This window comes from uncultured Jatrophihabitans sp., from assembly GCF_964252635.1.
Taxonomy (GTDB): Bacteria; Actinomycetota; Actinomycetes; order Mycobacteriales; family Jatrophihabitantaceae; genus Jatrophihabitans.
Genome location: NZ_CAXUNP010000020.1, coordinates 1 through 57448 on the forward strand (window position 1 = coordinate 1; position 57448 = coordinate 57448).

A 57448-nucleotide genomic window follows, 5' to 3' on the forward strand; every position below is an offset into this window, starting at 1 on the left:
GTGCTGCCCGAGCCGTCCGAGCCGGCCGCGGCGACACCGCCCCCGCCCGACCTGGAGCCCGACGCACCCGCGTTCGTCCCCGCCCGGGCCGAGGACGCGCCGCCCCCGGTGGAGGTGCCCACCGACGCGCCGGCAGTCGAGCCGACCGGCGAGCAGGCGTCGGCACTCGAGCAGGCGTCGGCACCTGAGCAGGCGTCGGCACCCGAGCAGGCGTCGGCACCCGAGCAGGCGTCGGCACCCGAGCAGGCGTCGGCGCCGGACCAGCCCGTCGGGCCGCCGCAGATGGCGAGTGTCGCGGCGCCCGGCGTGTCCGTCGACCGGTCCCAGCCGTTCGCGTCGATCGCCCTGTTCGACCCGGGGACGTTCGCCCCCGAGGCGCCGCGCGCCCCGCTGCCGGTCGTCACCCGCCCCGAGGCGCCGCCGATCGCCGACGCGCCGATCCCGGCCAACCCGGTCGCCGACGACGCCGTCGAGATCATCGGCGTCTACTGCAAGAACGGGCACTTCGACGACCCGAGCGCGCGTTACTGCGCGGTCTGCGGTATCTCGATGGCCCAGCAGACCCTGATCCCGCGCCGGGGACCGCGTCCGCCGCTGGGTGTCCTCGTGCTCGACGACGGCAGCATCTTCACCCTCGACTCGGACTACGTCATCGGACGCGACCCCTCCCGCGACCCGGACGTGATCTCGGGGGCGGCCCGTCCATTGCGGATCGACGACCCGGAAGGCCTGCTGTCACGCGTGCACGCCCGCATCCACCTCGACGACTGGTCGGTGCAGGTCGTCGACCTCGGCTCCGCCAACGGCACCGGCATCTGGGGTCCGAGCGACACCGTCTGGCAGCGGGCGCCCGTCAACAACGCGCAGACGGTCCGGCCCGGCACCCAGGTCGGCGTCGGCCGTCGGCAGATGCGCTACGAGTCGCACCGCAACACGTGACCGCTGCCTGATTGATGTCCTCGCTCACCACGACGCGCCAGGCCCGGGGCCGGCGCACCCGATGTCCGGACAGGAGCCGCTGATGTCCACCCTCTCGCCCGTCCAGCAGTTCCTGCTCGACATCGCGATCATCCTGATCCTGGCCCGGCTGCTCGGCACCGTCGCGCGCAAGCTCGGCCAGCCACCGGTGATCGGCGAGATCCTGGCCGGTGTGGTGCTCGGCCCGACCCTGTTCAGCGGCAACATCACCAGCCATCTGTTCCTGGTCGAGAACCCGGTCGAGGGCAAGCCGCCCGTCGATCTCACCGGGTCGTGGCTGACGGCCATCGCGACGCTCGGCCTGGTGCTGTTCATGTTCATCGTCGGCTACGAGGTCGACCGCTCCCTGTTCAAGGGACGCGAGCAGGTGGCGGCCGCGGTGTCGCTCGGCTCGATCGCGGTGCCCATGGTGGGCGGCACGCTGCTGGGTCTGTGGTTGATCGACCGGCACAGCGACATCACCACCAAGCACCTGCCCTCGGCGCTGTTCGTCGGTGCCGCCATGTCGGTCACCGCGTTCCCGGTGCTGGCCCGGATCCTCACCGACCGTGGCCTGCACCGCACCCGGATCGGCGGACTGGCGATCGCGAGCGCGGCCGTCGACGACATCGCAGCGTGGTCGCTGCTGGCCGTCGTCGTGACGATCGTCGGGTCCGAGGGCACCGACGACACCTGGCACATCCTGCTAGCCCCGGCCTACCTGCTGGTGATGGCCTTCGTCGTGCGTCCCCTGATGCGCCGTGTCAACGAACGCTTCCTGGCGATCGGGCGCCTCACACCCGACATGCTCGCGATTGTCGTCGCCCTGCTCGCGCTGTCGGCGTTCTCGACCGAGTGGTTGAACGTCCATTACATCTTCGGCGCGTTCATCATGGGCGCCTGCATGCCGCGCGAAACCGGCGCAGCGCTGCGCGAGGCCATCCTGGAGCGGCTCGAGCAGCTCAGCGTGCTGGTGCTGCTGCCGGTGTTCTTCGTCGTGTCCGGCGTCAAGGTCGACCTGTCCAGCGTCGGCGCCTCCGGCGTGGGCGAGCTGCTCGCCATCCTGGGCGTGGCCATCGGCGGCAAGTTCCTGGGCGCCTACCTCGGGGCCAAGGCCTCCGGGGTCGGCGGACGGCAGGCCGGAGCGCTCGCGACACTGATGAACACCCGCGGTCTCACCGAGCTGGTCATCCTCAACGTCGGCCTGCAGCTCAAGGTGCTCGACACCAAGCTGTTCTCGCTCATGGTCGTCATGGCCCTGGTGACGACGGCGATGACCGGACCGATGCTGCGCTTCATCTACCCGAAGCGACTCATCGACCGCGATATCGCCGACGCCGACCGCGCCGCGTTGGCCAAAGGCATGGACTACCGGGTGCTGGCCATCCTCGATCCCGTCCCGGACGCCGCGGCCGACACCGCGCTGGCCCGGGCCGCCGTCGACCTCGCAGCGGTGCGCGCGCCGGCCCAGGTCGTGCTCGTCCGCCTGCTGCCGCAGCAGGACCCCGCCAAGCGGCTCGAGGTCGGCACCGGCCTCGGCGCCGAGCTGATGCTCATGACCCGAACCATGTCCGAACTGCACACGCTGGCCGCCGCGGTTGGCCGCGCCGGGGTGACGGTCACGGCGCAGGCGCAGTTCAGCGACGACATCGCAGCCGACCTGACCCGTTACGTCGTGACCGCCGAGCCCGACCTCGTCGTGCTCACCGGTTCGGTGGAGCTCGCGCCGCACGAGCTGATGCCGCGCATCCTGGTGCACGGCGTCGAGCCGGTCGCGCCGACGGCGGTCGCGGTACCGGCCACGCACGACGCCGGCGGTGACGCCGCGCTGCAGATCGCGGCGCAGCTGGCCGTGTCCCGGCAGCTGTCGCTCGTGCTCGTCGGCACCGGGCGGCGCGAGCGGGGCATCGCCGCCGACCTGGCCAGGCGCGGAATCGACGCGAGTGTCGGCGAGGTGCCCGAGGGCGCGCTCGTCGTCGGGCCCGTGGCCGTTCCCACCACGCACTTCGTGGCGCGTGCGCGTCCCGACGACGAGATCAACGACATCAACGACTGGGCCGGTCTGGTTGCGGCCGGTGTCACGGCAGGGAGGCACGCATGAACGGCATTGCCGATTACGAGTTCATCCGTTCGCTGGGCAAAGGGAACCACGGCGAGTTCTTCGTCGCGAACACGCCCGCCCGCTTGCCGGTCGACACCGAGTACGTCGCGGTCAAGGTGCTGTCCGGGACGACGTCGGAGGACGTGTTCCGGCGGGCGACGCGCGAGCTGTCGGCGTTCGCGTCCGTCCAGTCGCCGTACCTCGTCGCCCTTTACGACGCCGGCCAGCAGGGCAGCGCGTTCTACTACGCGATGGAGTACATGGCCGACGGTTCGCTGTCCGGGCAGGTCGACCGCTCGACCGCCATCACCGCGGTCGCCGACGCCGCCCGCGCCGCCCACGCGCTGCACGAGGCGGGCATCGTGCACCGCGACATCAAGCCGGAGAACATCCTGCTGTCCGGTGGCCACGGCAAGCTGGCCGACCTCGGTCTCAGCCAGGTGCTTGCGCCCGGCGTGACCGTCACCGGGATGGGGTCGGTCGGGGCCATCGAGTACAACGACCCGGCCCTGATCCAGGGCGCTGCGCCGTCGCGGGCCACCGACATCTTCTCCCTGGGCGCCACCTTGCACCGCGCGCTGTCGGGCACCGGGCTCTACGGCGAGCTGCCGGCCGGGGACGCGATGCTCGCGCTCCGCAAGATCTTCTCCCAGCAGCCGACGGTGTCGGCCGACATCGACGGGCCGGCCTCGGCGGCCGTCTCCTGGGCGATCGCGCCCAGCGCCTTCGACCGGCCGGCGACGGCGCTGGCCTTCGCCGAGCACCTGGACACGCTGGTCTGAGGGGCGTCCGAGGCGGGCCCGAGGTGGCCCGGAGGCCGGTCCTAGGGGGTTTTAGGCGGCCTTAGATGGTGCCGGCCACACCGGCCCGCCAGGAGTAGGCAAACTACCGATGCCCGGGCCGGGCCCTTACGACGACTGTTATCGGTGTCAGCAAACCCGCTGATCGCATTCTTCGGGGAGACACCATGTACACATCGATTGTCGAGGCCGCCGCCCACGACCTGCAGAACGAGCGCCTGGCGCGTGCCGAGCACAGCCGCCTGGCCCACAGCGCGAGCCACGCCGGCCGCCGGCAGCACCGCCGGATGGCCACGCCGCACCCGGTCCGCGGCTTCCAGCGCTGGCTCGCCGCCGGGCAGCTCTAGCCACCACCTCCCCGGCACGGGCACTAGCGTCGGGCCGGTGCCCGCCGGGAACCACGCCGTGACCGTGTTGGCCGGCGCCCGCGTCGTCACCGCCGACGGCGTGCTGGCCGACGGCTGGGTCGCCGTCGAGGACGGGCTGGTCACAGGCGTCGGATCGGGCGTGCCGCCCGGGCCGGCCGAGCGCGTCGCCGGGTGGCTCGTCCCCGGGTTCGTCGACCTGCACGTGCACGGCGGGGGTGGTCACGACCTCACCGCCTCGCCCGCCGACCTGGACGCCGCCGTCGCCTTCCACCGCACGCACGGCACGACCGCCCTGCTGGCCTCGCTCGTCACCGCCCCGGTCGAGCAGCTGTGCCGGCAGCTCTCCGAGGTCGCCGACCGGGCCGAGGACCCGTCCTCCGGCGTCCTCGGCGCGCACCTCGAGGGACCGTTCCTGTCACCCGCCCGCTGCGGCGCACACGACCCCGACCACCTGCTCCTCCCCTACCGGGACGTGCTGCGCCGGCTGATCGCCGCGGCGCGCGGGCAGCTGCGCGTGATGACCCTCGCGCCCGAGCTACCCGGAGCGCTCGACCTCGTCGCCGAGCTGCGGGCGGCCGGGGTCGTGGCCGCCGTCGGGCACACCGACGCCACCTACGAGCAGGCCCTCGCCGCGTTCGATCGGGGGGCGACGCTGGCCACCCACCTCTACAACGCAATGCGTCCCGTCCACCATCGCGACCCGGGCCCGGTGCTCGCCGCTCTCGACGCGGGCGTGGTCTGCGAGGTGATCAACGACGGCGTCCACGTGCATCCCGCCGTGGTGCGCGAGGTGCAGTCCCGTGGGCCGGGCCGGCTCGCGCTCGTCACCGACGCGATCTCCGCCGCCGGCGCGGGGGACGGCGACTACGACCTCGGCGGCCGGGCCGTCCGGGTCGACGGCGGGCACGCCCGGTTGGCCGACAGCGGCGCGGACCGAGGGTCTCTGGCCGGCTCGACGCTGACGATGGACGACGCGGTCGCCCGGGCCGTGACGGCCGGTCTCGATCCGGTCGACGCGGTCGCGGCCGCGACCTCCACCCCGGCCCGCGTCGTGGGCGAGGACGATCGCCACGGCGTGATCGCACCCGGCCGACGCGCCGATCTCGTCCTGCTCGACGAGCAGTTCGCCGTGGTGCGCGTCCTGCACGGTGGCCGGACGGTCATGCCGTCCGACTGACGGTGCGGGCTACCAGCGGTCCTGGACGAGCGGGCGGATCCGGCTCGCGTAGAGCTCGTCGACGGCCGTGGCGGTGGCCGCGTCGACGGGTCCGGCGTCGCCCGCAGCCGCGTTGCGCCGCGCCTGGTCGGGGCGGCTGGCGCCGGGGATGACGCTGGTGACACCGGGTTGGTCGATGATCCAGCGCAGCGCGAGACCGGTGGGGTCGTCGGTCAGCTCGGCGAACCGGGCCGCGGCGTCCACCCCGGTGTCGTAGTCGACGCCGGCGAAGGTCTCACCGACGTCGAAGGCCTCGCCGTGGCGGTTGAACGCGCGGTGGTCGCTCGCGGCGAACTGCGTGTCGTGGGTGAACCGTCCGGACAGCAGGCCCGACGCCAGCGGCACCCGGGCCAGGATGCCCACGCCGGCCTCGGCCGCGGCCGGCAGCACGCGCTCGAGCGGCTTCTGGCGGAACGCGTTGAGGATGATCTGCACCGATGCGACGTGGGGCCGCGCGATCGCCGTCAGCGCCTGGTCGACGGTCTCGACACTGACGCCGTAGTGCGCGATCCGGCCCTCCGCAACGAGGGTGTCGAGAGCGTCGAAGACGGCGTCGTCGGCGAACACCGCCGTCGGCGGGCAGTGCAGCTGGACGAGGTCGAGGGTGTCGACCCCCAGGTTGGTTCGCGAGCGGTCGGTCCACTGCCGGAAGTTGTCCAGGACGTAGTTCCCGGGCACCTGGTCCACGCGGCGACCCATCTTGGTTGCGACGAACACGTCCGCGTCCGGGTGCTCGCGCAGGAACCGTCCGATGGTCTGCTCGCTGCGCCCGTCGCCGTACACGTCGGCGGTGTCGAACAGCGTCACGCCGGACTCGAGCGCGGCGGTCAGGATCTCGACGGAGCGCGCGTCGTCGACCTCGCCCCAGTCGCCACCGAGCTGCCAGGTGCCGAGCCCGACGACGGATACCTCGCGGCCGGTACGGCCCAGTGTTCGCTTGTGCACCCGACGATTGTCGCTACCAGCGCAGGCTGTTGCTGCGGCGGGCCACCAGGTTGCCCGCACCGCCGCTGGCGATCGCGACCAGGATCGCCGCCACCGCGACCTCGCACAGGACGGTGAGGATCGACCCGACGTGGAAGACGTGCCGCCCGATGAGGCTGCCGACCAGCGAGCCGATCCAGCCGATGAGGATGGTGCTGAAGATGCCGATGTCCTGCCGCCCGGGCAGGACGAGACGCGCCAGGCCGCCGATGATCGCGCCGACGACGGCCGCACTGATGAACAGCCACAACGCCCAGCCGACGATGGGGACGATGACGACCAACACGAGCAGGACGACGATGAGCACCACCATGGGCTCCACGGTACCGAGGACGGACGGTCGGCCGGGCAGATACGCCGCCGACGCTTGGCGGTAGCACAGCCGCGACGGTGGCGCCGCGTTCCGTCCACACCCGCCCCTGCCGTCCACAGGCGCGCTCGATCCCCACCGCGCGATCGAATCGGCCGCGAAGCTCTCGGCATGACTCTCATTACGCAACGTGCGCGGCGCGTCCGCACGGTTCGAGCCCGGTTCCGTCACGCCGTCGACGCCGGTATGTCGACCGCCGAGTACGCGGTCGGGACGGTGGCCGCGGTGGCGTTCGCCGTCGTGCTGTTCAAGGTGGTGCGCAGCCCTGCCGTCTCGTCGGCGCTCACCGGCATCATCAACTCCGCGCTGCACTCGATCTGAGGCCCGGTCGTGCGCGCGCGTTCGCGGGACGAGCGGGGGATGGTCACCGCCGAGCTGGCGGCCTGCCTGCCGGCGCTGCTTCTCGTCCTCGCCGTGGCGCTCAGCGCGGTGTCGGTGGTGGCGGCCAAGGTCCGGGTGCAGGATGCCGCCCGCGAGGCCGCCCGTGCCGCGGCCCGGGGCGACGCCGCGACCGGTCGGCGGTTGGCGGCACAGGCGGCGCCGGGCGCATCCGTCGTCCTCAGCTCGGGCAGCGACGACGTGACGGCCGTGGTCAGCGTGCGGGTGCACCCGATGGGTCCGTGGCTGCCGACGTTCACGGTGACCGAGCGGGCGGTCGCGGCCCGCGAACCGGTCGGGGCAGGTGCCGGTGCCGGTGACATGACAGGCCCGGCGCCGTGACGCGCCGGCCCGGCCGCGGTGCCGACCGATCCGGCGCCGACGGCGGATCGGCGACGCTGTGGGTGGTGGCTTGCATCGCGCTGCTGCTCCTGGTCACCGAGGTCGCCGTGGTCCGGGCCGCGGCCGTGGTGGCGCGTCACCGTGCCGAGTCCGGAGCCGACCTCGCCGCGCTCGCCGCGGCCGGACGGATCGGGGTGGGCGGCGACGCATGTGCCGCCGCCGCCCGGGTCGCCGCGGCGAACGGCGTGCGGTTGCAGGCGTGCGCCGTCCGGCTGGCCGCCGACGGGCGCAGCGGGTCGGTCCGGACCCGCGTGACACTGCGCGTGCACCTGCCCGTGGTCGGAGCGCGGCAGGTCGTGGCCGGTGCGCGCGCCGGTCGCCTGCCCGCCTGAACTTCCGACCGCCTGAACTCTGACCGTCGGAACTCCCGACCGCTTGAACTCCCGCCGTCAGGGCAGTTCGGCGAGCACCAGGTCCAGCACGGTCAGCGCGCCGGGTTTGGACAGCGGCTCGTTGCCGTTGCCGCACTTGGGCGACTGCACGCACGACGGGCAGCCGTTGACGCACTCACAGGCCGCGATCGCCTCGCGGGTGGCGGTCAGCCAGCCCGCCAGCGTGGCGTGGCCGCGCTCGGCGAAACCGGCCCCGCCGGGGTGCCCGTCGTAGACGAAGACGGTCGGGCGGCCGGTGTCCGGGTGCAGTGCCGTCGACACGCCCCCGATGTCCCACCGGTCGCAGGTCGCGAACAGTGGCAGCAGCCCGATGGCCGCGTGCTCGGCGGCGTGCACCGCGCCGGGCACCAGCGTGACGTCGAGCCCCACACCGTCGAGCACGTCCTGCGGCAGCGAGTACCAGACGGCACTGGTGCGCAGCTGGCGCGCCGGCAGGTCCAGCGGCGTCTCGTCGATCAGCTCACCCGTGCCCAGCCGCCTCCGCAGGTAGCCGACCACCTGGTTGGTCACCTCGACGCTCCCGTACGCGACCTCGAGCGGGCCGTAACGACGGCTCGTCCGTGTGTGGACGATCGCGATGTCGGTGACGTCGCGGGCCGTGGTCGTCCACGGCGGGTCGTCGGGACGCACCAGTGCCACCCGCTCGTCGAGGTCTAGATCCTCGACGACGTAGGGGCTTCCGCGGTGCAGGTACACCGCCCCCGGGTGGACGGTGGAGTCGGCCGCCCCGGCGTCCACGGTGCCGATCAGCGTGCCGGTACCGGCCTCGACGACGCTCACCGGTCGCCCGCCCGCACCGCGGATGTCGACGTCCGGGCGGTCGTGCTGGGTCCAGAACCACCCGGCGGGCCGGCGACGCAGCAATCCGCGCGCCACGAGGTCCTCGAGCACGGCAGTCACCGCCGCGACGCCTGCGTCGTCGCCCGACGCGGAGAACGCGGCGAGCTCGTCGGGGCGGATCGGCAGCTCGATGGCCGCGCAGCACAGCTGCGGAGCCAGGACGTAGGAGTTCTGCGGGTCGAACACGGTGGCCTCGACGGGCCGGCCGAACACCGCTGCCGGGTGGTGCACCAGGTAGGTGTCCAGCGGGTCGTCGCGCGCGACGAAGACGACCAGGGCGTTGGTGCCCGACCGCCCCGCACGGCCGGCCTGCTGCCACAGCGAGGCCAGGGTCCCGGGGTAACCGGCGAGCACCACCGCGTCCAGCCCGGAGATGTCGACGCCGAGTTCGAGGGCGTTCGTGGCGGCCACGCCGAGCAGCTCGCCGCTACCCAGCGCGGCCTCCAGCGCCCGCCGCTCCTCGGGCAGGTAGCCGGCCCGGTACGCCGCGACGCGGGGGACGAGCGCCGGCAGCGACGCCTCGGTGAGATGCCGCGCCGCGCCGAGGGCGGTGAGCTCCGCTCCGCGCCGCGACCGCACGAACGCGAGCGTCCGCGCGCCCTCCACCACCAGGTCGGCCAGGATGCGGGACGTCTCGACCCCGGCCGAGCGGCGGACGGGTGCGTCGTGCTCGCCGCGCAGCGCCGTGAGCGGTGGTTCCCACAGGGCGAAGGAGCGCGCGCCGTGGGGCGACGCGTCCTCGGTCACCTCCTCGACGGGCATCCCGACGAGCCGGGCCGCGGACCGGGCGGGCTCGGACACCGTGGCCGAGGCCAGCACGAAGGTCGGGGTCGACCCGTACTGCGCGCAGATCCGCCGCAGCCGCCGCAGCACCTGGGCGACGTGCGACCCGAAGAGCCCGCGGTAGGTGTGGCACTCGTCGACCACGACGAACGACAGCCGCCGCAGGAACGAGCTCCACCGCCCGTGCGCGGGCAGGATGCCGCGATGCAGCATGTCGGGGTTGGTCAGCACCCAGTTGGCGTGCCCCCGCACCCAGTCCCGCTCGGCCGTCGGGGTGTCGCCGTCGAAGGTCGCCGCCCGCAGGAACGGCAGTTGCAGCCGGGCCAGCGACCCGAGCTGGTCCTGCGCCAGCGCCTTGGTGGGGGCGAGGTAGAGCACCCGCCGCCGGTCGTCCTCGGCGAGCGCGGAGAGGGCCGGCAGCTGGTAGCCCAGGGACTTGCCCGACGCCGTACCCGTGGCCACCACGACCGACGCGCCGGAGCGTGCCGCCTGCGCCGCGGCCACCTGGTGGACCCACAGCTCGTCGACGCCCCGGGCGACGAACGGCTCCCGGACGGCCGCCGGCACCCAGTCGGGCCAGGGCGCGTTCACCGCAGGACGCGCTGGCATGGACTCGACGTGCGTCACCGGCGATTCGCCGGGTGTGACACCGAGCAGAACGCGGGCGAGCAGCGTGTCCGGGTCCATCACCCGGCCCTCGATCATCTATTCTCCTCCGCTGCGCGCCGCGCCCCTGCGCTATGGCATGCTTTGACGGTTGCTGTCCGCCGGTCCCCACGGGTCGACCGGTGCACGCACCAGATCATGCAGGTACGACGTAGGGAAAAGGTGTTTCGCGTGGAGCTGTCGGTCTCACGGCTTTCGGTCGGCGACGTCTCCGTCGTCGCGGTGAGCGGAGAAGTCGACGTCTACTCCGCCCCGTCGCTGAAGGAGAGCCTCGCCGAGCTGCTGCAGTCCGGCGTCACGACCGTGGTCGTTGACCTCTCCGGCGTGGGTTTCCTCGACTCCACCGGCCTCGGCGCGCTGGTCGAGGCCCGCTCGGCGACCACCGAGGCGGGCGGCGCGCTGCCCCTGGTGTGCGCCCACGAACGCATCCTCAAGCTGTTCACGATCACCGGCCTCGACGGTGTCTTCTCCATCCACCCGACGGTCGAGGCAGCCGTCGAGTCGGTCAGCGCCTGACCCCTCCCCGGGACCCCCGGCGAGGCGCGTGAACTAGCCCACCCTCGCCGATCCGCGGCCTGTGAGCCGGGCTACACTCCGCCGGTCAGCGCCGATCGTGAACAGGGCGATCCAGGCGCACGTATCCGTCACCGGCACCGCACGGGCAACCGTGCCGTGCGGGGCGTAGAGCGTTAGGGAGTTGCATGGCAACGCAGTTGTTGGCCGAACCCGGGATCAGCACGAACGAGCACTACGCCGTGGTCGTCATCCTCGTCATCGCGCTGGCCGCGCTGGTCTTCGCGTACTCGCTGGTCCGCGAGGTGCTCAAGGCCGACCAGGGCACCGAGAAGATGCAGGAGATCGGCCGGGCCGTCCAGGAGGGCGCGAAGGCCTACCTGAACCGGCAGTTCAAGACCCTCTCCATCTTCTCGGTGATCGTCTTCGTTCTGCTGCTCGTGCTGCCCGTCAACCACGGTGGGTTCACGGTTCAGCTCGGCCGGGCGCTGTTCTTCATCGTGGGCGCGGTGTTCTCCGCCGCCGTCGGCTACATCGGCATGTCGCTGGCCGCCCAGGCCAACGTGCGCGTCGCCGCCGCGGCTCGCGGTGGGGTGCGCGAGCGCGGGTTCCACGTCGCGTTCCGCACCGGGGGCATCGTCGGCATGCTCACCGTCGGCCTGGGCCTGCTCGGCGCCAGCGTCGTGCTGCTCATCTTCAACTCCAACGCCCCCACCGTGCTCGAGGGCTTCGGCTTCGGCGGCGCGCTGCTCGCCATGTTCATGCGCGTCGGCGGCGGCATCTTCACCAAGGCCGCCGACGTCGGCGCCGACCTCGTCGGCAAGGTCGAGGCCGGCATCCCCGAGGACGACCCCCGCAACGCGGCCACCATCGCCGACAACGTGGGCGACAACGTCGGCGACTGCGCGGGTATGGCCGCCGACCTGTTCGAGTCCTACGCCGTGACCCTGGTCGCCGCCCTGATCCTCGGGCAGACCGCGTTCGGCGCGAAGGGCCTGCTGCTCCCGCTGATCATCGGCGCCATCGGCATCATCAGCTCCGTCGTCGGTGTGCTCACCACCAAGCTGCGCGAGAGCGACCGCAACGGGCTCGTGCCCATCAACCGCGGCTTCTTCCTGACCGCCATCGTGTCGTTGGTGCTCGTCGCGATCGCGGCCTTCACCTTCCTGCCGTCGAAGTTCAGCAAGCTCGACAACAGCGTGGGCGGGGCCACCGGCAACCCGGCGGTCATCGCGTTCGTCGCCGTCCTGATCGGCATCGTGCTCGCGGTGCTCATCCAGCAGCTGACCGGTTACTTCACCGACACCGTCCGTCGTCCGGTCCGCGACGTCGCCGACACCTCGCTCACCGGCGCCGCCACCGTCATCCTATCCGGCATCTCCCTGGGCCTGGAGTCGGCCGTGTACTCCGCGGTCCTCATCGGCGCGGCCCTGTTCGGTGCGTTCCTGCTCGGCGGCGGCAGCACCTTCGTCGCGCTGTACGCCGTCGCGCTGGCCGGTTGCGGCCTGCTGACCACGGCCGGCGTCATCGTCGCCATGGACACCTTCGGCCCGGTCAGCGACAACGCGCAGGGCATCGCCGAGATGAGCGGCGACATCGACGAGGGCGGCGCGCGCGTGCTCACCGACCTCGACGCCGTCGGCAACACCACGAAGGCCATCACCAAGGGCATCGCGATCGCGACGGCCGTGCTCGCCGCCACCGCACTGTTCGGCTCGTTCGGCAAGTCCTTCACCGACGCGCTGAAGAGCACCAAGGGCTCGGGGCTGTCCGGCATCGACGGCCAGGTCACGAACTTCACCCAGGTGTTCAACGCCGTCCACGGCAGCAAGCTGACAAGGCTGTCGTTCAGCCTCGACCTGTCACAGCCGAACAACCTGTTCGGCGTGATCATCGGCGCTGCGGTCGTGTTCCTGTTCAGCGGGCTGGCCATCAGCGCCGTCGGCCGGGCGGCCGGCCGGGTCGTGTACGAGGTCCGCGCGCAGTTCCGCGACCACCCCGGGATCATGGACTTCAGCGAGAAGCCCGACTACGCCCGCGTCGTCGACATCTGCACCAAGGACTCGCTGCGCGAGCTCGCCACCCCGGGCCTGCTGGCCATCTTCGCGCCGATCTCGATCGGCTTCCTGCTGGGCATCGGCCCGCTGGCCGGCTACCTCGCCGGGGCGATCGGCGCCGGCGTGCTCATGGCGATCTTCCTCGCCAACTCCGGCGGCGCTTGGGACAACGCGAAGAAGATGGTCGAGGACGGTGTGCACGGCGGCAAGGGCACCGAGGCGCACGCGGCCACGGTCATCGGCGACACCGTCGGCGACCCGTTCAAGGACACCGCCGGCCCGTCCATCAACCCCTTGATCAAGGTGATGAACCTGGTCGCCGTCCTCGTGGCGCCGGCCGTGGTGAAGCTCAGCGTCGGCGAGCACTCCTCGACGCCGCTGCGCATCGTCATCGGGCTGGTGGCGCTGGCCATCATCGTCGCTGCCGTCGTGGTGTCCAAGCGCCGGCGCGTCTCGCTGGGCGACGACCAGCCGGCCGCCGAGACCACGCCGACGGCACAGGTCGGCTGACGCAGAACCGAGCGACGCAGCTCGACGGCCCCGCCCTTCGTGGCGGGGCCGTCGTGCGTTCGCGGCGGGTGTCCCGATTCGTCCGGCTGATCCCCGGTCCGAGGCGCTGCTTTGCCGCAGCGTTTCCTGCCTCGACGTGGCACACTGCTCGAACCTGATCAACTGCTGAGCCTGGATAAGCGGTCACCTCTCCGCCGCACAGGAGGGGCCGATCCGTCCGTCCCGTTTTCGTAAGGCTCGCCAGGGGCTCGTGCATGACACCATCGATCAACCGTCGCGACGTATCGGGCGACAGCAGCGAATTGGAGCGAGACCGATGACCGATTACCCCGGTGGCGGCTACGGCGGCCAGCCGAACTACGGTGACCAGCCCGGCTACGGGCAGCAGCCGGGTTACGGGCAGCAGCCCGGGTACGGCCAGCAACCCGGGTACGGCCAGCAGCCCGACTACGGCCAGCAGGGTGGGTACGGCCAGCAGCCCGGGTACGGCCAGCAGGGTGGCTACGGGCAAGAGGGTTACGGCCAGCAGGGCGGCTACGGGCAGCCCGACTACGGCCAGCAGTACGGCCAGCCCGCCTACGGCAACCCGGTGCCGCCGCCCGGCTACGGACCGCCGAAGAAGAAGAACACCAACGCGATCATCGCCGCCATCGTCGCCGTCGTCGTCGTGGCCGGCGGCATCGTGGCCGCGGTGCTGCTGACCGGTGGCGACGACAACAAGAAGAACAACGGCCAGGGCTCGGGGTCGCTCAGCGGCAGCGCCGGGCGCAGCGGGTTCCCGAGCAGCCGAGGCAGCGGCGGCGTCGCGGCCGGTGGCGGCAGCGCCAGCGAGAGCGACGGCGGTGACAGCGGCGGCGGCGGCAGTGTCGCCAGCCCGGTGGGGCCCTCGACGCCGGCCGGCGGAGGTGCCACCGGCGTCTACTACACCGTCGACCTCGTCGTCGATTCCTACTTCGACGACCTCGACGACAACGACCGCAGCGGCATCATGACGCTGACCTGCCAGGGCTACACGACGCGCCTGACCCAGACCGACGTCAACGAGGTCAGCAGCGCGTCGGAGAACGGGTCGGTCAACGACCCCGGCACCGGCAACAACACCACGACCGGTTCCGGTCGCGTCGTCCTCACCGACGGCAGCACCCGCACCCTGACCCTCACGCTGAGCCGGCAGTCCGACGACAAGTGGTGTGTCTCGGGCGAGAGCGCGATGCGCTGACGGCTTTGCCCGCGTGACGCAGTACTCCCTGTTCGGTGCCGAGGCCTCGGCACCGACGCTCCACGACCTCGACGGGCTGCTGCTCGCCGGCGGTCAGTGGGTGCGTTCGGCGGCCGGGGCCCGGCTGTCGGTGGTGGTGGCCGACGCCTGGCGTGCCGACGCCCTGGCCGCGACGTTCGGCGAGCTGGGTGTCGGGGGCGAGGACGCCGTCGTGTCGTCCACGACCGGGGTCGGCGTACGCACGGCGTTCAGCGCCGAGCTGGTTCCTCTGGCGGCGCGCTGGACCCGGGGCGCCAACCAGGGCCTGCCTGCGGCGTTCGAGCTCGGGCCCGGGGGCCTGCGGCTCTGGGCGATTGCGGCCGGGCGTCGCGACGAGGCGGGGTACCTGCTGGCCACGCCCGCGCCGTCGGCGTCGGGGTCCGACCGGATCCACTCGGCGGCCGGGGCGCAGCTGTCCCGGCTCGGCGTCGCGGCGATGGCGCTGTCGCAGCAACCGGGGCCGGGCTGGCGGGTCACGTCGGTGCGCCGGCTGCGCCGCCTCGTCGAGCTGCTCGGCGAGCCGCCGGACGGCGGGCGCGAGGCCTGGCCGGTGCCCGCCGTGGTGTCCCGGGCCGACGCGCCGCGCCTGTGACCGCGCTCCCCGGGTTGATCGCCGGGTTGCCGAGTTCCTGTACCGTCCGCGACTGCGGGGTCCCGAGACCCGGACAGACGCCCCGCGGTCTGGAGAAGCAGTGGCGAGCAAGGGCGGGACGGGCACCAAGCTGGTGATCGTCGAGTCGCCGGCGAAGGCGAAGACGATCGGCGGTTACCTCGGCGCCGACTACGTCGTCGAGGCCTCGATCGGCCACATCCGCGAGCTGCCGCCGAACGCGGCGTCCGTCCCGGCGCAGTACAAGGGCCTGCCGTGGGCCTCGCTCGGCGTCGACGTCGACAACGACTTCGAGGCGCTCTACGTCATCAGCGCCGACCGCAAGCAACAGGTGTCGAAGCTGCGCGCGCTGGTCAAGGACGCCGACGAGCTCTACCTCGCGACGGATGAGGACCGTGAGGGCGAGGCCATCGCCTGGCACCTCGTCGAGACGCTGAAGCCCAAGGTGCCTGTCCGCCGGATGGTGTTCCACGAGATCACCCCGTCGGCCATCGCCGGTGCCGTGGCGAACCCGCGCGAGATCGACAGCCAGCTCGTCGACGCGCAGCGCACCCGGCAGATCCTCGACCGTCTCGTCGGCTACGGCGTCAGCCCGGTGCTGTGGAAGAAGGTGCTGCCGGGGCTGTCCGCCGGGCGCGTGCAGTCCGTCGCCACCCGCATGGTCGTCGAGAAGGAACGCGAGCGGATGGCGTTCCACGCCGCGTCCTACTGGGACGTCGTGGGCACCTTCGCGCCGGCCGAGCCCAAGCCGAACGACCCTTCAGAGTTCACGGCCACCCTGGTGTCGGTCGACGACACCCGGCTGGCCACCGGCCGCGACTTCGACCCGGCCACCGGACGCGCGCCCTCCAACGTCCTGCACCTCGACGAGGCCGGTGCCCGCGGGCTCGCCGCGCGCCTCGACGGGCGGCCGTTCACGGTGCAGGGCGTCGACGAGAAGCCCTACCGCCGGCGCCCGTACGCCCCGTTCATGACCTCGACGCTGCAGCAGGAGGCGGGTCGCAAGTTCCGCTGGTCGGCGCAGCAGGTCATGCGCACCGCGCAGCGGCTGTACGAGAACGGCTTCATCACCTACATGCGTACGGACTCGACGAACCTGTCGACGACCGCGCTGGACGCTGCACGCACCCAGGCCCGCGAGCTGTACGGCGACGCGTACGTGCCGGCCGAGCCGCGCGTCTACACCCGCAAGTCCAAGAACGCGCAGGAGGCACACGAGGCGATCCGCCCCGCCGGTGACGCGTTCCGGACGCCCGGGCAGGTCGCGTCGGCGCTGTCGTCGGACGAGTTCCGGCTCTACGAACTGATCTGGCAGCGCACGCTGGCCTCCCAGATGGCCGACGCGGTCGGCACCACGGTGTCGATCCGGATGGGCGCCACGTCGGCGTCCGACGAGGCCGTCGTGTTCACCACGTCGGGCCGCACCATCACCTTCCCCGGCTTCCTGCGCGCCTACGTCGAAGACACCGATTCGGACGCCGACAAGGACGATGCCGAGAAGCGGCTGCCGCTGCTCACCCGCGGCGACGCGCTGCTCTCGCGCGCGTTCGACCCGACGGGCCACACCACGTCACCGCCGTCGCGCTACACCGAGCCGTCGCTGGTCAAGGCGATGGAGGAGCTCGGGATCGGTCGCCCGTCGACGTACGCGTCGATCATGCAGACCATCCAGGACCGCGGCTATGTCTGGAAGAAGGGGCCGGCGCTCATCCCGACGTGGACGGCGTTCGCGGTCATCGGGTTGCTCGAGGGGTACTTCGCCCGCCTCGTCGACTACGGCTTCACCGCGTCCGTCGAGAACGACCTGGACTCCATCGCCACCGGGGAGCGCTCGCGCGTCGGCTGGCTGCAGGGCTTCTACTTCGGCGACGACTCGCACACCGGCGACTCGGAGCGGATCTCGGCCCAGGGCGGCCTGAAGAAGCTGATCGCCGCTCGGCTGGAGGAGATCGACGCGCGCGGCATCAACTCGATCCCGCTCGGGTTCTCGTCCGACCCGGCGCAGGACGTCGTGGTGCGCGTCGGGCGCTACGGGCCGTACCTGCAGCAGGGCACGCCGGAGGACGGGCGCCGCGCGTCGCTGCCCGACGACCTCGCGCCGGACGAGCTGACGCCGGAGAAGGTCGAGGAGCTGCTGTCGGCGCCGTCGGGCGACCGCGAGCTCGGCGCGCTGCCGGACGGGCGTGAGGTCACGGCCAAGTCCGGGCGGTACGGGCCGTACGTGACCGACGGCGAGCGCACCGCGTCGCTGTTCAAGACCATGTCGCTCGACACCGTCACCCTGGACGAGGCGGTGCAGCTGCTGACGCTGCCGCGCGTGCTGGGGCAGCTCGACGGCGAGGACGTCACCGCCCAGAACGGTCGGTACGGCCCGTACATCAAGCGCGGCACCGATTCGCGGTCGATCGAGACCGAGGAGCAGCTGTTCACGATCACGATCGACGAGGCCGCGGCCATCCTGGCGCAGCCGAAGCAGCGGGGCCGTCGCGCGGCCGCGGCGCCGCCACTGCGCACGCTGGGCAACGACCCGGTGTCGGAGAAGCCGATGGTGATCAAGGACGGCCGGTTCGGGCCGTACGTCACCGACGGCGAGACGAACGCCTCCCTGCGCAAGGGCGACGAGATCGAGTCGATCACCGACGACCGTGCCTCGGAGCTGCTGGCCGACCGTCGCCTGCGTGGGCCTGCGAAGAAGAGCGCTCGCAAGGCCTCGAAGAAGACCGCTTCGAAGAAGACGGCGGCGAAGAAGAGCGCGTCCGCGAAGACCGCGGCCGGCAAGACGGCGGCGAAGAAGACCGCCACGAAGAAGACCGCGGCGAAGAAGGCCCCGGCCAAGTCCACGTCCTGACGTGATCGTGGTGCGTCGCCGCTGAAGCGGATCTTCCTGCGTCGGTGCCGTCATGGCGTTCAAGACGCAGGAAGATCGGTGGCGCTGGCGCGGACCTGTACGGATCTTCCTGCGTCGGTGCCGTGATCGCGTTCGTGGCGCAGGAAGATCGGTGATCAGGACGCGAGGGCCCGCCGCAGCTGGTCGACGACGACATGTTGCTCGGTGCGGACGACCACGGTGGGAAAGCGCAGGACCGCGTCGCCCGCGATGACCAGCTCGTTCTGGCGCAGCTGGTCGTCCCACCACCGGCCGGCGATCAGGTGCAGCGCGCCGTCGACCTCGGCGACGACGCGGCGGCCGTGCCGGCTCTGCCATTCTGCGTCGAGATACCGGCGTCGGCCCGACGGTTCGCGGCGGATCGCTTGCCGGGTCGGCTCGGGCAACCCGGCGCGTCGGCACAACTGGGCGAGGTCTATCTCGCTTAGGGCTTGCGCGCCCTGGGCGATGTCGTGGGCTGCGGCGAGCAGCGCCCGACGGTGACGGGTCCGACTGGCGGCAGCCACGGCGTCGGCCAGGTCGGCCGGGCGGATGAGGCGTTGCTGGACCGTGGCGGCCAGGACGCCGCAGGCCGGACGCGCGGCGCCGAAGCTGCTGGCCGCGAGCACCGCGCAATGTCCGACCCGATCGCGCCGCGCCGGGGTCGATCGTGGCCAGTCGTCGGTGTAGTGGATTCGCAGCGGCAGGTTTCGCGGCCGCCGGATCCGGGCACCCCGAGGCACCAGGACGTGCACCGGTGTGCGTTCCCACCCCGTCAGACCGGCTTCCTCCAGGCCCGTGAACGAGGTCAGCAGCGCCCGCGGGCCGAGCGTGATCAGCGCTGCAGAGCGGAGGTCGACGGGCGTCGGGGGACCGTTGTAACGCAGGATCGCGCGCCCGATGCGCTGCCAACGTCCGGCCTCGAGTTGCGCGCGCATGGCCGACCTGGTCCAGCCATCGTGGATCAGTGTCTCGACGCTAGTGACCTGTTCGAGCTCCGGACACCGGCTACGCGCGCGAAGTGCAGCGGCGGTCGGCATGCGATGCACGATGGCGGATCGGGAGGCTGCGCGGCCGTCATGGATGGCATCTGTGGACGGTCGCGGCGCCTGTGGACGGGGTCACGGGGTGAGCGATCTTCCTGCGCCAGCATCGCTATGACGCCGTGCGCGCAGGAAGATCGGCGCGGTGCAGGAAGATCGGCGCGGTGCAGGAAGATCGGTGCGGTACAGGAAGATCGGTGCGGCGGTCAGCGCTGCTGGAACTCGAGGCGGTTGCCGAAGGGGTCGGCGCAGTGGAAGCGGCGCACGCCGGCGATCTCACCGGACGCGTCGGTGCACGGGTGCCCGGCCGCCTCGAGCCGTGCCCGCAGCCCGTCCAGGTCGTCGACCAGGAACGCCGGGTGCGCCTTGCGGGCCGGCGCGAACGGCGTCTCGACGCCGAGGTGCAGCACCGCCGTCCCCGCCGCGAACCAGCAGCCGCCGCGTCCGGCCAGCGCCGCCGGCTTGGCCTGCTCGGTCATGCCGAGCAGAGCGCCGTAAAAGGCCCGCGCCGCGTCCTCGCCGCCCGCCGGGATGGCCACCTGGACGTGGTCGTAGCCGGTGATCACGGCTTGCTCGCGACGACGAAGAGGCGCCGGAACGGGAACATCGTGCCGTGCGGGCCCGGGGGGTATGCCTCGCGCAACCGCGCTGCCAGCTGCGCCGTGAACTCCTCGGCGTCGTCGGGCGGCAGCGCGGCGAGCACCGGCCGCAGCCCCGTACCGCGCAGCCACTCCACGACCGGGTCGGGGCCGGGCAGCACGTGCAGGTACGTCGTCTCCCACGCCTGCACCGACAGCCCCGAGTCGAGGAGCACCGATGCGTAGGACGCGGGTGAGCCGACCGTCTCCTCGCCTCGCAGCACACCGGACAGCGACGAGGCCCATCGCGGCGACGCCGCCAGCGCGCGCATCGTCACGTGCGAGGGCGCTCCGAAGTTGCCGGGTACCTGGAACGCCAGCCAGCCGCCGGAGGGCAGCTCGTCGGCCCAGCGTCGGAGCAGCTCGACGTGCGTCGGCACCCACTGCAGCAACGCGTTGCTGAACACGACGTCCGCATCCGCCGGCACCGACCACGACGCGACGTCGGCCACCGCGAAGGACAGGCGGGCGGTTGCGAGCGGAGCAGCCTTCGCGATCATCTCCGGCGACGAGTCGATCCCTTCGACGACGGCCCGCGGCCAGCGCTGCGCCAGCAGGGTCGTCAGCGTGCCGGGCCCACACCCGAGGTCGACGACGCGCCGGGGCTCCGTCGCCCCGACCTGGGCGAGGAGGTCGACGAAGGGCCGACCGCGCTCGTCGGCGTAACGGGCGTACTGGGCGGGATCCCACCGCATCGCAACTCCGATCTCTTGACGTCAAGATAAATCTCTTGACGTCAAGTTACGTGACGGGCGGCACGCGGACAAGCGCCTGTCCGACGCGGTTCCCTAGACTTCCGTCGTGTATCGCCGTCGGCTCGATCCGTACGAAGTCCGGCGATGACGGCCGCGCCGCGCCGCGAACGTCGCGAGAACGCCCTGCTCGTCCTGGCGCGCATCCCGATCGTGCGCCGCATGTGGGCGGCCATCACGTTCTCCAGCCTCGGCGACTGGCTGGGCCTGCTCGCCAACACCGCGCTGGCCCAGCAGCTGACCCAGGACAGCTCGAAGGCCACGCAGGGCGTCGCGTTCGCGGGCGTCTTCCTCGTCCGGCTGGCGCCCGACCTGTTCTTCGGTGCGTTCGCCGCGGCCATCGCCGACAAGATGGACCGCCGCAAGACGGTGATCATCGCCGACGTCACGGCCGGCGTGCTCTACGCGAGCATTGCCATCGGCTACAACCTCCTGTGGCTCTACATCGCGCAGTTCGTCATCGAGGCGGCCGGGCTGTTCAGCCAACCGGCCAAGCAGGTCATCCAGGTCTCGATCGTGCCCAAGAAGCTGCTGGCCACGGCGAACCAGATCTCGCTGTTCTCCGTCTACGGCACGGTGCCGATCGCCGCCGGGCTCTTCGCGCTGCTCTCGGCCGGCGACCGGCTGATCTCCGGACAGAACGCCGACATCGGCAACGACGTCAACTACGCGATCGTCATCGCGCTTGCCATCAACGCGGTCAGCTTCTTCGTCAGCTCGGCCACGGTGTTCTTCAGCCGTCGCGACATCCACGTCGTGCCCGCCGAGCGCGAGCAGCAACAGAGCATCCTCAGTCTGTTGCGCGAGGGCGTCGCCTACGTGGCCGGCGACTCGTTGATCCGCGGGCTCTACATCGGCATCATCGGCGCGTTCGCGGCCGGTGGGTTGACGATCGGCGTGGCGCGGCTCTGGGTCGAGACGCTGGACGCGGGCACAGCCGGTTTCGCGATCATGTTCGGCACGCTGTTCACGGGCCTGGCTATCGGCATGCTGCTCGGGCCGCGTGTCCTGCCCAGCTATCCGCGCAGCCGGGTGGTCGGCATGGCCATCGGAGGCGCGGGGGTCACGCTGCTCGTCATGTCGCTCATCCGCGACTTCATCCTCGCCGACGTGCTGGCCGCGTTGGTCGGACTGTGCGCGGGAGTCGCCTGGATCGTGGGCTACACCTTGATCGGCCTGGAGGTCGAGGACCGGCTTCGCGGACGGATCTTCGCCTTCGTGCTGTCCTCCGTCCGACTCATGTTGCTGCTCAGCATCGCCGTCGGGCCGGTCGTGGCCGGTTCCATCGGCTCGCACACCCTGAAGGTCGGTGACGACGCCCGGCTGACCTTCTCCGGCCCCGGGCTCACCTTGCTGCTGGGCGGCCTCGTGGCTCTGGGAGTCAGCCTCTACACGACCTCGCGAGCCGGTGGCCGGCCCGGCGGGTTCCGGGAGCTCATCCGCCGGCGCATCGTCGGCGCCGGCATGCGCCATCCCGACCACACCGGACTGTTCGTCACCGTCGACGGGCTGGACGCCGACGCCACCGCCGCGTACGCCGAGCTGGTGGCGCAGGCCATCCGTACCGACGGGTATGTCGTGGTCTCGACCGCCGAACCCACCCGGACGGCGACCGGTCGGCGCGTGTCCGAGCTGTTGCTAGCGTCGGCGCACACGGACGACGGCGCCGGTGTCGAGGCCGAGACCGCGGCGCTGCTGTCGGCCGCCGATCGTGCCGAGCACGTCGCGGCCGTCATCCGGCCCGCACTGGTCCGCGGCGAGATCGTGGTCTGCGACCACTTCACGCTCACCAGCCTGGCGCTGCACGGAGGAGGTCGCGGGGCCGACGTCGAGCGGATCCGCAGCGTCAACGCCTGGAGCACCGGTGACCTGAAGCCCGACCTCGTCGTCGTGGTCGACAGCGGTGACGGGGTGGACGGATCGGTCGGCGCGGCGCTCACCGGGGCGGTCGACGACCTGGACGCCGAGGCCGCCCGCCGGACCCTGCTCGACGAGGCGACTGCCGACCCGGCTCGCTACCTCGTCTGCCCCGCCGACCATTCCGGCGGACTTCCCGACGCCGTGGTGACGCGGCTCAACCGGTTGCTGCGCTCCCGGGCCTCCCTGGTCGCGCGGACCCCGTCCGCGCCTGCCGACTCGGCCGTCGGATGACCGGCGCCGGACTCTTCGTCGCCTTCGAAGGCGGGGAAGGGACGGGCAAGTCGACCCAGATCGCGCTCGCCGCGGCCTGGGCGCGCGAGCAGGGTCGGACGGTCGTCGAGACGCGCGAGCCGGGCGGCACCGCGCTCGGCGTCGAGCTGCGCGGGCTGGTCCTCGACCCCGACGGCCGCGTCACGCCGCGCGCAGAGGCTCTGCTCTACGCCGCCGACCGCGCGCAGCACGTCGACACCGTCATCGTCCCCGCGCTCGAACGTGGCGAGCTGGTGCTCACCGACCGCTACGTCGACTCGACGCTCGCCTACCAGGGCGCCGGGCGCGGCCTGGGCGACGACGCCCGCGTGCTCACGCGATGGGCCACCGCCGGCCTCGTCCCGGACCTGACCGTGCTGCTCGACCTCCCGCCCGCGGTGGGACTTGCCCGCGCCGGGCGGCGGGCCCGCCTCGACCGGCTCGAGTCCGCGTCCGCCGACTTCCACGCCGCGGTCCGCGAGCGCTTCCTGGAGCTGGCTGCCGCCGAGCCCGCCCGGTACCTCGTGCTCGACGCCCAGCGCCCCGAGGCGGAGCTCGCCGTCGACATCCACGCCGCGCTGGCCGCGTTGCTCGCGTGACCGACCACCCGAAGTTGTCCGCCCTGCGACAACCCAGGACGACGTGGGGCGCGGACAACTCCGGGTAGGTCGGCGTCGATATCTCGGCGTCGAGAGATGTGGCACAGTTGACGGCGTGACAGCTCGCCGCACGGGAGAGCCGGCCGACGGCGGGCAGCCCGACGGCGCGCAGCTCGACGAGGTCGACGAGATCGTCGCGGCCTGGCACCGCGAGCGTCCCGACCTGGACGTCGAGCCGCTGCAGGTGCTCTCGCGTCTCGACCGGTTGGCGGGTGCCCTGGGCGAACGTCGCGCGGCGATCTTCGCCGAGCACGGCCTGCGGCGCCACGAGTTCGACGTGCTCGTCGCGCTGCGCCGCTCCGGTGGGCGCTTCCAGCTGACGGCCGGCGAGCTGGCCCTGCGCACCTACGTCACGTCGGGCACCATGACCAGCCGGCTCGACGGGCTGACGGCGCGCGGCCTGGTCATGCGCACCCCCGACTCGCTCGACGGGCGGCTCGTGCGGGTCGCGCTCACCCCGGACGGACGGGAGATCGTGGACGGGGCGTTCGAGGCGCTCCTCGCCGCCGAGCGTGAGCTGCTGCGTCCGCTGCCGCCCGAGACCCTGGGCCCGCTGTCCGAGGCGTTGCGGGCCCTGCTCGCGAGCGCCACGTCGTCGCACCCGTCCGGCACACTGGAGCCGTGACCGACCGAAGCACCCTGACCGACCTACCGACCGTGGGCCGATGAGCGTCTGGGACGAGCTGATCGGGCAGACCGCCGCGGTCGACACCCTGCGGGCGGCTGCCGAGGCCGCACGGGCCATCTCCGAGGACCGGCCGGTCGCGCCGGGCCGGATGACCCACGCGTGGCTGTTCGTCGGGCCGGCCGGGTCCGGTCGCTCGGTGGCGGCACGCGCGTTCGCGGCGGCGCTGCAGTGCGAGCGCGACGAGGTCGGTTGCGGCGAGTGCGCCCAGTGCCGCACGGTCGCGTCCCGTACCCACCCCGACGTGCACCTCGTCGTACCCGAGGGGCTGTCGATCGGGGTCAGCGAGATGCGGTTGGTCGTGGGGCGGGCCGCGCGGCGACCGTCGCTCGGCCGGTGGCAGATGGTGCTCATCGAGGACGCCGACCGCCTCACCGAGCAGGCGTCGAACGCGCTGTTGAAGGCCATCGAGGAGCCGCCGCCGCGCACGGTCATCCTGCTGTGTGCGCCGTCCCTGCACCCGGACGACGTCATGGTGACGGTGCGCTCCCGGTGCCGGCTGGTGTCGCTGCGCACGCCGCCGGCCGACGCGGTGGCCGGCGTATTGCGCGCCGACGGGTACGACGCCGGCACCGCGGCCTGGGCGGCCGCGGCCGGGCAGGGGCACGTCGGCCGGTCACGCCGCCTGGCCCGAGACGCCGAGGCCCGTGACCACCGCACGGCGGTGCTCGCGATCCCGGCGTCGTTGACGTCGCTGCGGGCCTGTCTCGAGGCCGCCGATCACCTCGTGGGCGCGGCCGAGGCCGAGGCCGCCGCGCTCTCGGCCGACCTCGACGCCGGCGAGACCGAGTCGTTGCAGGTCGCCCTCGGTGCCGGCGCCACCGGCAGGGGCACCGCCACCGCGGTCCGCGGGTCAGCCGGGGTGCTGAAGGAGCTGGAGAAGCGGCAGAAGTCGCGCCAGACCCGCACCCAGCGCGACGCGCTCGACCGTGCGCTCGTGGACCTCGCCGCGTTCTACCGCGACGTCCTGCTGCACCACGCGCGCTCGCCGGTCGCGCCGGCCCACCCCGACTTCGCCGACGACGTGGTCGCCGTGGCGCTGCGCCTCGACCCGCCGGGGGCCCTGCGTTGCCTCGACGCGATCCTCGGTTGCCGTGAGGCGCTGGACCTCAACGTCAAGCCGCGGATCGCGGTCGAGGCCATGACCGCCGCCCTGCGGCTGCCCTGACTCGTCGCACGTGCCCTCGCGCCGTGCCTACCTCGGCTCGCGCGCGACTGACCGGCCGTTTCAGTCGTGGTACGGAGCGGCCCCGATCGGCGTGCCGGCCGCGGACAGCTCTAGCGTCTCGCCGCCGCGCACGTACAGCGTGTGGTTGGACGGCCGGTACACCGCGAGGTCGGCCTTGCCGTCGCCGTTGAAGTCGCCGGTCACCGGGATGTCGCCGGCCAGGCCCCAATGCACCGGGTCGTGGCCGCGGACGTAGAACTCGCGCGTAGACGGCCGGTAGACCGCGATGTCGGTGGTGCCGTTTCCGTCGTAGTCGGCGGGTGCCGGGATGTCCCCGCGCCGTCCGTAGGTGATCGTGGTGCCGCCGCGGACGTGCCACGTGCCGTCGGAGGGCCGGTAGACGGCGACGCCGTCCGCGGTCGAGCTCGTCCACCGCCCGGGCACCGGGACGTCTCCGCTGCGGCCGTACTGGGTGGAGGATTCGATGCCGCCCGCGGGCTTGGCGAAATACCAGACCCCGGTCGACGGGCGGTAGATCGCGATCTGCGTGGCCGAGGCGAGGCCTTTGTACTGCGCCTGGACCGGTTGATCGGTGGGCCGCCCGAAGGTCATGGTCGAGGTGGGCACCCCTGTGGGACCGCCGAAGTACCACACCCCGCTCGACGGACGGAAGTACCCGATGTGGGCGAACCCGTCGCCGGTGGTGTTCACGGCCGGGATGTCGCCGCTGCGTCCGAAGTCGAATGTGGTCGGGTAGCCGTCGTCGATCGTCCAGCGCCCGGAGGAGAAGACGGCCGGCGTGCTCTGGTGCAGGAACTGGAAGTCGTGCTGCGAGCGCAGCTGCGCCGTGGTCGTCAGCTGCAGGTCTGAGCCGTAGTAGAGCTGCAGGATGACGTTGTACTTGTTCCCCGTGTTGCCAGTGGCGCTGGTATCGGTGTCGACGCAGTTCTGGCTGCCGTACTGGCTCAGGACCTGATCGTTCGCCCCGGCGCCGCACGCCTCGGCGGTGTTGCCCGTGAGAGTTCGCTGGTACGAGGCCTGGAAGACGTCACCGTTCTTGCGCGCCACGACCGGCCAGGTCTGATCGATGATGGTGTTGGTGCGCGTGGTGGACGAGCCGGCCCGGTAGACCTGGAAGAGCTGGTCGTCGGTGACATCGAAGCACTGCTTGGGATCGCTGTGGAGATACCCACCGAAGTGATCCACCCAGTACCAGGCGTACGACTTGACCGCGACTGCTCCCGCCCTGACGGCGTCGCCGTCCCACGAGGCTGCCCACTCGTTCGGCAGGACGTTCTGAACGTAGGTCTTGAAGTCGACCGTCTCGATCGCGTAGCTGCGAGCCTTGGTCTTTGGGTCGACCGATTGGACCAAGACCCTGATTGAGGTCGGCGGTGTGCTCTGGGATGAGTATCCGGTGCACGAGGGGTCGGCGGACTGATCTTTGACGATGGTGCACACGCCGTCGTCCAGACAGGTCGGCTGGCTGTCGACGTCCGCCCGTAGACCGAGGGGCACGGGCCTCGGTGCAGGCGTGGTCCCCTGTGCCCCCGGCGCGGTTGCCAGAGTGGTCAGCGTGAATGCGGCCAGCACGACGGCCAGCAACTTCTTCGTCACGTTCGTCCTCTCTTCGGCGCAGAACGTAGCGCCTGCCAACGACAGGACGCGGCAGACCCTCAGCCGGTTGCCTGGAGGGCGTCTAGGGTGTCGGCGTGGTGATGATGTGCGCGGTGACCTTCCAGCCGCAGGGTCGCCTGTACTACGCCGACCCGGGCGAGCTGCGCCCGGCGGTGGGCGACCACGTTCTGTACCCGACGGCCGAGGGCGACGAGGTCGCGCAGGTCACCTGGGCCCCCGAGTGGGTCGACGACGACATCGGCGGCCTGCCCACCCTGTCCGGCCTGGCGGGTGCCGACGACGTGGCCGCCGCGACTGCCTCGCGCAAGCACCGCGCCGCGGCACGGGTCGCCGCGCGCAAGCTCATCCGCGAGCACGACCTGCCGATGAAGATCGCCGGGATCGACCACCAGCCGGCCACCGGGCACACCACGCTGTACTTCACCGCTCCGCACCGCGTCGACTTCCGCGGCCTGGTCCGTGACCTCGCCGCCACCCTCAAGGGTCGGGTCGAGTTGCGCCAGCTCGGCGCGCGCGACGAGGCCCGGCTCACCGGCGGGCTCGGCTCGTGCGGGCGCGAGCTGTGCTGCTCGACGTTCCTCGTCGACTTCGAACCGGTTAGCGTGCGGATGGCCCGCGACCAGGACCTGCCGGTCAACCCGATGCGCATCTCCGGCGCCTGCGGCAAGTTGATGTGCTGCCTGAAGTACGAGCACCCGCTGTACCAGGACTTCGCCGAGAAGGCGCCCGCGATGGGCAGCGACGTCGACACCGACGAGGGGCCGGGCACGGTCGTCGGCCACAACGTGCCGGGCGAGCAGGTCGTCGTCCGGATGGCCGCGGACGGGCGCAAGACGGCGTGCGCGCTCGCCTCGGTGTGCGGCAGTCGCAAGGCCTACGAGTCGCGGTAGCCGGCTGACACGAACGGCCGCCAGCCGAAGGCCGACGTACCTGGGTGGTCCGGTTGTGTCTCGCGGTGATACGGCGTCGTATCACGGTGTGACACACCCTTCGGCACGCGCACGCCACCCCAGTGGAGTGCGTGCGCGCCGACCTGCCGCGAGGGGCGTCATCGACCGGCGGGCGACCGGCTAGACTTTCGCGGGTTGCGGCCATGCCGCGACGCGCCGCCTTAGCTCAGTCGGTAGAGCACCTCACTCGTAATGAGGTTGTCCGGGGTTCGATTCCCCGAGGCGGCTCCACGCCGTGATCGTCGCTACCGTCCGCCCGGGCCGACGTCCGCCCCGCGCAGGAAGCGCTCCTCGGTGCTGGTCAGCGACGGGGTGAAGACCGTGGCCGTGTTCGGTTCCACGCTGATCAGCTGCCCGGGCTGCAGCCCGGCGACCACGTCCTGCGCCAGCCGGGGACGCAGGTTGAGCACCGACGGCGCCTGCTCGGGCCCGGTGATCAGGTACTGCGCCGACTGCCACCAGGCGCTGCCCTGCGGCATCTGGTTCGGAGCGTGCACCACCGCGCTCCAGGGCGAGCGCCCGAACCCCGGCGGCGGCGGCTGGTCGCTGTCCGCGATCAGCGCCCACGGTGCCGTCGAGCCGTCGGGCGGCCACTGCGACACCTGCGAGACGACCTCGAACGTCGCACCCTGGACGCGCCCGAGCAGCTCGCGCCACCGGTCGGGCTCGCCGGTCAGGACGGTGAGCCCGCACGAGGCGTCGAGCAACCGCAGGGCCAGCACCTGGGTGAGGTCGGCGAGGCCGACGATGCCGACCCGTGTCGGCTGGTTGGGCAGCAACAGCGGATGGTGCAGCCGCGAGCCGTCCGGGGTGACGCCCAGCTCGATCCCGTTGTCGCGTAACGACACGCGCAGCAGGGTGCCAGGGGCCCACCGGCGCGGTCGTGCCTCGACGAAGCGCGTGCCCGGCGCGCCGCCTCGTCCGTGCCGCGCGCCGCTCATGTCCGCTCCAGCGTCACGACCGCAGCGAGGTCCCCGGGGCCGCCGCCCAGCGGCAGCACCCGGGTGATGTCGCTCGGCGCCGCGACACCGACGACGGCATCGTCGGCACGCAGGGTCGCGGTCACCGCGTCGAGCGCCCGCTCGTCGTCGCCGGTGATCTGCACCGAGCCGGTGCTGCGCCACCGATCGGCGGCGGCGAACTCGACGCACAGTGACACCACCGAACGCTGCGGGCGGTGCAGGGCCACGACGTCCAGCAGCCGTTGGATGTCGCCGCCCTGCGCGAAGTCGACCGCGAACAGCCGGGTCGGCACGTCGGCCCGGGTGTCCTCGCCGAGCAACGTCTCGAGGGTGGCCGCATCGGCGACGCGGTTGACGATCCCGTCGCGTCGCAGTCGCAGGGCGGCGCGGTCGAGAGCGGCGACGAGGGCCGCGCGGCTGCCGCCACTGCCACCGCCACGGCTCTGCACCACGTCGCGTGCGCGGGCCGGCTCGAAGCGCAGCACGAGATGGGCGCGACGGTGGACGGGGACGTACTGGCCGCGCCGGCGACCGCCGAGCTGCTCGGGCTGCGTGCCGGACGGCGAGTAGGAGGTGATGCGCAACTGCACCGCGGAGAGCCGGGACGGGTCGTCGGCGAGGTCGGCCACGACGGCGCCCAGGTCGAGCGTCGCGTTGCGGGCCAACGAGACCTCGAGCGACGCGGCGTAGCCCTGCTCGTCGACGAGCACGCCGACCTCACCGCTCGAGCGGCTCGTCGCGGTCGTGACGCGCACCCGCGACACCGGCTCGCGCCGCACCTCGTCGGCGTGACGCCCGACGGCGCGGCTCGCGAGCAGCAGCACCGGCACGGCAAGGACGAACAACGCCGCCAGGGTCCAGCCGAACGCGTCGTGTCGGGCGACACCGATGACGACCGCGGCCGCCACCGCCTCGGCGGCGATGACCACCGCGACGACCCGTCGACGGAGGCCGCCCTCGCGGCCGGCGCCGTGGGGTTGCGAACGTGTCGCGCCGTGCGACGTCGTGCGCGTCGCGCCCTGGGCTGCCGTCACCGCACCCCGCTCGTCGTCTCCGCCATGATCGTGTCGGTCCGCGTGACTCTATACACTCGCCCCGGCCGCCGCGGGACCGAATCCGCATCGTCCGCACCGCTTCTCCCTCTCGACTCCGGGGACGTCCTTTGCCCACGACACGCGACCTGGTCGAGGCCTACGGCTTCGCCAGCCGTCGTCAGGTGCTGGCCCTGCTCAACGGCGACGACTCGGTCGCGATCGACGCCCGCCGGCGGCTGAACCGCTCGCTGCTGGGCGGGCTGCTGGTGTGCGTCGCGATCGTCGCCGCGGTGGGTGTCGCCGGCTTCCTGTCCGGTGGTTCCTCGACGTCGCTGCCCAATCAGGGCGTCATCGTCGACTCCTCGACGGGCGGCAACTACGTGCTCGTCGACAACGTCCTGCACCCCGCGCTGAACCTGGCGTCCGCGCGGCTCATCGCGGGCAGCCAGAGCACGACGGTGTCGTCGGGCACGCTGCGCAAGCTGCCCCGCGGCCTGCCCGTGGGCATCCCCGGCGCCCCCGACCAGCTGCCCCCCACGTCGTCCCTGGTGTCGGGGCCGTGGACGGTCTGCTCCACCGCGCCGCAGGCGAGTGCCGCCCGGCCGCGCATCACCGTCTCGGTCGGCGCGGCGATCCCGACGCCCGTGGCGACCGGCGGAAGCGTCGTGCTCAGCGGCCCGAACGGGCAGCTGTGGTTGCTCGCCGGCGGCCTGCGGTTCGCGGTCACCCAACCGGCCGCGACGCTGCTTCAGCTCGACCGTGCGGCCCCGGTGCCGGTGCTGGACCAGATCCTGTCGTTGGTTCCCCAGGGGCCGCCGCTGACCCTGCCGAGCGTGCCGGACGCGGGCCGGCAGCCGTCGGTACGGCTGCCCTTCACCGCGTCCGTGGGCGATGTCGTCCGGGCCACCCTCGCCGGCCGGACGCGCGCCTACTACGTCGTGCTCGACCGCGGCGTCGCCCCGATCGGCTCGTTCGCGGCGGCCCTGCTGGGCGGCACCTCCGCCGGCCAGCACACGGTGACCGTCTCCGCCGCCGACCTCGCGCGGACGCCGTCGGTGCGGGCCAGCTTCCTGCCCACCTCCTGGCCGAACGCGCTGCGCCCGGTGGCGCCGCCGCGCTCCGGGCAACCGCTGTGCCTGACCTACGCACGCAGCCTCCCGCTGACCGGCGGGGCGTGGCCGGTCAGCGTCAGCGAGCCCCGATCCGCACCGCTGCCGGCGCACGGTCGGGCCGTGGCCGCGAGCAGCGGCGGGCTGCCGACGGTCGCGACCGGCGTGGCCGTGCCACCCGGGCGCGGATCCCTCGTCAAGGCCACCGGCTCCGGCGGCGTCGACGGGTCGTACGAGTTCATCGCCGACAGCGGGCTGCGCTACCCGATCTCGTCGTCGACCAGCGTCACCCGCCTGGGCTACATGACGTCGGCAGCGGCCGTGACCCCGCTGCCGTTCGTGCAGCTGCTGCCCAGCGGCCCGGCCCTCGACCCGTCCCGCGCCGCGGTCGAGTACCCCGGCGGCGCAGGCAGTTCGGTCGCACCCACCGGCTCGGCGACGTCCACGCCCACAGCGGTGAGCACGCCCCGCTGACGCGTCCGCGTCATTCCAGTTGGGCCGGGTGCGGCTCGGGGGCCTGGCGGACGGTGTGCGCCGGCAGCCGGCCCGCGTGCCAGCCGCGCCGCCGGCCGACCCGCACCGTGATCGCACCGGCGGCCACCAGCAGCGCCAACGCCAGCAGGCCGACACCCACCGCGACGACGACCGGCCTGGTGCTGCTGGGCTTCGGCGTCGGCAGGGCCTGCACGGCCACCGAGCCCTGCGCCGAGCGCGCACCCGACGCCGGTCGCGACTCGGTCAGCGCGGCGAACGGGTCGACGGTCCCGTAGCCGACGGTGTTGTCCCGGGCGCCGTCGCCGGGCGTCACCGCGGTGCGTTCCAACTGCGCCTTGACCGCCGCCGGGGTCAGCGAGGTGTCGCGCGCGAGCATCAGGGCGACGGTGCCCGAGACGACGGCCGTCGCGAAGCTGGTGCCCGTGACCGTCACGTACCCGCGCCCGCCCCGCGGCTCGCTCGTCAACGACTCACCCGGTGCGGCGAGGGTGATCCACGAACCGGTCGACGCGCCCTCCTGCTCGCTGCCGTCGCTGTTGACGGCCGTGACGGCGATGACGCCGGGGTAGGCCGCGGGGTACCACTTCGCGCCCGCCTCGGCGGGCACCCCGCCGTCGTTCGCCGCCGCCGCGACGACGACGACCCCGCGGGCCAGGGCGTACTGCACCGCCGACCGGATGTCGACGCTGTCGGTGGTCTGGGCGAAGGACAGGTTGAGCACGCGCGCGTGCTGTGCCGCGTCGCGGATCGCCGCGCCGATGAGGGGGGCGGGCGCCTGGGCGATCTCGCCCTGGATGGCGACCGGGTAGATCCGCGCCGACGGGGCCACCCCCGAGACGCGGTCGTCACCGGCCGCCGAGCGACCGGCGATGATCCCGGCGACGGCGGTGCCGTGACCCTCGCAGTCGACCCGGCCGTCCGCCGCGTGCGTGTACACCGCCTTGGTGTCGGTGACGCGGTAGGTCTGCCCGAGGTCGACGGCGCCGGCGAGTTTCGGGCTGGCCGGGCTCACCCCGGAGTCGACGACGCCGACGGTGACGCCGCTGCCCGTGGTGAGCTGCCACGCCTGGTCGAGACCCAGCTCCGAGATGAGCGGGTCACGCGGCGCCAGCGACGGCAGGGACACGCCCGCAGCGGGCGCCCCGGGGCACGACACCGGAGCCGACAGGGCAGCCGACATCAGGGGCGTGGCGGCCGCGGCCACCGACCCGGGCGTGGCGAGCGCGCCGGCCAGGCACGAGGCGGCCACGACGGCGAGCACGGTCCGCGTGGGGCGGCGCACGTCAGTGACCCAGGTGGAAGATCTTGGTGTAGACGTCCCACACCGCCAGGACGAGCGGCGCCACCGCCACCAGCAACAGGGTCTCGAGCAGATCGAGCAGGCGACGCTGCCGCGGAGTGGCCTCCCAGCGTCCCGCCGTCGACCCGACGGCCAGCGCGACCAGACCGAGGCCGCCGGCCACGGCAGCGGTGACGGCGAGCGGCAGGGTGTCGTGCCGCAGCAATTCGATCGCCGCGTAACCCAGCAGCGCAGCGGCACCGGCGACGACCGAGACGAGCACGGGCAGACGGGCCGCGAACAGCCGCCCGCGCAGCATGATCAGCGCGATGAGCACGCCCGCGAGCACCTGCGGCGCCATGCTGCGGGACGTCGCCAGGACGAGGGTGGCCACGGTCGCGACGCCGAAGACGCCGGCCGACAGACCCGCCAGCAGCACACGCGCACTGGCGACCCGGACGGCGGTGCGCTGCTGGTCGATCTCACCCGGGAGCTCGGCGAGCTCGGCGGCCGTCGAGGCCAGGTCGGGACGGGGCAGGCGGGCCAGGCGCAACGACAGCGCCGGCAGCGTGGTGGTCAGGGCCAGCGCGAGCGGGGCGACGACGGCGGCGGCACGGGTGGCCGACACGTCGCCGGTGACCGTGATGATCGCGCCGATCGCCCCGAAGACCGCGAGCACCGCGAACCCGCCCGCCACTGCCTCGAAGCCGCCGACGACGGCCGGCAGCACGGCGGCCACCACGAGCAGCGCGCCACAGGCCAGCAGCAGCCGGTTGCGGTCCCAGGGTCCGGCGACGAACAGGGGCGCGCCGACCGCGGCGAACGGTCCGGCGAGGGCGGCGACCACGCCGCCGCCGGCAAGATCGCCGGCCGCGCGGGACACGGCGAGGCCGGCGAGCAGGAGCAGGACGGCCGCGGCGATGCAGATGCCTGCGACCAGCACACCGTGGCGCGGTGCGCGGGCCAGCGCCGCGAGCGCGACGAGGGCCCCGGCCACGCCGAGCACGCCGGCCGTGAGGCGGCGCTCGTGCAGCGACCACCGCTCGCGCACGGCGTCGCTGCTGATGACTTCGACGACGTCGTCGAACAGTGGTTCGTCGACGATGCTGTCGGCCGGCTGCAGGATGAGCAGGTCACCGTCGCGCACGTCGTTGGTGTCCATGCTGTGCGCGAGGTCGAGGGCGCGGCCGTCCAGCCGCAGCAGCTGCCAGCCGTTGCGCCCCGGCACGGTCACCGCGCTGTCCTGGCCGACGTGGCGCAGCAGCACGGGCAGGATCGCGGCGACCGGCACCGAGTTGGGGACGGCGACGTCGGCGCGGGTGGTGGGCGCCGAGAGCGTGATGCGCGAGAAGCCGGACAGCGGCGACGTGGCCGTCATGATCAGCGGGCTCCTCGGGTTCGGGCGGGCCGGACCGGGGTGCCGCGTGTGCGCCGATCCGTTCTGGCGTGCATTGTGCTACACGGATCTTCTCCACCCGCAGCCTTGAGCAGAAGGGCCGACGTTGACGACCACTGCGTTCCGCCGACCTCCCCGGGTCGCGCCGCCGAACGTCCCGAGCGGCGACGTGGTGCTGCAGCCGCCGCCCGACCTCGCGCGACCCGACACCGGCAACGCGATGCTGACCGCCCTGCCGGCCCTGTCCGGGCTCGGTTCGGTGGCCTACATGTTCGCCGGGCCGGCCAATCCGATCACCTACGTCGCCGGCTCGATGTTCCTGTTCAGCTCGCTGGCCATGGTCGGGGGCAGCGTGGTGCGCAGCCGGACCAGCAACAAGGGCAACGCCAACCAGTCGCGTCAGGACTACTTGCGCTACCTCAAGCGGATGCGCAGCGAGGTGCGGCAGGTGGCCGCGGCGCAGCGCGAGCAGGGGCTGTGGCGCGGGCCGGATCCCGAGCAGCTGTGGACCATCACGAACGGGCCGCGGCTGTGGGAGCGCCGCCCGCTCGATCCCGACTTCGGCCTGCTGCGCGTCGGCGTCGGCCCGCAGAGTCTCGCCGCACCGCTGGTCACGGGCGAGACCGGGCCCATCGACGAACTCGACCCGCTGAGCGCGACGGCGCTGCGCCGGTTCGTCGTGACCCACAGCGCGCTGCCCGACACCCCGATGCTGCTCGCGGCACGCCGGCTGGCGGCCGTGCGGGTCGGCGGCCCGCGCGACGACGCGCGCGCCCTCGTGCGGTCGATGGTGCTGCAGGCGGCGGCGTTCCACGCCCCGGACGACCTGCGGATCGCCATCTGCACCCGCGACCCCGACGACCCGCAGTGGTCGTGGGCCAAGTGGCTGCCGCACGCCCAGCTGGCCGAGGAGACCGACAACGTCGGCCCGGTGCGCATGATCGTGCCGTCGGTCTCCGCACTCGAGGCGCTGCTCGGCGCCGAGCTCACCGGCCGTCCCCGGTTCAACCGCAGCGCGACGCCCGAACCGGAACTCGCGCACCTGCTCGTCGTCGTCGACGGGGTGGGCAGCGACGGCGTGGAGCTGCTGCTCGGCGAGGACGGGCTGCAGGGGGTCACCGTGCTCGACCTCGACGGGGTGGCCGACGACCTCGCGTCGGCGCACGGCATGAGCCTGGTGCTCGACGACGGTCGCCTCGCGCAGCGCGTCGGCGACGACCTGGTGTGGCTCGGTGACGCCGACGGCGCGCCCGTGCCGCTCGCGGACACCGTCGCCCGTCGCCTGGCCGGTGTGCGGCTCGACAGCGCCACCCACACCGGCGACGACCTGGGCACGGCCGACACCACGCTGACCGGCCTGCTCGGCATCTCCGACCCGGGGCAGCTCGACCTCGACCGGCTGTGGCAACCGCGACCGCTGCGCGACCGGCTGCGCACCCCGATCGGGCCGTCGAGCGACGGCACCGTGCTCGAGCTGGACATCAAGGAGTCGGCGCAGGACGGCATGGGGCCGCACGGTCTGGTCATCGGCGCGACCGGGTCCGGGAAGTCGGAGCTGCTGCGCACCCTGGTGGTGGGCATGGCGACCACGCACAGCTCCGACACCGTCAACCTGGTGCTCGTCGACTTCAAGGGCGGCGCGACCTTCGCCGGCATGGCCGACCTGCCGCACGTCGCCGCGGTGATCACCAACCTCGAGGACGACCTGACCATGGTCGACCGGATGCGCGAGGCGCTGTCCGGCGAGCTGAACCGCCGCCAGGAGGTGCTGCGTGCCGCGGGCAACCTCGTGTCGGTCCGCGACTACGAACGCGCCCGCAACCAAGGCGCCGCGCTCGCCCCGCTGCCCTCGCTGTGGATCGTCGTCGACGAGTTCAGCGAGCTGCTGACGCAGAAGCCGGACTTCTCGGAGCTGTTCGTGCAGATCGGCCGCCTCGGCCGCTCGCTCGGGGTGCACCTGCTGCTCGCCTCGCAACGCGTGGACGAGGGCCGCCTGCGGGGTCTGGAGTCGCACCTGTCCTACCGCATCGGGCTGCGCACCTTCTCCGAGAGCGAGTCGCGATCGGTGCTCGGCGTGCCCGACGCCTACACCCTGCCGTCTGCGCCGGGGCACGGTTACCTCAAGGCGGACACGTCCGGCCTGCGGCGGTTCCGCGGGGCCTACGTCTCGGGCGCGTACCGCCCCGCCGGGTCGGGGGAGCGCGTCGACCTGCTGCCCGGCCGCGAGGTCCGCGAGTTCACGGCCTCCTACCAGCCGGTCGTGGCGCCGCCCGACCTGTCCACGCTCGCCGAGGCCGAGGACGAGACCAGCGACGAGCCCGACCGCGACGAGGTGTCGGTCCTCGACGTCATGGTCGGTCAGCTCGTGGGCCACGGCACCCCCGCGCACCAGGTGTGGCTCCCGCCCCTGGACGAATCGGATCCGCTCGACCGGCTGCTCGGCGACCTGCAGGTGCGCGCCGGCCGCGGCTTCGGCACCGCGCCGGTCGGGCCGGTGCTGCGTGTACCGGTCGGCGTCGTCGACCGGCCGTTCCAGCAACGTCGCGACCCCTACGTCATTGACTGCGACGGCGCGGGCGGCAACATCGCGATCATCGGCGGGCCGCGTGCCGGCAAGTCGACCGTGCTGCGGACGCTGGTGTCCGCCCTGGCCCTGCGGCACACGCCGAGCGAGGTGCAGTTCTACGGCCTCGACTTCAGCGGCGGCGCCCTGTTCGGGCTGGCCGGGTTGCCGCACGTCGGCGGGGTGGCAGGGCGGCAGGACGGCGACGTCGCCCGCCGGATCGTGGCCGAGATGACGACCCTGGTCGAGACGCGGGAGGAGGCCTTCCGCGAGATCGGCGTCGACTCCATGAACGGGTACCGGCGGGCCCGGGCCGAGGGGCGTGTCGACGACCCGTTCGGCGACGTCTTCCTGCTCGTCGACGGCTGGGGCGTGCTCCGGCAGGACTACGAGGAGCTCGAGACCGACCTGGTCGCGCTCGCCGGGCGGGCCCTCACCTACGGCGTGCACCTCGTGCTGACCGCAGGCCGCTGGCTCGACCTGCGCTTCGGCCTGCGTGATCTCATCGGCGGCAAGATCGAGCTCAAGCTGACCGACCCGCTCGACTCCGAGATCGACCGCAAGGCCCAGCAGGCGACCCCCGGCAACCGGCCGGGCCGCGGCATCACCACCGAGCGCTACCAGTTCCTGACGGCGCTACCGCGCGTGGACGGCGGCCGGTCGGCCGCCGATCTCACCGACGGCGTCTCGGACATGGTCGCCCGGATCAGCGAGGCGTGGGATGGCCCGTCGGCGCCGCCCGTGCGGCTGCTGCCGCGGCGCATCCTGCTGGGCGACCTGGCTGCTGCGAGCGCGGACGGTGCGGAGGCCGCCGATCGGGTGTCGGGCCAGGTCGTCCTCGGCATGGAGGGTGGCCGGTTGCAGCCGGTGGTGCTCGACCCGCGTCAGGACCAGGGCCTGGTGGTGCTCGGCGACGCCGAGTCGGGCAAGACGTCGCTGCTGCGCTCGATCGCCCGGCAGGTGACCACGATCTGGACGCCGCCCGAGGCCAAGATCGTGCTGGTCGACTACCGCCGTTCCATGCTCGCCGAGTTCTCCGGCGACAGCGTGCTGGCCTACGCCGCCACCGCCCAGCAGACGGTCGACGCGGTGGCCGGGCTCGTCGAGGGCTTCACCAAGCGGCTGCCGGGCACCGACGTGACGCCGGAGCAGTTGCGGACGCGGTCCTGGTGGACCGGGCCGGAGATCTACATCCTGGTCGACGACTACGACCTGGTGGCCGGGTTCGACAACCCGCTGGCGCCGCTGTCGGACTTCCTCCCGCAGGCCCGTGACATCGGCCTGCACCTGGTCGTCGTGCGGCGGGCCGGCGGCTCGTCGCGCTCGTTGATGGACCCGATCGTGGGGCGTCTGCGCGAGTTGGGACAGCCGGCGATTCTGCTGAGTGCGCCCGCCGACGAAGGCATCCTGTTCGGCGTCCGGCCGGTACCTCTGCCGCCCGGCCGCGGCATGCTCGTCCACCGGCGCTACGGCACCGTGCCGGTCCAGCTGCTGGACTGCCCGCCCCCCGAGTGACCGATATGTCACCGGTTCGTCATGGCTGCCCCGGTTGCGCAGCCTTGCCCGATGCGGTCAGATTGATCCACGTCGTGAAGTTGCTGTGACTACCGGGAACAGTCTTGACGGCACATATCCGCAGACCGCAATGACCGAGAGGGGAGATCGGCATGGCTGGCAAGGACAACATGAAGATCTCGTTCGACCAGGTGCAGGCCGCGCAACGCGTGGTCGCCAACGGGATCGACGAGATGCAGCGGCTCGCACGGACCATCTTCGCGAGTTCGAACATCACGCTGACCGCGATGCAGGCGCCGGCCGGGCAGATCGCCGCGGGCACCTTCGACGAGCTCGGTGGCGCCGGACGCGCGCTGTACGAGGCACTGACGGACCTGCACAACGACCTGGGCCGCATGGCGGGCTCGGCGGCGCAGGGCTCGGACGAGATGACCGGCATCGCGCGCACCGCGGCCGGCACGAGTGGCCACCCCGTGGCCACCGGAATGTGAGGGGAAGACAGACATGAGTGCTGGCGACGGAACCATCCAGTTCGACACCGACCAGATCGCGACGCTGTCCTCGCAGACCATGTCCCACCAGAAGCAGTGGGACGACATCTGGAGCGGCGTCATGAAGCACCTGTCGCACGCCGCCGCAGAGGCGCTGTCGCAGTCGCCGGGCGGCTCGCTGTCCGAGCGCACCCAGGCCTACCACCGCAAGACTCAGGCGTACACCGCGAACGTGCAGCGCCAGGGGCAGGCGGTCGGCCGGGTCGGGGACACAGCCGTGCAGACCAACTCGCACATGACGAAGATCATCCGCGGCGCCTGACGGCACGCGAAGACACGCTCTGGGGGGAGGGACGACGCATGGTTTTCGACGTGTCGTCCCGCCACCCGGGTCGTGTCCGGTACGCCCTGACGCTGAGCGTGATCGCCGTTGCGCTGACCGCATGCGGGTCGTCGGGTCCACACGGCCATCGCTCTTCCGGCACGTCGTCGGCCGGTGACGTATCGACGCCTGCTCCAGCCGCGTCCAGCTCGACGTCAGTGGCGACGGTCAGCCCGACGTCCGCCGGACCGACGCCGATCTCGCTGCCGTCGCAGAAACCGGCGCCGGTGGTCAAGCGCAAAGTCAGCCGCCCTGCCGGTCTGGCCCCTATCAGCGGCAACCTGTGCGACGCGGCAGTGTTCGGGGGTGCGCCGGGCCTTCTGCACACCGCCATGACGCGGTATCGACAGCCCGACCAGCAGATCAACCAGGTCGGCGCAGCCGCCGGCGTGCTGGAGGTTTCGTTGCCGGGCGCGCAGAAGGCGCGGGCGGCGCTGGTCAAGGCTGGTTACCGCACCAGCTTCGCCGCGGTGCAGGATCTGACCGAGATGATCCCCATCGAGCAGGGCGTGATCAGCGCCTACCGCAGCCGCAACCTCGACCCGATCCCGGCGCTCTACCTGAAACTCATCACCGCCGGAAACCAATACGTCGCCGACAGCGACGCAGCCTACAAATCCGGACGTGACTTCTGCACCGACTGAACGCTGGTGCCGATGCGGCGTCCGTACCGGCCGACTCATCAGCACTGACCAGCACTGACCAGCACTGAGCAGCATTTGACACTGAGCAGCATCGACCAGGATCGCTTCGGCCCCTTGGCGACTCGACGGAAAGGACCTCTCGTGTCGGGACACAAAAAAGACGATCCGCGCGTGTACACGCCCAACGTCACCCCGCAGACCGCGGGCCACTCGGTAGTCATCGCTCCGCACAAGCTCGAAGCGGCGATCAAGAAGTTCCAGCAGGAAAGCGTCAATCAGTCCCCCCGCCATCTGAAAAGGACGCTGGAGTCGGCGATGCTCAGCGCCGGCGACTTCGGCTCGATCCCGAACGCGTCCGCGGTGTCCAAGGAGCTGATGGGGTTCGTCTCCGGGCACCTCGCCGCGATGAGCACGATGGGTGACGTGCTCGCGGACTTCGTGAGCCGGGTGCAGGCTGCGGCAGAGCTGGGCCGCCAGGCCGACACCGAGACCCGCAGCACGATGAAGCAAGCACGCGGACACGGCAACTGAGCGTCGAGGAACGGAGGAGTAGACATGGCAGACGAATGGGGCATGGACGAGGCCTACGACATGTTGATGTCGCCTCTTCCCTACATGCAGGCGTCCGCGGCGCAAATGATCCGGAACTTCGGAACCGCTGCCCAGCTGATGGCACAGTCGCTGCGCCAGAACGCAGCAGGCGGTGAGGGTGCGGGCGACGCAGGTGAGGCGATGCGGACGCAGAGCGAGTCGCACGCGGAGTGGTTCGACCAGGTGGCGGCCAATTCGGCCCACGCCGCGAGCAGGCTCGACACCCTGTCCGGAAACGGCCACCAGTACCAGGCCTCGGCCTCGACCGTCTATCACTCCTACAAGCAGTCGATCGCGCGTGACGCCAAGGACCCGTCGGGTGCCAGCGACGTGCACCAGATCCACATGGAGCAGGCCGGTAGCCGGCAGCTCTCGGGCACCGTGAACGACTGGAGCTCCGACTACTCGTCCTTCACCGCTCCGAAGCCGCCACCGGTCCCCACGGGCGACGGCGGCACCTACGGCAGCGGGGGATCGGGCGGGTCGGGCGGCGGCGGCGACACCGTCCCGGTGTCCGGCGGTGGAGCTCATCAGGCCCAGGCGTCCGGCACGGGCCGGCAGGCGGTGTTCGTGGCCCCGGCAGGCGTCGTAGGCACGGGCAAGCCGCGTCGGCCCGTGGACCGCGGCCCAGGCGTGACCGGAAGCGTCGAGGTCGGGCCCGACGGTGGCGAGTTCGCGGGTTGGTACAAGGACCCGCGCACCGGTTACTACATCGACCCGAAGACCGGTCGCGAGTACGACCCGGCCAGCCAGCGCTGGGTCGACCCCGTCACCGGTCAACCCTTCGGTGACGTGGCCAAGTACGCCACCGGCCTGCAGGGTCTCGGGACGGAGTCGACGACCGGCGGCCTGCTGTCCGACGTCGGGGGCGCCGGGGTGCTGGGCGGCGCGGCCGCGCCCGGCGGTGCTGGAGCGTTCGCCGGGCTCGTGGGTTCCGGCCTCGCCGGCGACCCGGCGGCCGTGGCAGTCGGGTACGGCGGTGTGTTGCCGCCGTCGCTGGCCAATGGCTCGGCGGCGTCGAGCGCATTGTGGAACCAGGCCGGCCGGTCGTTGGGCGTCAACCGCGCCGTGGCGTCGGAGATGCTGGGCCGCGAGCAGGCCGCCCGGTCCGGGCGCCCGTACATGCCCAGCACGCAGGCCCAGGCCGGCCAAGGCTTCGGCGGAGCTCGGAACCGGCCCGGATACGTCACCGCGGAGGACGAGGAGTCTGCGCTGTTCTCGAGCCCGGCGGCGCGCCGCACCGGCGCCGCCGCGGCGGCAGAGGAGGGGGAAGAGCTGGCGGCGGGTCGCATGGCTGCGGGTCGCGGCGGTGCGAACGGTCGCGGCGGCGCGGCCGCGGCCGAGGAGGAGCAGGCGGCGGCCTCGGCAGCGGGCCGACGGTCCTACCTGCCCCCGTCACAGGCCGGCAGCCGGTCCGACAAGGACGACAAGCGGCGCGATCGGCCGGACTGGCTGGTGGAGGACGCGTTCGGTGTCGACGACCAGCCGGCCGGCGCCGGCGTGCTCGGCGAATAGCTCAGGCGAGAAGGAGTTCAGCGATGCCCTCGATGCAGTACAACACCGGCAACCTGCGTACCGGCAGCCAGCACGCGACGTCGGCGTCGGCGTCGGCGAGCGAGGCGGCCGACGCGCTCAGCGGTGCCGGCGGGGGCTCGCCGTTCGGCGACGTCGACGGCGGAGACTCGTTGCACGGTGCCGTGGGCGTGGCCCGCAACCACCACCAGGTCGGCGCGCGCACGACGGCCGGCAACGCCAATGCTGCGGCCGCGCGCGCCTCGGGCGCAGCCCGGCTCGGCGACCACAACACCGACGAGACCACGCGCCTCGCGCCGCGTTCCGCTCCGGCGAGCGCGGTCCGCGAGGGCATGTAGGTCAGGCGGGGAGTCACGGATGACGGGGTACAGCTTCGACGAGGCAACCTTGTCCTCGAAGGCCAATGTGGATCCCTGGAAGATGCACCGGCAGCTGCACACGGGTGATCCGGCCGCGATCGAGTCGCTGGCAACGGCCTTCTTCAAGGCAAGCGGACACTCGTCCGAGGCGACGTCGTCGCTCAAGTTGTGGAAAACCTACGTCGGACAGGGCTACAAGACGCAGGGCTCCTCGCCGTTGGACGTGAACGCCGAGGCACACAAGATGGCCAAGAGCAGCGAGCTCGGTCATCGGCACACCTACCAGATCGCCAAGATCCTGCGCGGCGTCGGGAGCGACCTGGACACCGCGACGGTCCAGGCCGGCACCGAGGTGACGGCGCTGAACTCGCGGATCACCTCACTGGTCGCGCAGTACAACCAGCTGGTGACGCTGTACCACCACACCGGTGAGGACCGTGAGCCGAACAACGGCGAGGACGCCGCGCTGCTGGCCATCTTCAACCAGGCGGTGGCCGCCACCAGGTCGCACGGCGGGACGGTCAAGCACCTGCTGACCGGTTACGAGACCAGCCTGCACGGCGCACTGAAGTCGATGGCCGATCTCGGCTACGTGCCGCCGGACGGCCACGACGAGGGCCCGGGCGGGATCGACCTCAGCGCCGGGACCAAGGACGGCAAGACCACCGTGTCCGCCGCGAAGAGCGGCAACAAGGCGCAGCTGCAGCAGTCGACGTACGCACTGAGCATCATCAACGACGCCATCAAGCATCACGGGGGCCACGTCGGCGACGACGAGTACGCCTACCTGTACTCCTACTACGACCAGACCGCCGGGCACTCCGGCACCATCTGGCACGCCGTCAAGGGCGACGCCACGCTGAAGAACGGTGCCGGGCAGGCCTACGCGAACGGGCTGCTCAACCTCACCCGCGGCGCGGAACAGACCGACGACAACGGTGTCGGCCCGTACGTGCGCAACGAGCACGGCGTCGGCACCTTCGGCCGCGGCGGTGTCGACGGGCTTCCGGCGTCGGTGCAGGACGTGCTGAAATCGAATCTCGGGGTGGTCAAAGACGCCGGGTCGCAGCCGATGCGGCGCGCCGAGTACGTCGACGGCCACTGGGTCATCCCCAACCTGGGCAACGACCAGGGTTTCACCTCGCTGCTGAGCCTCGCGTCCAAGGACATGAACGGCGGCACCGAGTTCTCGCAGACCCTGGGCGAGGCGGGCCTGCGGTGGAAGCAGCAACTGAACACGATCGACCACAACACGTACAACTGGGTGAAGTCCCATGACAGCAACCCGACCCACAACGGCGCACCCGACGTCGATCCGAAGAAGCTGAAGCTTCCTGACGGCTTCACCGGGAAGTTCGACCACAACGGCAACCCGATCAACGACGACACGTTGTCCTCGCAGGCGCTGCAGACCATGTCGTCGAACCAGACGGCGGCCACCAACTTCCTGCTCGACGCCCACGACCGCCGCACGTTGCTGGGTGAGAACTGGAACCACGACACGGGTGCGGCCGCGACCCTGCTGACCGGGACGGCGCCCGACCCGTCCGGCAGGACCCTGCGCAACCAGGCCGCGCTCGACGTCATGCGCGACGCCGGCCACGACTACAAGCACCTCGACGCGCTCGCCTCGACCGACGTGAAGCGCGCCCTGACGCTGGTCGCCACGCAACACCTCGACACCTTCGCCCAGGACATCCCGCCCAACGCCCACCCCGGGGACGGGTTGATCCTGACGGGCATCGACGGCAAGCCCGAGCACGGGGTCTTCCTCAACATCGGCGATCAGGCGAACTACCTGAAGCTGGTGGCCGGGTTCGGCGGCAACGACTTCGGCCTGCTGCACGCCGCAGCCATGGAACGCGGGGCGCAGTACGTCGCCCACGGCATCCAGATCGGCGGCGAGCACGGCCAGGAGGCGCGCACCATGGCGTCCCTGCTCAACTCGCGGGTGAACAACGCCGCGGTGGCATCGGCCAACGACACCATCCGCGCGAATATCGATGGGCACGGCAAGCAGGACGCCGCCGCGTTCCTGGCCGAGCAGAAGGCCGCGACCCAGAGCTGGGTGAAGACGCTGACCACGGACGGCATCGGCGTCGTGCTCGGGGGCGCCAGCCTGGTGGCCCCGGAGGTCGCGTTGCCGGCGCTCGGTGCGCTCGACTACGTCAACTCGACGGCCAGCACGGTCGACGGCGACCTCGGCGGACCCAACGGTCCGGACCCCGCCGTCGTCGCGTCCATCCAGCACATCCAGTCGGACCTCAAGGACGTCAGCGCGATCCCGACGGCGACGGCGCAGTCGGCGCTCGACACCGACGCCGCTCAGCAATGGGTGGCGGTGCGCGCCCAGGACCTGCTGCCGCAGAGCTACCTGCACACCGCCGGCGCGAGCGAGCTGCAGGCCCACGCCGAGGCCATGGCCCTGTCGGCTGACGGCCGCCCCAAGTCCGACTTCGGCTATACCCCGGGCAGTGACGTCAGTGGCCAGCTGAACGACGTGATGCGCTCCACCTACGGACCGGACCGCGGATTGGTCGACGCCACGCACGGCTACGAGGAGGACATGTCCGCACCGAACGGCCAGGACGTCTCCTTCGGCGGCGGCAAGATCGACAACGATCAGCGCAACCTGTACGAGGACTCCGGCGCCTGGGGCAGCGGTGACACCCAGCACTCCATCGTCTACGGCGACGACTCGACCTACAAGTGGGTGGACGGCCCGCCGATGTCGCCCCGCGAGCCGCACTGGGCCACGTACCACTGGGTGCCCGAGGACAACAGCCCGAAATGATGAGGCGCGCCCTGTGCGTCGCGGTCCTGCTGATCGTCTCGACGGCGGCGGTGGCGTGCGACAGCTCGAAAGCCGGCACCGGACCCAGCTCCGGCGGGCGGACCGCGACGGCAGCCGGCTGCCCCGCGACGGCGCTCGCCGAACCGATCTACGGTGGCGCCTCCGGTGTGCTCGACGTGACGGTCGGCGCGACGGGCCTCGCTGGTTTCGCCCGGGTCGATGCGCGCACGGGACGGGTGCACGCGGTCTGCCAGGGAGCAACGCTGACGAGCAGCGTCTCGCCGGGAGGGCAGCTCGGCTTCAGCGGCAGCGTCAACGACGATTTCGCCCTGACGACCGAGTTCTCGGTCCTGTTCGGGCCGCACAACTATCTGCCCGCGCCCACGCGTGGGGATCCTGCGGTCGTGCGGACGGTGGTGGACGTTCGTAGCGGAGCACGCGCACAGCTGGGTTTCACCGGCTGGACGATCCTCGCGGTGACCCGCTCCGGGCTGCTGCTCGAGCGGGCGAACCTGGCCTCGACGCACGCGGTGACGGCCACCGACTTCTGCGTCCTCGCCAACGTCAAGGACGGGGTGTCGTCATGTCGCCCGGTGCCCGGCGCCCGTGGGCCCGGGTTGGCGCTGGCCGGTCAGGACGGCCGCATCAGCTGGGCGCCGACGCGGTTCGTGCCGGCGCGTTTCGGTCAGCTGCGCGGGTCCGCCATCGCCGCAGGGAGCGGCATCGTCGCCTTCACTCAGGCGGCGGCGCGCGGCACGGCCACGACGGGGTCGGGACAGTTCCAGACCTCCATCGACCGGCGAGTGGTGATGTATCGACACGCCACGGGTTCGGACCTGACCTGGTCCGTCGTGGGGACCGCCGGAAGCACCTCGGTGACCGGCGCGGAACGCGTTGCCGAGGCGCCGGCCATCGACGCGCCGGGCAGCGGTTTCCTCGCCAGCGCGGACGGAACCGGACTGATGTTCCTGCTCTCGGACGCGTCGGCCGGTGCGGGAGTGACCCTGACGTCCGTGCGCGCCGGATCCGCCCGAACGACCCGACTGGCGATCGGGCAACCCGCGGGTGGGCCGCGGCTGACCGGCGAATCGTCTCTCGTGTCCTGGCCGTCGATTGCTCGCGAGACGCCCTGATCCGGGCGATCTTGTCCGCCGTCGCGGGACGCGCCGGGTAGCGTGCCTGCGGTGACAGCCGTTCGGTGCCGCGCCGCGGTGGTGGCGCTCTTCGTCGCCGTCGTGGCCGTGGCGGGCTGCAGCTCGGGCAGCACGGCCCGTCACCGCGACAAGAGCACCTCGCCGGCCCCGTCGTCTGTCCCCGCCTCGTCGACCGCAGCGCCGAGCAGGAGCTCCTCTTCTGCGTCCGCGTCCTCGTCGGCGAGTCGGGCGCCCCGCCGCTCGACGGCGTCGACGTCGACGTCCGCCGCCGGGTCCGGGGCCGGAGGGTTGGGCAGCGCCGCCCGCGCAGCAGTGCGTTACGCCAACGCTCACGGCATGTACTCCGGCGTCGCCGTTCTTGACACGAAGACCGGTGCTTTGACCACCGCCGGCGTGGCCACGCAGAGCTTCGCCAGCGCGTCGGTGGCCAAGGTGCTCATCGCCGCGCGGCTGCTCGCCGAGCACCGAATGACCGGCACCACGGCCACCCGGGCGGCGTCGATGATCACCCGGTCCGACAACGACGCGGCGTGGGCGCTGTACCCGCAGGTCGGCAAGGACGGGCTGGAGCCCTGGGTCGAGAAGCACTTCGGTGTGCCCGGCCTGGGCGGCCCGCCCTCGATGCCGGGCATCTGGGGCAGCACGCAACTGACGGCCCGCGGCCTGGTGCAGCTCTACGCCAAGCTCAAGGCCGACCCGACGGTGTGGCCGTGGCTCTCGTCGCACCTGCACGCCTACCAACAGCGCTCGGCCGGCGGCGAGCCGAACGCGTTCGGGTTCGCGACGGCGCAGCCCTCGGCGGGGGTCAAGAACGGCTGGGACACCAACCGCGACCCCGCCCACCCGAGCAACGCGATCATCAACAGCACCGGCTTCGTGGGCCACGACCGGTACGCCGTCGCCGTGCTGTCCGAGGGCGGTCACGCGCTGTACTTCACCCGCGGCGAAGCGGTCGTCACCCAGCAGGCCCGGCTGATCACCGCGGCGACGACATCGGCCGCGACGGCGGGCCCGAGCAGCGCGTCGCCGCTGGTCGTCCTCGACCCGGGTCACAACGGCGGCAACGCCGCGCACCTGTCGACGATCAACCGTTCGGTGTACGCGGGATACGGCGAGCACAAGCCGTGCAACACGACCGGTACCGAGACGAACTCCGGCTACCCCGAGCACGCGTTCACCTGGGACGTCAGCAAGCACGTGCGGACGATCCTGCAGGCGCACGGTGTACGGGTGCGGATGACGCGCAGCAGCGACTCCGGCGTCGGGCCGTGCGTCGACGTCCGCGCCCGCCTCGAGAGCGCTCCCGGTGTCGCGTTGTCCGTGGCCATCCACGCCGACGGCGCGCCGTCGTCCGGGCACGGGTTCCACGTCAACGAGGACCGCCGACGTCCCGAGGGCGCGTCCGCCGCCACCGTCGCCCGCACCACCGCGCTGGGCAAGGACCTGCACCGTGCGCTCGTCGCGTCGTCCGGTCTCGTCCCGTCGACCTACATCGGCTCGGACGGTTACTACTACCGGACCGACCTGGCGGGGCTGAACCTGACCACCACGCCCACGTCGTTCCTCGAGCTGGGCAACATGCGCAATGCCCACGACGCCGCGCTGCAGCGGTCGGCGAGCGGCCGGGAGCGGATCGCCGCCGCGGTCGCCGCGGGCATCCTGGCCTACCTGGGGCGTTAGCGCCGCTGACCTTCGTCGTCGAGCAGCTCGAAGTCGGCGAAGTCGAAGCCGGGGGAGACCACGCAGGCGACGAGCGTCGTGGCGTCCCCGGCCGGGCGGGCGGTCTGCCACTCGTCCGCGTCGACGAGATGCTGGCCGCCCTCGTGCAGGACGTGGTCGGCGGTGTCACCGGGGTGGTCACGGGTGCCGCCGGTCGTCACGACCACCGGGCCGCCGCCCTGCCACAGCCACAGCTCCGGCGAACGGACGCGGTGCCACGCCGACACCTGGCCGGGCTCGAGCAGGAACGCGACGCAGGTGGCCACGGGCCGCTCACCGCGAGGCGTGGCGACGAGCTGCGGGTGCCGCCACGTCTCGCGGTACCACCCACCCTCCGGGTGCGGCGCCATGCCCAGCGCCACGGGATCCAGGGTCATGTCGTCACTCCGCCCGACGCATCGGGACGTGCGGGATCCCGTCCTCGACGAACTCCTCGCCGTCGCGGACGAACCCGAAGCGGGCGTACCACTGCTCGAGGTAGCTCTGCGCGTCGAGCAGGACGGCGCGCTCGCCGGCGAGCTCCAGCGCGCGCTGCATCAGCCGCGCGGCCAGGCCCTGGCCCCGGGCGCGCTTCGCGGTGGCGACGCGCCCGATCCGGGCGGTGCCGTCGGGGTCGTCGAGCAGGCGCAACGTGGCCAGCACGGCGCCGTCCCGTTCGAGCCAGAGCTGACGGGCGCCCGGCTCGAGATCGCGGCCGTCGAGGTCGGCGTACACGCAGTCCTGCTCGACGACGAACACGTCCGTCCGCAGCGCCAGGATCCGGTACAGCGTGGTCGGATCCAGCTCGACGAGCAGCGCGTCACGGACTTCTGCGGCGGCGTCCACGTCGGTCGACGCTAGCGCCGGGCCGTCCGTCGTGTTGGATGGGGCCATGGCCCTGAGCAAACCAGTCATCGAGTACCCGGGCGGCGAGCCCCCGACGGACCTCCAGATCGAGGACATCGTCGTGGGCGAGGGCGCCGAGGCCAAGCCCGGCGACACGGTCGAGGTGCACTACGTCGGCGTGGAGTTCCACTCGGGCGAGGAGTTCGACGCCTCGTGGAACCGCGGCGAGTCGATCGAGTTCCCGCTGCGCGGCCTCATCCAGGGCTGGCAGGAGGGCATCCCCGGCATGAAGGTCGGCGGCCGCCGCCAGCTGACCATCCCGCCGGAGAAGGCCTACGGCCCGGCCGGTGGCGGTCACCGCCTCTCGGGCGAGACGCTGGTGTTCGTCATCGACCTGCTCGACGTCAAGTAGTCACTGCCGGATAGTCACTGCCGGGTAGTCACTGCCGGGCAGTCATTGCGGGGCCGGCGCGAGGCGATGGCCGTCGACCATCGCCCCGGCCTGTTTCACGTGCCGCAGCACGGGCACGACCTCGAGGCTCTGCACTCCGGCGATCGCGCCCACCCGGGCGGTGACGAACGAGTAGAGATGTTCGACGTCGCGGCACACCACGGTGGCGGTCAGGTTCTGCGGCCCGGTGATCGCGCCTGCGAACGCCACCTCGGGCGTGAGGGCCAGGGCCTCGCCGGCGCGGTGGAGCTCGGCCGGTGTCACCGACAGCCACAGCGTCGCGGCGCACCGCATGCCCAGGTCGGCCACCGACACGTCGACGTCCAGGTAGAGCGCACCGCCCTCGACAAGCGCGCGGAGTCGCCGCGCCGCCCGGGCCTCGGTGACGCCCAGGCCCTGGGCCAGCCGGGCGTACGACGTGCGCCCGTCGGCGGTGAGCAGCTCGACCAGGGTCAGGTCGTCCGCGTCGACGGCGTACCGCGCGTCGGCAGCGGGCGGCTGCAGGTCCATCGTCTCCAGTACGGCGCGCGTCTCGTCGTCGTCCAGCAGGTCGGCCAGTCCGGCCCAGTCGTCGGTGGCGGTCCGCCCGGCGCCGATGAAGCGGTGCAGCAGCATGGCGGCCGAGATGTCGAGCACCGGGGCGGTGCGCGGCAGCCGCTGCATGAGCAGTTCCTCGCGCGCCTGCGTCGTCCGCGAGCGCAGCACGCAGAGGATCTCGGACCCGCCGGCGGCGAGCGTCACCCAGCTCAGGTCGTCGCGCTGGGCGAGGGCCTGGGCCAACGACACCGCCCCGCTCGGCTTGCACCGCACCCGTACGACCCAGTTGCTCTGGCGGAGCGCGGTGGGACTGAGCACCGCCGTCACCCGGACGATGCCCGCCTTCTGCATGCGCCGGTAGCGGCGGGCTGCGGTCTGCTCGGACACCCGCAGGATCTCGGCCAGGACGCGGAACGGGATGCGCGGGGACAGCTGCAGGCCACGAATGATCTTGGCGTCGAGCTCGTCCACGGTGGCGGTTTCCGACAGCACGACGTCGATTGTGGCGGATCCTGCCGACATCGTCGCTGCGAGCTGCTGCGCTGTCACCCCCGCGCGGGATCGTTTCGGGCATGGAAACCACGGGACTGAAGAAGTGGCTGCCGCTCGTCACGGTCTGCCTGGGCACGTTCATGCTCCTCATCGACGTCACGATCGTGAACGTGGCGCTGCCGGACATCGCCGGTGACCTCAAGACGTCGTTCGGCTCGCTGCAGTGGGTCGTCGACGCGTACGCGCTCTCGCTGGCCGCGCTCGTGCTGGGCACCGGCTCGATCGCCGACAAGGTGGGGCACCGCCGCGCCTACGTCGCCGGGCTCGCGCTGTTCGCGGCGGCGTCGATGGTGTGCGGCGTCTCGCCGAACGTCGGCGCGCTCATCGCCGCCCGCACGGTGCAGGGCGTCGGGGCCGCGGCCATGTTCGCGACCACGTTCGCGCTGCTGAACTCCAACTACTCCGGGCGCGACCGCGGCACCGCCTACGGCCTGTGGGGCGCGGTGTCCGGCGCGTCGGCCGCCGTCGGGCCCATCCTCGGCGGGGTCCTCACCGAGGGTGCGTCGTGGCGCTGGATCTTCTTCGTCAACGTGCCGGCCAGCGTGCTGGCCATCGTGCTGTGCGTGGTCGCCCTGAAGGACGCGAGCGCGACCGTCACGTCGCGGGTCGACGTCGCCGGCATGGCGCTGTTCACGGCGAGCGCGGCGTCGCTCACCTACGGCCTCATCCGATCGAACGAGGACGGCTGGGCCGAGGTCGGCAGCTGGGCGTGGCTCGTCGCGGCGCCGGTCTTCCTGCTCGCGTTCGTTCTGGTCGAGACCCGGGTGGCCGCGCCGATGCTCGACCTGGGGCTGCTGCGCAACCGCTCGTTCGTCGGTGTCCTGCTCGCCGGCCTGGTGCTGACCCTCGCTGCGTTCACGTCCTTCACCTACGTGTCCATCTGGCTGCAGTCGGTGCTGGGCCTGTCGCCCATCCAGGCTGGCCTCACCGGCCTGCCGCTGTCGATCGCCGCGTTCGCGGTGTCGGCCGGCATCGGGCGGTTCCTGCACGGCGGCCGCACCGGGCTGATCATCGGCGGCGGCCTGCTGCTCATCGGCGCCGGCGGGCTGGCCAACGCCGCGCTGGTGCACGGCTCGGCGTCGTGGCCGGAGCTCATTCCGGGCTTTGTGCTCGTCGGTTTCGGGGTCGGGCTGGCGACGCCGACGCTGGGTTCGGCCGCGATGAGCGCGGTCCCGGTCGAGCGCGGCGGCATGGCGGCCGGCGCGGTCAACACGGCACGCCAGCTCGGCTTCGCGCTCGGCATCGCCACCCTGGGCACGGTGTTCGCCGCGCGGGCGACGCACGTGCTGTCCGGGCGGGGCGTGCCGTCGTCGGGTGCGGTCGCCAAGGCGCTGTCGGGCGGCCAGGCCCGGGCGGTGCTGGGTCGCGCGCCGGTGTCGCGACGTGGGGCGCTGGACTCGGCCCTGCACGCGGCGGCCGTCGGCGGCGTGCAGTGGGCCTTCGTGATCAGCGGGATCGCGGCCCTCCTCGCCGGGGTGGCGGTGTTGGTGCTGATGCGCCCCGCGCGCGAGGCGGCACCCGCCGCGCCCGGCTCGCCGTCCGAGCCCGGCTCGCCGTCCGCGGCCGGTTCGCCGTCCGAGCCCGAAACCGCGTCGGCGGCGAGCGAACCCGCCCCGGCCTGACGCCGTCCCGTTATCCGCCTCTCTCACGCGGTGGTCGGTTTCCTGGTCGAAATCGCGCCACCGCGTGAGAGAAGCTCGCCGTCAGCGGCCGCGAGCTCGTCAACAGCGGCCGAGTGCCGCCCAGAGGTAGGCGCTGGTCGTGGCCCAGGTGTCCTCGACGTCGGCCTGGATGACCCGCTCGATACGGAACCCGAGGGGCCGGATGAGCGCCTCGCGCTGCTTCTCGCGCCAATTCGCGTCCCCGACGTACTTGGTCCGGCCGTCGGCCTCGAGGACGAGCCGGTGCTCGGGCCAACAGAAGTCGACACGCAGCGGCCACCGGCGTCCGGGCAGGAAGATCTCGTACTGCAGCTCGGGCGGCGGGAAGCCACTGTCGTGCAGGGCGAGCCGCACCACCGATTCCAACGGCGACTCGGCGCGCGGGTCGGCAAACCTGATGACTTCGCGCGCCTGCCGCACCCCGTACCACCCGCGGGCCCAGTCCAGCGCCGACTCGAGTTCCGCCCGCGTGGTCAGCTTTTGACGGAGCGCGGCGTCTGCAGCCATCAGGCCGGCACGACGGTCGTGGCGGGCGAGGTCCACGCACGTCCGCGCCGGTGTGGTGACGGCGGTGCCGAACCACTCGGTGACGTCGGCCGGTTCGAGGGCGGCGACCCGGGACCCGTGGCGCGCGTTGCCCCGACGTGCCGCCGTCAAGGACGCGGTGCCCGGCACCTGACGCGTCGGCAGCCCGTGCAGCACCGCCGCGCCCGGCCTGCTGACGGCATGCCCCGGGTTGGCCAACGCGGCCCCGGCACAGCGGATCGCGCACCGCCGACGGGCAAGCACCCAGCGGTCGTCGTCGGACGGATCGATCAGCGAGACGATGCCCGGTTGCGGCGCTGACCAAAGACCGTCACGAACCAGCCTGCGGACGACGTGACGGGCCACGCCGGCCTCGGCCAGCTGGCGTGAGGTCACGACCGTTCCCTGCTCGGCGGCGAGAGCGGCCGGCACCGGGTACTCGTGCGCCGCCCGGTCCAGCTGAGTCCGCCACCACCGCTGCCACGAATCGGTCTCGTGCACGACGATCCGGGCGTCGCTACCGGGCTGCGCGTGCACCAGGACGTTGTCCAGGTACCAGCCGGGGTCGGGCAGCTCGAACACCCGTCGATCGTGCCGCCGCAGACCGGTGCCGACGGCTTGTCCACAGGGCTGATCGACCTCTCTGACGCGGTGGCGCGCTCCGGGCCGGAAATCGCGCCAGCGTGTCGGAGAGGACGACGAGAGCGAGGGCGACGAGCCCTCAGGTCGAGGCATACACTCGGCTGAGAACGCTCGTGAAGGCGTTCACAAAGTCCGCGGACGGACCTCGCCGCCGCCCGGCACCGGACAGTCAGCACAGACCAGGAGCGCGCATGTCCACACCGGCCGTCGAGCAGGTCGCGGCGCAGCCGGCCACCGAACAGGCCGACGACGCGAACACCGCCGACGTCGTCGTGGTCGGGGCCGGCCCGGCCGGGTCCAGTGCTGCCTACTGGCTGGCCACCGCCGGGCTCGACGTCGCGCTGGTCGAGAAGACGACGTTCCCGCGCGAGAAGGTCTGCGGCGACGGCCTGACCCCGCGCGGCACCAAGGCCCTGGTCGACATGGGCATCGACGTCAGCGAGAGCAACGGCTGGCTGCACAACCGCGGCCTGCGCGTGGTCGGCGGCGGCCAGCGACTGCACCTGGACTGGCCCGAGCTCACGACGTTCCCGCCCTTCGGCCTCGTCCGCCCCCGCGCCGACCTCGACGCCATGCTGGCGCAGCAGGCCGTGAACGCCGGCGCCCGGCTCTACGACAACACCAGCGTCACCGACCCGGTCCTCGACGGCACCGGCCGCGTGGTCGGCGTCGCGGGCAAGGACAACCGCACCAAGCGCCCGGTCCGCTTCACCGCGCCGCTGGTGCTCACCTGCGAGGGCGTCAGCGGCAAGCTCGCCCAGCGTCTGGACGTCCACCGCAACGACAAGCGCCCGCTGGGCGTCGCCGTCCGCCGCTACTACACGAGCCCGAAGACGAACGACGACTACCTCGAGTCCTGGCTCGAGCTCTGGGACGGCAAGCCCAACGAGTCCGACCTGCTGCCCGGCTACGGCTGGATCTTCGGCATGGGCGACGGCACGGTCAACGCCGGGCTGGGCGTGCTCAACTCCAGCGCCGGTTTCGGCAAGACCGACTACCGCGCCATGCTGACCCGCTGGCTCGACAACACCCCGGAGGAGTGGGGCCTGCGCGAGGAGAACGCGGTCTGCCCGACCCGCGGCGCCGCGCTGCCCATGGGCTTCAACCGCACCCCGCACTACCTGCGTGGGCTGCTGCTCGTCGGCGACTCCGGCGGCAGCGTCAACCCGTTCAACGGCGAGGGCATCCCGTACGCGATGGAGTCCGGCCGCTTCGCCGCCGAGGCCGCCGTCGACGCACTCAAGCAGCCCGCCGGCGACGCCCGCGAGCGGGCCCTGCTGGCCTACCCGCAGCGGATGGCCGACGAGTGGGGCGCCTACTACCGCCTCGGCGGGATCTTCGTGAAGCTCATCGGCAACCCGAAGGTGATGCAGGCCTGCACCCGGCACGGGCTGCCGCACCCGGCCCTGATGCGCTTCGTGCTCAAACTGCTGGCCAACCTCAGCGACCCCGCCGGAGTCACCGAGCGCGATCTGTCGGATCGCGTCATCGGCGTGCTCACCAAGCTCACCCCCGCCGTCCGTTAGGCATGCCTTACCCCAGAACGCCCGGAAGCGCAGGTTTAGCCTGTGATTCGGTGCCGAAAACGCTGACGCCCGCGTCGGCGCGCTTGAAAACGAAGGGAGAACCGCGCTAAATGCTCGCGCCTTACATGCCGATCGTGCTGCTGTTCACGCTCGCGTTCCTGTTCGCCGGGTTCTCCGTCACGATCGCCCCGTTCACGGGCCCGAAGCGTTACAACAAGGCCAAGCTCGACTTCTACGAGTGCGGCATCGAACCAACCCCCGAAGCCGAGGGGCCCAAGCGCTTTCCGATCAAGTACTTCCTGACGGCGATGCTCTTCATCGTCTTCGACATCGAGATCATCTTCCTGTACCCGTACGCCGTGTCGAACAAGGCGCTCGGGCTCTTCGGGCTGGTCGAGATCATCCTCTTTATCGTCACCGTGTTCGTCGCCTACGCCTATGTCTGGCGCCGCGGCGGGCTGGATTGGGACTGAGTCCGCCATGGGTCTTGAAGAGAAGTTGCCGGACGGCGTGCTGCTCGCGTCCGTCGAGAAGCTGGTCAACTGGACGCGCAAGTCCTCGCTGTGGCCGGTGCAGTTCGGCCTCGCGTGCTGCGCCATCGAGATGATGAGCTTCGGCGGACCGCGCTTCGACTCCGCCCGCTTCGGCATGGAGGTCTTCCGCGCCTCGCCGCGCCAGGCCGACCTGATGATCGTCGCCGGCCGGGTGAGCCAGAAGATGGCCCCGGTGCTGCGCCAGATCTACGACCAGATGCCCGAGCCCAAGTGGGTGCTGTCGATGGGCGTCTGCGCCAGCTCCGGCGGCATGTTCAACAACTACGCGATCGTGCAGGGCGTCGACCACGTCGTGCCCGTCGACATGTACCTGCCCGGCTGCCCGCCGCGGCCGGAGATGCTCATCGACGCGATCCTCAAGCTGCACCACAAGATCATGAACGAGCCGCTCGGGCCGAAGCGCGCCAAGAAGCTCGCGGACCAGAAGGTCGAGCTGGTCCCGTCGTCCTACCGGTACGGGCGGTAGACGATGGGTGGTCCGGTAGAGCGCCCCGTGTCGTCCGACTCGGCGCCGGAGCAGTCCGCGGGCAGCGCATCGCCCGCCACGATCGGCACCGGGTCCGGTGGTGTCGGCCCGGCGCACGACGCCCCTTACAGCACGCAGAACCACGGCATGTTCGGCGTCTCGGGCAGCGGTGACACGTCCGGCTTCGGCGGCCTGGTCCGCGAGCCGTGGACGGCGCCCGCCACGGAGCGCCCGTACGGCAGCTACTTCGACGACATCGTGGACGCGCTGTACGACGCCTACCCGCAGGCCGCCGAGGCGATCGACCGGGTCGTCGTCGACCGCAACGAGCTGACCCTGCACCTCAAGCGCGAGCACCTGGTGGACGTCGCCCGCACGCTGCGCGACAACGAGAACCTGCGCTTCGAGCTGTGCTCGTCGGTGTCGGGAGTCGACTACCTCGGCTCGACCAAGCGCCTGCACTCCGTCACGCACCTGACGTCGATGACCTACCGCTACCGGCTGCGCCTCGAGGTGTCGGTCAGCGTCGAGGACCCGCACGTGCCGTCGCTGACCGGCGTCTACCCGACGACCGACTGGCAGGAGCGCGAGACGTTCGACATGTTCGGCATCGTCTACGACGGCCACCCCGCGCTCACCCGCATCCTCATGCCCGACGACTGGGACGGCCACCCGCAGCGCAAGGACTACCCGCTGGGAGGAATCCCCGTCCAGTACAAGGGCGCCGCGATCCCGCCGGCCGACGAGCGGAGGGCTTATAAATGACGAACGTGGAGAACCCGTACGCACCGTCCCGGACCACCACCGAGGGGCGCGTCTTCAACCTCACCGGTGGCGACTGGGACCAGGTCTTCGCGGGCGCCGACCCGATCCACGACGAGCGCCTCGTGCTCAACATGGGCCCGCAGCACCCTTCGACGCACGGCGTGCTGCGGCTGGTCGTCGAGCTCGAGGGCGAGACGGTCACCGACCTGCGCACCGTCATCGGCTATCTGCACACCGGGATCGAGAAGAACACCGAGTTCCGGACGTGGACGCAGGGTGTCACCTTCCTGACCCGCGCCGACTACCTCTCGCCGATCTTCAACGAGACCGTCTACTGCCTCGGTGTCGAGAAGCTGCTCGGCGTCGAGGTGCCCGAGCGTGCCCGGCTCATCCGGGTGCTGATGATGGAGCTCAACCGCGTCTCCTCGCACTGGGTGGCACTGGCCACCGGCGGTATGGAGATGGGTGCGCTGACGGCCATGACCAACGGCCTGCGTGCCCGCGAGCGCTGCCTCGACATGCTCGAGATGATCAGCGGCCTGCGCATGAACCACGCCTACGTGCGCCCCGGCGGCGTCGCGCAGGACCTGCCCGAGAACGCGGTCCCGCGCCTGCGCCAGTGGATCGAGGACATCAGCGGCGAGATCACCGGGCTGCGCGGTCTGCTCAGCGACCAGCCCATCTGGGTGAACCGGCTCAAGGGCGTCGGCTGGCTCGGTGTCGAGGGGTGCATGTCGCTCGGCATCACCGGGCCGATGCTGCGGGCCGCCGGCCTGCCCTGGGACCTGCGCAAGACGGAGCCGTACATGGGTTACGAGAACTTCGACTTCGACGTCCCGACGCAGGAGGGCGGCGACTGCTTCTCGCGCTTCCTGGTCCGCGTCGACGAGATGGCCGAGTCGGTCAAGATCATCGCCCAGGTGCTGGACCGGCTCGAGCCCGGCCCGGTGTGGGTCGACGACCCGAAGATCGCGTGGCCGGCCAAGCTGTCGATCGGCCCCGACGGCATGGGCAACTCCCTCGAGCACGTGCAGCGGATCATGACCTCGTCCATGGAGTCGCTGATCCACCACTTCAAGCTCGTCACCGAGGGCTTCCGGGTGCCGGCCGGCCAGGTGTACTCCGCCGTCGAGTCGCCGCGCGGCGAGCTC

51 protein-coding genes and 1 tRNA gene (1 of these 52 cut by a window edge) are annotated in these 57448 nt (G+C 72.0%); 37 read left to right on the forward strand and 15 right to left on the reverse strand.

All coding sequences use genetic code 11. The features are described from left to right. From ACFFCA_RS10845 to nagA, 5 genes are all read left to right on the forward strand, one after another. The coding region (locus ACFFCA_RS10845) for an FHA domain-containing protein (RefSeq protein ID WP_375484622.1) at window positions 1–939 on the forward strand (939 nt) is incomplete at its 5' end. Window positions 940–1021: 82 nt separating this feature from the next. Beyond that, window positions 1022–3058: a cation:proton antiporter gene (locus ACFFCA_RS10850; RefSeq protein WP_375484624.1), complete on the forward strand. Its 2037-nt coding sequence runs from the start codon at window positions 1022–1024 to the stop codon at window positions 3056–3058. Further along, complete coding sequence (locus tag ACFFCA_RS10855) at window positions 3055–3840, forward strand: protein kinase (protein WP_375484626.1); 786 nt, start codon at window positions 3055–3057, stop codon at window positions 3838–3840. The genes ACFFCA_RS10850 and ACFFCA_RS10855 overlap by 4 nt, the downstream gene beginning before the upstream one ends. Window positions 3841–4025: 185 nt before the next feature. Next, a complete protein-coding gene (locus tag ACFFCA_RS10860; protein WP_375484628.1) occupies window positions 4026–4205 on the forward strand; it encodes a hypothetical protein in 180 nt (59 codons plus the stop codon). A gap of 37 nt (window positions 4206–4242) precedes the next feature. Continuing rightward, window positions 4243–5403 (forward strand): N-acetylglucosamine-6-phosphate deacetylase, encoded by a 1161-nt coding sequence (nagA, locus tag ACFFCA_RS10865; protein ID WP_375484629.1) that lies wholly within the window; start codon window positions 4243–4245, stop codon window positions 5401–5403. Between the two features lie 9 nt (window positions 5404–5412). Here nagA and ACFFCA_RS10870 read toward each other — a convergent pair whose 3' ends face one another. Next, entirely contained in the window at window positions 5413–6387 is a 975-nt protein-coding gene (locus ACFFCA_RS10870; protein ID WP_375484631.1) for an aldo/keto reductase, read from the reverse strand. A 13-nt stretch (window positions 6388–6400) separates the two neighbouring features. Then, a complete protein-coding gene (locus tag ACFFCA_RS10875; protein WP_375484633.1) occupies window positions 6401–6739 on the reverse strand; it encodes a GlsB/YeaQ/YmgE family stress response membrane protein in 339 nt (112 codons plus the stop codon). Window positions 6740–6907: 168 nt separating this feature from the next. Between ACFFCA_RS10875 and ACFFCA_RS10880 the strand changes: the two genes are divergently transcribed. Genes ACFFCA_RS10880 through ACFFCA_RS10890 form a run of 3 tightly spaced genes read left to right on the forward strand, consistent with a single transcriptional unit; the run spans window position 6908 to window position 7908 of the window. After that, on the forward strand, window positions 6908–7117 hold the full coding sequence (locus tag ACFFCA_RS10880) for a DUF4244 domain-containing protein (RefSeq protein WP_375484635.1): 210 nt from the start codon (window positions 6908–6910) through the stop codon (window positions 7115–7117). 9 nt (window positions 7118–7126) lie between these two features. Further along, window positions 7127–7516 (forward strand): TadE family type IV pilus minor pilin, encoded by a 390-nt coding sequence (locus ACFFCA_RS10885; protein WP_375484637.1) that lies wholly within the window; start codon window positions 7127–7129, stop codon window positions 7514–7516. Next, the gene (locus ACFFCA_RS10890) at window positions 7513–7908 is read left to right on the forward strand and encodes an Rv3654c family TadE-like protein (RefSeq protein ID WP_375484639.1); all 396 of its coding nucleotides are present in this window, start codon (window positions 7513–7515) and stop codon (window positions 7906–7908) included. The genes ACFFCA_RS10885 and ACFFCA_RS10890 overlap by 4 nt, the downstream gene beginning before the upstream one ends. Window positions 7909–7965: 57 nt before the next feature. On the opposite strand, the gene ACFFCA_RS10895 is transcribed toward ACFFCA_RS10890, so the two are convergent. Next, on the reverse strand, window positions 7966–10296 hold the full coding sequence (locus ACFFCA_RS10895) for a DEAD/DEAH box helicase (RefSeq protein WP_375484641.1): 2331 nt from the start codon (window positions 10294–10296) through the stop codon (window positions 7966–7968). A gap of 132 nt (window positions 10297–10428) precedes the next feature. Here ACFFCA_RS10895 and ACFFCA_RS10900 point away from each other — a divergent pair, with 132 nt between their 5' ends. From ACFFCA_RS10900 to topA, 5 genes are all read left to right on the forward strand, one after another. Continuing rightward, window positions 10429–10773, forward strand: a complete 345-nt coding sequence (locus ACFFCA_RS10900) for an STAS domain-containing protein (RefSeq protein WP_375484643.1) — start codon at window positions 10429–10431, stop codon at window positions 10771–10773. A gap of 185 nt (window positions 10774–10958) precedes the next feature. Continuing rightward, window positions 10959–13337 carry a sodium-translocating pyrophosphatase gene (locus ACFFCA_RS10905; RefSeq protein WP_375484645.1) on the forward strand — a complete coding sequence of 793 codons (2379 nt, stop codon included), beginning with the start codon at window positions 10959–10961 and terminating at the stop codon, window positions 13335–13337. Window positions 13338–13653: 316 nt separating this feature from the next. Next, a complete protein-coding gene (locus tag ACFFCA_RS10910) occupies window positions 13654–14556 on the forward strand; it encodes a hypothetical protein (protein ID WP_375484647.1) in 903 nt (300 codons plus the stop codon). A 13-nt stretch (window positions 14557–14569) separates the two neighbouring features. Continuing rightward, entirely contained in the window at window positions 14570–15187 is a 618-nt protein-coding gene (locus ACFFCA_RS10915) for a hypothetical protein (protein ID WP_375484649.1), read from the forward strand. A 100-nt stretch (window positions 15188–15287) separates the two neighbouring features. Next, window positions 15288–18053, forward strand: coding sequence for a type I DNA topoisomerase (gene topA / locus ACFFCA_RS10920; protein ID WP_375484651.1), 2766 nt, complete (start codon window positions 15288–15290; stop codon window positions 18051–18053). A 155-nt stretch (window positions 18054–18208) separates the two neighbouring features. Here the strand turns inward: topA and ACFFCA_RS10925 are convergent, their stop codons facing one another. The 3 genes from ACFFCA_RS10925 to ACFFCA_RS10935 form a co-directional block, all read right to left on the reverse strand. After that, window positions 18209–19009, reverse strand: a complete 801-nt coding sequence (locus ACFFCA_RS10925; protein WP_375484653.1) for a hypothetical protein — start codon at window positions 19007–19009, stop codon at window positions 18209–18211. A 311-nt stretch (window positions 19010–19320) separates the two neighbouring features. After that, window positions 19321–19680: a VOC family protein gene (locus tag ACFFCA_RS10930; protein ID WP_375484654.1), complete on the reverse strand. Its 360-nt coding sequence runs from the start codon at window positions 19678–19680 to the stop codon at window positions 19321–19323. Further along, complete coding sequence (locus tag ACFFCA_RS10935; protein WP_375484656.1) at window positions 19677–20447, reverse strand: trans-aconitate 2-methyltransferase; 771 nt, start codon at window positions 20445–20447, stop codon at window positions 19677–19679. Before ACFFCA_RS10935 ends, ACFFCA_RS10930 begins: the two co-directional genes overlap by 4 nt. Before the next feature lie 144 nt (window positions 20448–20591). Here ACFFCA_RS10935 and ACFFCA_RS10940 point away from each other — a divergent pair, with 144 nt between their 5' ends. The 4 genes from ACFFCA_RS10940 to ACFFCA_RS10955 all read left to right on the forward strand — a co-directional run bounded on the left by ACFFCA_RS10940 (window position 20592) and on the right by ACFFCA_RS10955 (window position 25185). Continuing rightward, window positions 20592–22655 (forward strand): bifunctional MFS transporter/dTMP kinase, encoded by a 2064-nt coding sequence (locus ACFFCA_RS10940; protein WP_375484658.1) that lies wholly within the window; start codon window positions 20592–20594, stop codon window positions 22653–22655. After that, entirely contained in the window at window positions 22652–23272 is a 621-nt protein-coding gene (gene tmk / locus ACFFCA_RS10945) for a dTMP kinase (protein ID WP_375484660.1), read from the forward strand. Before ACFFCA_RS10940 ends, tmk begins: the two co-directional genes overlap by 4 nt. 115 nt (window positions 23273–23387) lie before the next feature. Further along, the gene (locus ACFFCA_RS10950; RefSeq protein WP_375484662.1) at window positions 23388–23957 is read left to right on the forward strand and encodes a MarR family winged helix-turn-helix transcriptional regulator; all 570 of its coding nucleotides are present in this window, start codon (window positions 23388–23390) and stop codon (window positions 23955–23957) included. Between the two features lie 40 nt (window positions 23958–23997). After that, complete coding sequence (locus tag ACFFCA_RS10955; RefSeq protein ID WP_375484664.1) at window positions 23998–25185, forward strand: DNA polymerase III subunit delta'; 1188 nt, start codon at window positions 23998–24000, stop codon at window positions 25183–25185. Window positions 25186–25245: 60 nt separating this feature from the next. Here ACFFCA_RS10955 and ACFFCA_RS10960 read toward each other — a convergent pair whose 3' ends face one another. After that, window positions 25246–26559, reverse strand: coding sequence for a SpoIID/LytB domain-containing protein (locus tag ACFFCA_RS10960; RefSeq protein WP_375484666.1), 1314 nt, complete (start codon window positions 26557–26559; stop codon window positions 25246–25248). Between the two features lie 338 nt (window positions 26560–26897). On the opposite strand from ACFFCA_RS10960, the gene ACFFCA_RS10965 reads away from it, so the two are divergent. Further along, window positions 26898–27713, forward strand: coding sequence for a stage 0 sporulation family protein (locus ACFFCA_RS10965; RefSeq protein ID WP_375484668.1), 816 nt, complete (start codon window positions 26898–26900; stop codon window positions 27711–27713). Between the two features lie 215 nt (window positions 27714–27928). Next, window positions 27929–28004, forward strand: a tRNA-Thr gene (locus tag ACFFCA_RS10970). 14 nt (window positions 28005–28018) lie between these two features. Here the strand turns inward: ACFFCA_RS10970 and ACFFCA_RS10975 are convergent. Further along, a complete protein-coding gene (locus ACFFCA_RS10975; RefSeq protein WP_375484670.1) occupies window positions 28019–28714 on the reverse strand; it encodes a hypothetical protein in 696 nt (231 codons plus the stop codon). Next, window positions 28711–29769 carry a type VII secretion protein EccE gene (locus ACFFCA_RS10980; protein WP_375484672.1) on the reverse strand — a complete coding sequence of 353 codons (1059 nt, stop codon included), beginning with the start codon at window positions 29767–29769 and terminating at the stop codon, window positions 28711–28713. The genes ACFFCA_RS10975 and ACFFCA_RS10980 overlap by 4 nt, the downstream gene beginning before the upstream one ends. A 128-nt stretch (window positions 29770–29897) precedes the next feature. On the opposite strand from ACFFCA_RS10980, the gene eccB reads away from it, so the two are divergent. Continuing rightward, entirely contained in the window at window positions 29898–31352 is a 1455-nt protein-coding gene (gene eccB / locus ACFFCA_RS10985; RefSeq protein WP_375484674.1) for a type VII secretion protein EccB, read from the forward strand. Window positions 31353–31362: 10 nt separating this feature from the next. Here eccB and ACFFCA_RS10990 read toward each other — a convergent pair whose 3' ends face one another. Together ACFFCA_RS10990 and eccD are read right to left on the reverse strand one after the other, a co-directional pair. After that, window positions 31363–32655 (reverse strand): S8 family serine peptidase, encoded by a 1293-nt coding sequence (locus tag ACFFCA_RS10990; protein WP_375484676.1) that lies wholly within the window; start codon window positions 32653–32655, stop codon window positions 31363–31365. A gap of 1 nt (window position 32656) precedes the next feature. Further along, complete coding sequence (eccD, locus tag ACFFCA_RS10995; protein ID WP_375484678.1) at window positions 32657–34030, reverse strand: type VII secretion integral membrane protein EccD; 1374 nt, start codon at window positions 34028–34030, stop codon at window positions 32657–32659. Between the two features lie 124 nt (window positions 34031–34154). On the opposite strand from eccD, the gene eccCa reads away from it, so the two are divergent. From eccCa to ACFFCA_RS11045, 10 genes are all read left to right on the forward strand, one after another. Beyond that, complete coding sequence (eccCa, locus tag ACFFCA_RS11000) at window positions 34155–38126, forward strand: type VII secretion protein EccCa (protein WP_375484680.1); 3972 nt, start codon at window positions 34155–34157, stop codon at window positions 38124–38126. Window positions 38127–38278: 152 nt separating this feature from the next. Continuing rightward, window positions 38279–38617 (forward strand): hypothetical protein, encoded by a 339-nt coding sequence (locus tag ACFFCA_RS11005; protein ID WP_375484682.1) that lies wholly within the window; start codon window positions 38279–38281, stop codon window positions 38615–38617. Window positions 38618–38630: 13 nt separating this feature from the next. Next, complete coding sequence (locus ACFFCA_RS11010; RefSeq protein ID WP_375484683.1) at window positions 38631–38939, forward strand: hypothetical protein; 309 nt, start codon at window positions 38631–38633, stop codon at window positions 38937–38939. A 38-nt stretch (window positions 38940–38977) separates the two neighbouring features. Continuing rightward, complete coding sequence (locus tag ACFFCA_RS11015; RefSeq protein WP_375484685.1) at window positions 38978–39643, forward strand: hypothetical protein; 666 nt, start codon at window positions 38978–38980, stop codon at window positions 39641–39643. Window positions 39644–39784: 141 nt separating this feature from the next. Beyond that, window positions 39785–40174, forward strand: a complete 390-nt coding sequence (locus tag ACFFCA_RS11020; protein WP_375484687.1) for a hypothetical protein — start codon at window positions 39785–39787, stop codon at window positions 40172–40174. A gap of 24 nt (window positions 40175–40198) precedes the next feature. Further along, the gene (locus tag ACFFCA_RS11025) at window positions 40199–41749 is read left to right on the forward strand and encodes an OCRE domain-containing protein (RefSeq protein ID WP_375484689.1); all 1551 of its coding nucleotides are present in this window, start codon (window positions 40199–40201) and stop codon (window positions 41747–41749) included. Window positions 41750–41772: 23 nt separating this feature from the next. Continuing rightward, entirely contained in the window at window positions 41773–42105 is a 333-nt protein-coding gene (locus tag ACFFCA_RS11030; RefSeq protein ID WP_375484691.1) for a hypothetical protein, read from the forward strand. A 19-nt stretch (window positions 42106–42124) separates the two neighbouring features. Beyond that, the gene (locus ACFFCA_RS11035) at window positions 42125–44920 is read left to right on the forward strand and encodes a hypothetical protein (RefSeq protein ID WP_375484693.1); all 2796 of its coding nucleotides are present in this window, start codon (window positions 42125–42127) and stop codon (window positions 44918–44920) included. Next, a complete protein-coding gene (locus ACFFCA_RS11040) occupies window positions 44920–46053 on the forward strand; it encodes a hypothetical protein (RefSeq protein WP_375484695.1) in 1134 nt (377 codons plus the stop codon). Before ACFFCA_RS11035 ends, ACFFCA_RS11040 begins: the two co-directional genes overlap by 1 nt. 51 nt (window positions 46054–46104) lie before the next feature. Next, complete coding sequence (locus ACFFCA_RS11045) at window positions 46105–47754, forward strand: N-acetylmuramoyl-L-alanine amidase (protein WP_375484697.1); 1650 nt, start codon at window positions 46105–46107, stop codon at window positions 47752–47754. Here ACFFCA_RS11045 and ACFFCA_RS11050 read toward each other — a convergent pair. Continuing rightward, window positions 47751–48170, reverse strand: coding sequence for a cupin domain-containing protein (locus ACFFCA_RS11050; protein ID WP_375484699.1), 420 nt, complete (start codon window positions 48168–48170; stop codon window positions 47751–47753). The genes ACFFCA_RS11045 and ACFFCA_RS11050 overlap by 4 nt on opposite strands. 4 nt (window positions 48171–48174) lie before the next feature. Further along, the gene (locus tag ACFFCA_RS11055; protein ID WP_375484701.1) at window positions 48175–48618 is read right to left on the reverse strand and encodes a GNAT family N-acetyltransferase; all 444 of its coding nucleotides are present in this window, start codon (window positions 48616–48618) and stop codon (window positions 48175–48177) included. A gap of 52 nt (window positions 48619–48670) precedes the next feature. On the opposite strand from ACFFCA_RS11055, the gene ACFFCA_RS11060 reads away from it, so the two are divergent. After that, complete coding sequence (locus ACFFCA_RS11060) at window positions 48671–49030, forward strand: FKBP-type peptidyl-prolyl cis-trans isomerase (protein ID WP_375484729.1); 360 nt, start codon at window positions 48671–48673, stop codon at window positions 49028–49030. A 42-nt stretch (window positions 49031–49072) separates the two neighbouring features. Here ACFFCA_RS11060 and ACFFCA_RS11065 read toward each other — a convergent pair whose 3' ends face one another. Beyond that, window positions 49073–50098, reverse strand: coding sequence for an Lrp/AsnC family transcriptional regulator (locus ACFFCA_RS11065; RefSeq protein WP_375484703.1), 1026 nt, complete (start codon window positions 50096–50098; stop codon window positions 49073–49075). An 80-nt stretch (window positions 50099–50178) separates the two neighbouring features. On the opposite strand from ACFFCA_RS11065, the gene ACFFCA_RS11070 reads away from it, so the two are divergent. Beyond that, window positions 50179–51780 (forward strand): DHA2 family efflux MFS transporter permease subunit, encoded by a 1602-nt coding sequence (locus ACFFCA_RS11070; protein ID WP_375484705.1) that lies wholly within the window; start codon window positions 50179–50181, stop codon window positions 51778–51780. A gap of 99 nt (window positions 51781–51879) precedes the next feature. On the opposite strand, the gene ACFFCA_RS11075 is transcribed toward ACFFCA_RS11070, so the two are convergent. After that, the gene (locus tag ACFFCA_RS11075) at window positions 51880–52926 is read right to left on the reverse strand and encodes a type IV toxin-antitoxin system AbiEi family antitoxin domain-containing protein (RefSeq protein WP_375484707.1); all 1047 of its coding nucleotides are present in this window, start codon (window positions 52924–52926) and stop codon (window positions 51880–51882) included. A gap of 251 nt (window positions 52927–53177) precedes the next feature. Between ACFFCA_RS11075 and ACFFCA_RS11080 the strand changes: the two genes are divergently transcribed. The 5 genes from ACFFCA_RS11080 to ACFFCA_RS11100 all read left to right on the forward strand — a co-directional run. Beyond that, window positions 53178–54512, forward strand: a complete 1335-nt coding sequence (locus ACFFCA_RS11080; protein WP_375484709.1) for a geranylgeranyl reductase family protein — start codon at window positions 53178–53180, stop codon at window positions 54510–54512. 110 nt (window positions 54513–54622) lie between these two features. After that, window positions 54623–54985: an NADH-quinone oxidoreductase subunit A gene (locus tag ACFFCA_RS11085; protein WP_375484711.1), complete on the forward strand. Its 363-nt coding sequence runs from the start codon at window positions 54623–54625 to the stop codon at window positions 54983–54985. Window positions 54986–54992: 7 nt separating this feature from the next. Further along, window positions 54993–55532, forward strand: a complete 540-nt coding sequence (locus tag ACFFCA_RS11090) for a NuoB/complex I 20 kDa subunit family protein (RefSeq protein WP_375484713.1) — start codon at window positions 54993–54995, stop codon at window positions 55530–55532. A gap of 3 nt (window positions 55533–55535) precedes the next feature. After that, a complete protein-coding gene (locus ACFFCA_RS11095) occupies window positions 55536–56297 on the forward strand; it encodes an NADH-quinone oxidoreductase subunit C (protein WP_375484715.1) in 762 nt (253 codons plus the stop codon). Continuing rightward, a protein-coding gene (locus tag ACFFCA_RS11100; protein WP_375484717.1) for an NADH-quinone oxidoreductase subunit D crosses the window boundary here: on the forward strand, window positions 56294–57448 show its 5' portion. 171 nt of this gene lie beyond the right edge of the window; the window shows 1155 of its 1326 coding nt (coding positions 1–1155); the start codon lies at window positions 56294–56296; its stop codon lies beyond the right edge, outside the window. The genes ACFFCA_RS11095 and ACFFCA_RS11100 overlap by 4 nt, the downstream gene beginning before the upstream one ends.

Coding starts and splice junctions, on each gene's coding strand:
- ACFFCA_RS10850 (WP_375484624.1), top strand. CDS start 1,022: ATGTCCACCCTCTCGCCCGTCCAGCAGTTCCTGCTCGACATCGCGATC.
- ACFFCA_RS10855 (WP_375484626.1), top strand. CDS start 3,055: ATGAACGGCATTGCCGATTACGAGTTCATCCGTTCGCTGGGCAAAGGG.
- ACFFCA_RS10860 (WP_375484628.1), top strand. CDS start 4,026: ATGTACACATCGATTGTCGAGGCCGCCGCCCACGACCTGCAGAACGAG.
- ACFFCA_RS10875 (WP_375484633.1), bottom strand. CDS start 6,739: ATGGTGGTGCTCATCGTCGTCCTGCTCGTGTTGGTCGTCATCGTCCCC.
- ACFFCA_RS10880 (WP_375484635.1), top strand. CDS start 6,908: ATGACTCTCATTACGCAACGTGCGCGGCGCGTCCGCACGGTTCGAGCC.
- ACFFCA_RS10895 (WP_375484641.1), bottom strand. CDS start 10,296: ATGATCGAGGGCCGGGTGATGGACCCGGACACGCTGCTCGCCCGCGTT.
- ACFFCA_RS10905 (WP_375484645.1), top strand. CDS start 10,959: ATGGCAACGCAGTTGTTGGCCGAACCCGGGATCAGCACGAACGAGCAC.
- ACFFCA_RS10910 (WP_375484647.1), top strand. CDS start 13,654: ATGACCGATTACCCCGGTGGCGGCTACGGCGGCCAGCCGAACTACGGT.
- ACFFCA_RS10925 (WP_375484653.1), bottom strand. CDS start 19,009: ATGCGCGCGCAACTCGAGGCCGGACGTTGGCAGCGCATCGGGCGCGCG.
- ACFFCA_RS10935 (WP_375484656.1), bottom strand. CDS start 20,447: ATGCGGTGGGATCCCGCCCAGTACGCCCGTTACGCCGACGAGCGCGGT.
- ACFFCA_RS10940 (WP_375484658.1), top strand. CDS start 20,592: ATGACGGCCGCGCCGCGCCGCGAACGTCGCGAGAACGCCCTGCTCGTC.
- tmk (WP_375484660.1), top strand. CDS start 22,652: ATGACCGGCGCCGGACTCTTCGTCGCCTTCGAAGGCGGGGAAGGGACG.
- ACFFCA_RS10955 (WP_375484664.1), top strand. CDS start 23,998: ATGAGCGTCTGGGACGAGCTGATCGGGCAGACCGCCGCGGTCGACACC.
- ACFFCA_RS10975 (WP_375484670.1), bottom strand. CDS start 28,714: ATGAGCGGCGCGCGGCACGGACGAGGCGGCGCGCCGGGCACGCGCTTC.
- eccD (WP_375484678.1), bottom strand. CDS start 34,030: ATGACGGCCACGTCGCCGCTGTCCGGCTTCTCGCGCATCACGCTCTCG.
- ACFFCA_RS11005 (WP_375484682.1), top strand. CDS start 38,279: ATGGCTGGCAAGGACAACATGAAGATCTCGTTCGACCAGGTGCAGGCC.
- ACFFCA_RS11010 (WP_375484683.1), top strand. CDS start 38,631: ATGAGTGCTGGCGACGGAACCATCCAGTTCGACACCGACCAGATCGCG.
- ACFFCA_RS11015 (WP_375484685.1), top strand. CDS start 38,978: ATGGTTTTCGACGTGTCGTCCCGCCACCCGGGTCGTGTCCGGTACGCC.
- ACFFCA_RS11025 (WP_375484689.1), top strand. CDS start 40,199: ATGGCAGACGAATGGGGCATGGACGAGGCCTACGACATGTTGATGTCG.
- ACFFCA_RS11030 (WP_375484691.1), top strand. CDS start 41,773: ATGCCCTCGATGCAGTACAACACCGGCAACCTGCGTACCGGCAGCCAG.
- ACFFCA_RS11035 (WP_375484693.1), top strand. CDS start 42,125: ATGACGGGGTACAGCTTCGACGAGGCAACCTTGTCCTCGAAGGCCAAT.
- ACFFCA_RS11040 (WP_375484695.1), top strand. CDS start 44,920: ATGAGGCGCGCCCTGTGCGTCGCGGTCCTGCTGATCGTCTCGACGGCG.
- ACFFCA_RS11050 (WP_375484699.1), bottom strand. CDS start 48,170: ATGACCCTGGATCCCGTGGCGCTGGGCATGGCGCCGCACCCGGAGGGT.
- ACFFCA_RS11070 (WP_375484705.1), top strand. CDS start 50,179: ATGGAAACCACGGGACTGAAGAAGTGGCTGCCGCTCGTCACGGTCTGC.
- ACFFCA_RS11080 (WP_375484709.1), top strand. CDS start 53,178: ATGTCCACACCGGCCGTCGAGCAGGTCGCGGCGCAGCCGGCCACCGAA.
- ACFFCA_RS11085 (WP_375484711.1), top strand. CDS start 54,623: ATGCTCGCGCCTTACATGCCGATCGTGCTGCTGTTCACGCTCGCGTTC.
- ACFFCA_RS11090 (WP_375484713.1), top strand. CDS start 54,993: ATGGGTCTTGAAGAGAAGTTGCCGGACGGCGTGCTGCTCGCGTCCGTC.
- ACFFCA_RS11095 (WP_375484715.1), top strand. CDS start 55,536: ATGGGTGGTCCGGTAGAGCGCCCCGTGTCGTCCGACTCGGCGCCGGAG.